We start from the raw sequence: 57,671 nt of genomic DNA, 5'->3' as shown, positions 1-57,671 counted from the left end.
CAGCGCCACCACCGTGACCCCGTCCCCGGCGGGGATCCGGGGCGCTACCGCACCGACCGTCAACACCACCCGCGCGCCGTGGTCGGCCAGCAGCACCCGCATCCGCTCCGCGGGCCACGACACGTCCATCGGCGTGTACGCGGCACCCGCCCGCAGCACGCCCATCGCGGCCACCAGCGACCACAACCCGCGCTCCAGCGCCACGGACACCACGTCACCGGCACGGACACCCACCGACCGCAGGTACGCCGCCAGCAGTCCTGACCGGCGATCCAGTTCCCCGTACGTCAGAACCTCGTCACCCGCGACACCCGCCACCGCCTCCGGCGACCGTTGCGCCCAGCCCAGCACGAGCTCGTGGATCGGCTCACCCGGGATCTCCCGCACCGGGCCGCGTCCCCACGTCAGCAACCGCTCCCGTTCCGCGGCGTCCAGCAACGGCAACCTCGACAGGGCTACCTGCGGCGCCGCCGTCCCGGCGGAGACGAGCACGACGACCTGATCCACGAGTCCCTGTACGAACTGCGCGGAGAATCCCTCCACCGCGTAGTCCACCCGCAGCACGGACCCGTCCGCCGCCACGCGTACCACCATGTCGACGTCCACCGCGGCCGGTCCCGTCTCCGCCACCGGGCCGTCGGCCAACTCCACCGCCACCGGGTCCGGCCGGTCCGGAACCGCCACCGGCGCCGTCCACGCCAGTCCCACCCGCGCCGCCAACTCCCCGAATCCCGGGTCGCCCGAGACGTCCACCCGCGCCACCACCCCGCCGGCCGGGGCCAGCCCGAGCACCACCTCGTCCTGGCCGGTCCAGCGGGCCAGGACCGCCACGAGCCCCGCCACCACGACGTGCCCGGCCGGTGTCACGCGCGACGGCCAGGCGGGCAGTACCCGGTGCACCGAGGCCGCCCGCGCGGGCCACACCGCCGGCCTCCGCAGGTCCCCCACGAGCTCCAGAGCAACCGCGCCGTCCGCGGCCTGGGCGCCATCGAACCCGACAGACAACAGCTCGACCTCCGATCGAAAGGGGACGACCGAAAGGCGCAGGGCCGCGACGATCGGTCAGCCGGGATGCCGCACGCCGGACGGCGGGGTTGGCGCGAGACGCGTTGACGGGCGGCACCGCTCGCGGGCCACCCGATCCGGTGCGCTGAGAGTGGGAACGACGAGCCGATGGGGCCCGACCATACGAAGCGCTGTGGAGTGGCGTACACCCCTAGAGATCGGCACGTCGACCCCTAGCGCATCAGCCGGAGATCTCCTCCCCGGGCAGGCCGGGACGTGTCGGCGGTGCCCGCCGGCCGCGTCGAGGCCGGGCCGGCGATGTGAGCTGGCAGGGGGCGTGGCCGTCCGGATCCGGGCACTCGACAGCGCGGGCTGCGACAGCGCCGTCCGGCGACTCCAGCCCTTCTGAAGAACAGCTTTTCGGTCAGCCCGAGTCGATGGCCCCGCTAGGAGTATCGGCGGCTTCGGCGGCGAAAGAGCCGTTCGCGTTCGCCTGTCTGGCCCATCCCGGGGCAATGCATAGTGACTATGATCTTTCGATCATGACGCCGGTCGGTGGCTGGAAACTCAGCCGCTGACCGGCGGTGTGCACCTCGCCGCCGCAACGCTGGCCATAAGCCAGCCGGCTTCCCGGCCGGTCCAGCTCACGACCGTCCGGTCGGTGCACGCGGCACGCCCGGCTCTCGCGGCCGAGCGGCCGGATCAGGACCGGGAGCCACCCCTTCGGCCACGTTCTCCGCTGTTCGTGGCCGTGGCGCACCGGTTTCACCGCCACCCCGAGGCCCGCACCGGGCCGGCATGTCAGGAGACTAAATGCAGGTGCCCATCCAGGTACAGGTGTTCGCACACGACGGGGTGGTCCTGGCCCGGCCGCCCGACCCGTCGGCCACCGCCGACAGCCCCTATCTCGCCGGCGCGGGCGCCGCTCTCTACAACGGCCTGGACATGATCACGGGTCTGCACCTGACCCTTCCGCACCAGTCGGCGGCGATCTGCAGCACCGGCTCCAGCGCGGACAAGTCGCTGCGTCTGCTCAGCCGGAGTGGTCTGAAGACGCCCAGCGACCTGCGGGCATTCCGTTCCGGCGCGCAGGCGGTGCGGTACGCGCGGGAAGCCGTCGAGCGGGGCGAGATGCTGGAGTTCCAGTTTCCTCCGCATGACCCGCGACTGCGGGCCGCTCGCGCCCGGGTGCCCGCAGATCTGCTCGCCCGCCTCAACAACAAGACCGTGCTGGAGACTCTGGTCGCGCCGGAGTATCTGCCCCGCCGGCAGGTCGCCACCCCCGCCGAAGTGCGCCGTATCGTGGCGCGCGACCGCCGGCCGGCGGTCATCAAACCGGCCGGGGTCGAGGTGTCCAGCGGAATTGCGATCTTCACCCGTCGGTTGCGGGACCGGCGGAACCGTTCCCTGTTCAACCAGTTGGAACAGGTGAGCGAGCAGTGGATCGTCGAAGAGGAGGTGCCCTTCCAGACCATCTGGGGTATCCAGTTCGGCGTGACCGACAGCGGAGCGGTGCACTACTTCGGTTCGTCCGTACACCTGCCGCAGCCCACCTCGACGTGGGTCGGTTGTGTGATGGACGACGATCAGCCCCCGGAGGAGCTGGTCGAAGCGCTGACCGTAGGGGTCCGGAAGGCCAGTGAGCTCGGGTACCGGGGCTACTGCTCCTTCGACGCCGGGATCGGCCGCGACGGCGCCCTGCGGGTCATCGACCCGAACTTCCGGGTCAGCGGGGCCACCACCTCGCTACTGCACCGCAGTTCGCTGCTGGACCAGCATCCATGCGCCATGACCACGTTCTTCTCACTGGCCCCCGGCGTCGACGCCGAACCGATCCTCGCACCGTTCATCGACCGGGGGCAGTTCGTCGTGTTCATGCACCACGACCCGGCGGAGACGGACAACGGCCCGCTGCCGGCGACCATTGTCGGCATGGTCGGGGCCGCGGACCGGTACGCCTGCGGCGTGCTGGTGGCGCAGATCCAGCGGGCCCTGGGTAGCTGACGCGCCGATCCGGGGCTCGGCTCCGGCGGCTCGTCATCCGTTCGCCGGCCCGGCCGCCCCGGGCGCCGGCCGGCGAACGGGCACCGGACGGTGCCGGCCTCACATGCCGGCGAGTGCGGTACGCACAGCGACCTCGGGGACGTCGGTGACCAGTTCGACTCCGCCCGGTCCGTCCAGGACGAAGGACAGGCCCGAGGTGGCCTTCTTGTCCCGGCGCATCAGCGCGATCAGCTCGTCGTGGTCGACGCCGGCGGGCAGCGTGGTGTCGAGCCCGTAGCCCGCCACCACGTCGTGGTGCTCGGCCACCCGCTCGGCCGGTACCCGGCCGAGGACGCCGGCCAGCCGGCCCGCGAAGACCGTGCCGACGCCGACCGCCTCGCCGTGGCGCAGGCCGAAGTCGGTGGCCCGCTCCAACGCGTGCCCGAGCGTGTGGCCGTAGTTGAGGATGTGCCGCAGGCCGGAGTCCCGCTCGTCCGCGGCCACCACCCGGGCCTTCAACGCCACTGACGCGGCGATCTGCTCCGCCACCGGCCGGTCACGCAGATCGCCGGCACCGATGAAGTGCGCCCGGGCGATCTCCCCGTACCCGTTGCGCCACTCCCGCTGCGGCAGCGTCCCCAGGTGCTCGGTGTCGCAGAGCACAGCCCGGGGCTGCCAGTACACGCCCACGAGGTTCTTGCCCTCCGGAAGGTTGACGGCGGTCTTCCCACCGACGCTGGCGTCCACCTGGGCCAGCAGCGAGGTCGGCAAGTGGATCACCGGGACGCCCCGGTGGTACAGACCGGCGGCCAGCCCGACCACGTCCGTGGTGGTGCCGCCGCCGCAGGAGACCACCGCGTCCGTCCGGGTCAGCCCGAACTCGGCGAACGCTCGGCAGAGCTGTTCCACAGTGGTCAGGTTCTTGCCGTGCTCGCCGTCGCGGGCCGGCACCACCCGGTGCGGCACGCCCGGGTCGGGCGTCCACTCCGGTGGCCGGGCCGAGACCACCACGACCCGTCGGGCGCCGGTCCGCGCCACCTCCGCCGGGAGCCGGTGGCGCACGCCGGGACCGATCAGCACCGGGTACGACCGTTCCCCGAGCGCCACCTCGACGTGGGCCGGCTCGCCGGCGGCGGGACGGTCAGGTACCGGCGCGTGCATGTGGTTGCTGCCTCCTCTGCGGAACGCGGACCGGCGCGGTCGCGGCCGGGCGGCCCCGCACCATCGACAGGCGCAGCGCCAGCGCGGCCAGCGAGTCGACCTCCGGCCGGATGCCCCACCGATCGTGGGTGAGCTGCGCGTGGTGCGCCAGCAGGAAACCGGACGGCGCGGTCGGGTGGTCGTGGCCCACCACGTCGGTCACCCGGTCCAGGTAGCGCTGCCACGCCACTGCCACATCCCCGCCCAGCGGTAGGTCACCGGCCGACAGGACGATCTTCTCCGCCCCGTCGTCGGCCTGCGCGGCCAGATCCCGCCGCTGTGCGCCGGTGAGCCGCTGGCTGCGCTCCTGCCAGTGCAGGAAGAGGAACGCCAGGCGGTCGGCCGCCGGCATCAGCCCGGTCAGGTGTCGCAGGTGCGCCACGGCCAGCGGCAGCTCGCCGCCGGCCAGCCAGGGCACGTCCCCGCCGAGCAGGGTGAGGGCCAGTTCGCTGCCCGCGAACGCGAGCGGGCCGCCCCGGGCGGGGTCGCGCACGACGCGCCGGTCGCTGGCGAGGGACGCTCCCGGGTCGTACGCGAGCAGCCCCGCCCGTACCGCGTCGAGCGCGGCGGGGACGGCATGGAAGCCGAGGCTCAGACGCTCGGCGGGGGAGCCCTCCGGGTCGAAGAACCAGTTCATGCCGGGATCGGCTCGGCGGGCGGCGGCGACCAGACCGGTCAGGACGGTGCCGACCAGCTCGGTCAGCCGCGTGCCCGGGCAGCCGTCGGCCGGTACGGCCGAACGGGCGAACAACCAGCAGCGTTCCAACGACGGCACCTCGGCTGACGGGCGGGTGGAGCACGGGACTCGACGGTCTGCGGGGTCGCCCCATCATCGGCCCGCAGGCCCGCTCCACCACCCGATCGGCGCTCCGAACTGGGGACGACTTAGGGGGTGACAGGGGTAGGACGTCGGCAGGGTGCTCGGAAGACTTGGGCCGCTACGGCGAGCGAGGTCTACGCCGCGGATGAGGAGTCTCGCCGACGGATGGATGTGGTGACATGCTTCGGAGCGACCTGATCCAGCCGTTGTCCGATCTGATCGAGGCGCACGCCGCCAGGTTGGGGAACAAGGTCGCATTCCGCGACGACCGCCGGGCGGTCGGATACGCCGACCTGGCGGCGCGGACCCGTCGGCTGGCCGGTCACCTGGCGGCGGCCGGGGTCGCCCGGGGCGACCGGGTGGCCTTCTGCCTCGGCAACCGCGTGGAGACGGTGGAGACCTGGCTGGCCGTCACGCGGGCCGCCGCTGTCGGCGTGCCGGTGAACCCGCACAGCACCGACGCGGAACTGGCCCATCTGCTGGACGACTCCGGTGCGGTGCTGGTGGTCACCGACCCGCGCCACCTCGACCAGATGCTGCGGCTGCGTACCTCCCGGCCGGCCCTGCGGATCGTGGTCACCGGGGACAGCCCGGTTCCGGACGAGGTCGTCGCCTGGCGCGACCTGGTCGATACCGAGCCGGCCGTGGGCGCCCGCGACGACCTGGGCCTCGACGAGGTGGCCTGGATGCTCTACACCTCCGGCACCACCGGCCGGCCCAAGGGTGTGCTCTCCACCCAGCGCACCTGCCTCTGGTCGGTCGCCGCCTGCTACGTGCCGATCCCCGGGCTCACCGCCGCCGACCGGGTGGTCTGGCCACTGCCGCTGTTCCACAGCCTCTCCCACATCGGGTGCGTGCTCAGCGTGACGGCGGTCGGGGCCACGGCCCGGCTCATCGACGGCTTCTCCGCCGACGACGTGCTGCGCGCGGTCGACGAGGACGAGGCCACAGTGCTCGCCGGTGTGCCGGCCATGTACCACCACCTGGTCACCGCCGCCCGGGAGACCGGCTTCCGCGCCCCGGCCCTGCGGGTCTGCCTGGTCGGCGGGGCGATCACCACCGGCGCGCTGCGGCGGGCGTTCGACGAGGTCTTCGACGCGCCGCTGCTCGACGCGTACGGCAGCACGGAGACCTGCGGCTCGATCGCCGTCACCCGGCCGGAGCAGCCCCGGGTCGAGGGCTCCTGTGGACGCGCGGTGCCTGGCGTCGAGGTGCGCCTGGTCAGCCCGCAGACGGGTCTGGACGTGCCGACCGGCGCCGAGGGGGAGGTCTGGGTCAGCGGTCCGAGCGTCATGCTCGGCTACCACAACCTGCCGGCGGTCACCGCCGCCGCCCTGCGCGACGGCTGGTACCGCACCGGCGACCTGGCCCGCCGCGACGCCGACGGCAACATCTTCGTCACCGGCCGCCACCAGGAGCTGATCATCCGGGGCGGGGAGAAGATCCACCCGGCCGAGGTGGAGGAGGTGCTGCGCGCGGTGCCCGGCGTCGCCGACGTGGCGGTGACCGGCCGGCCGCATGAGGTGCTCGGCGAGGTGCCGGTGGCGTTCGTGGTGCCGGGGCCGGAGGGCTTCGACCCCGCCGCGGGGTTCGCAGCCTGCCGGGAGAGGCTCAGCTACCACAAGGTTCCCGAAGCGCTGTACGAGATCGGGCAGGTGCCCCGCACCCCGTCCGGCAAGGTCACCCGCCGGCTCCTGTCCGACGGGCCGGCGCGGCTGCGGGCGGTCAACGGCAGCCACCACGAGGCGCTCAGCCTGCTCGCCTGGCGACCGCTGGACCTGGCCGCCGTACCGCAGGTGGCGGCGCCCGTTCCGGCGGCCGCGCAGGACGCCGCCGGCCCGGCCCGCCGCTGGGCGCTTGTCGGCGCCGGGAGCGAGCCGCTGGTGGAGCCGCTGCGCGCGGCGTCGCCGGGGGAGCGGTTCCGTGCCCACCGGGACCTGGTCACCCTGCGGGCGGCCCCCGACGCCCCCGACGTGACGGTGCTGCTGGCCGGGCCGGCCGACGCCGACGCGGCGGATCTCGCCGGCCGGCTGCGTGGCTGGCTCGACGACGACGGCTTCGCCGGCACCCGGCTGGTGCTGTTGACCGGCCCGGCCAGCGACGGGGCGACCCGGCCCGGCGCGCACGGCCTGTCCGGCGACGCGGCCACCGGGGCAGGCGACGCCGCCGGGTGGGCCGGGCCGGATCCGGCGGCCGGTGCCGTCTGGGCGGTCGGGCGCAGCCTGCAGGCCGCATACCCGGACCGGATCGTGCTGGTCGACCACGACGCTTCGGCCCGCTCGCTCGCCCTGCTGCCCGCCGTCGTGGACGCCGGTGCCGCGCAGGTCGCCCTGCGGGGCGGGGCAGCCCGGCACGCGGCCCTCGTGCCCGCCCCGGCGACCGCGCCGGCACGGCCGGCGACCGTGGCCGACCCGGAGCGCCCGGTGCTGGTCACCGGTGCCGACGGACCGACCGGCGCCGCGCTGGCCCGGCACCTCGTCGCCGCGCACCGCGTCCGCCGGCTGCGGCTGCTGTCCACCGGCGCGACGCCCGCCCCGGCCGTGGCGGACCTGGCCGCCGAACTCACCGCCACCGGTGCGGAAGCCGTCGTGCTGCCCGCCGAGCGGGTGGGCGACGAGGCGTTCGGCGCGGTCTTCCTCGGCCCGTGCGGCGACGACCTGGCCGACGTCGAGGGCGCCGCCCGGCTGCTCCGGCTCGCCGCGAGGCTGGACTCGGCGAGCCGGCACCCGGGGGCGACGTTCACCGTCCTCGTGCCGTCCGCCCTGCTGCTGGGCGCCGCGGGCCGGGAGCGGGCCGCCTCGGCCGTCGGGGCCCTGCACGCCCTGGTCGCCCGCCGTCGGGCCGCCGGTCATCCGGCCCGGCTCGTCGGCACGACCGGGCCCGCCGAGGGCGGGTCGTTGCCCGGCGTCCCGGCGGCGACCGGACCCGGAGCGGGCACCGTGCCGGCGGCCGTGCGCGCCGACCTCGCCGCGTTCGACGTGGCCCACGACGGCAACGACCTGGTCGTGCTCGCCCGCCCGGCGGGCCACGTCGACGCCGCCCACCCGGCCTGGCGTGGGCCCGTCGCGGAGCCCGGCGACGCCACGGACGACCGGGACGCCGCCGAGCTGCGCCGCCGGCTGGCCGGGCTCACCACCGCCGAGGGGGACCGGCTCCTGCTCGACCTGGTCCGCACCGCCACCGCCCAGGTCGCCGGGCTGCCCGGCCCGGCCGCGGTCCGCCCCGGCCGCGCGTTCAAGGAACTCGGCTTCACCTCGGTCGCCGCGGTCGCCCTGCGCGACCGGCTGGCCCGGGCCACCGGGGTACGGCTCTCCGCCACTGTCGCGTTCGACCGGCCCAGCCCGCAGGCCCTCGCCCGGCACCTCGCCGCCCGCCTGCGGGGTGCCGCCGCGCAGGCCGCTCCCACGACGGACCCGGCGGCGGTGCCGTCCACGGGGGACGACCCGGTGGTCGTCGTGGCCATGGCCTGCCGGCTCCCCGGCGGCGTCGCCTCCCCCGAGGAGCTGTGGGATCTGGTCGACCAGGGCCGGGAAGGACTCACGGAGTTCCCCACGGACCGGGGCTGGGACCTGGCGAACCTCTTCTCCGACGACCCCGACCGCCCCGGCACCTCGTACGCCCGGGTCGGTGGCTTCCTCACCGGCGCCGCGGAGTTCGACGCCACCCTGTTCGCGATCAGCCCGCGCGAGGCGCTCGCCATGGACCCGCAGCAGCGGCTGCTGCTGGAGACCGCCTGGGAGCTGTTCGAGCGGGCCGGCATCGACCCCACCTCGCTGCGTGGCAGCGCCACGGGCGTCTTCACCGGCGTCATGCACCACGACTACGCCGCGAACCTGCGCCAGGCGCCGCCCGGCACCGAGGGCTACCTCGGCGTCGGCACCGCCGGCAGCGTCGTCTCCGGCCGGGTCGCCTACGCGCTGGGGCTGGAGGGGCCGGCGGTCACCGTCGACACGGCGTGCTCCTCGTCGCTGGTGGCGCTGCACCTGGCGGCCCAGGCGCTGCGCGCCGGGGACTGCTCCCTCGCCGTGGCCGGCGGCGTGGCGGTGATGGGCACCCCGCAGGCGTTCGTGGAGTTCAGCCGGCAGCGCGGGCTCGCCCCGGACGGCCGGTGCAAGGCGTTCGCCGACGGCGCCGACGGCACCGGCTGGTCCGAGGGCGTCGCGGTGCTGCTGCTGGAACGGCTCTCCGACGCCCGCCGGCACGGGCACCCCGTCCTCGCCGTGCTGCGGGGCTCCGCCGTCAACTCCGACGGCGCGTCCAACGGGCTGACCGCCCCCAACGGGCCCGCCCAGGAGCGGGTCATCCGCCGGGCGCTGGAGGCGGCCGGGCTCTCCGCCGCCGACGTGGACGTGGTCGAGGCCCACGGCACCGGCACGTCGCTCGGCGACCCCATCGAGGCCCAGGCGCTGCTCGCCACGTACGGAGTGGGACGCGGCGACGCGGAACCGCTGCGGCTGGGCTCGCTGAAGTCCAACCTCGGCCACACCCAGGCCGCCGCCGGTGCCGCCGGGGTGATCAAGATGGTGCTCGCCATGCGGCACGGGACGCTGCCGCGCACCCTGCACGTGGACGCCCCGACGTCCGAGGTGGACTGGTCGGCCGGCGCGGTCGAGGTGCTCACCGAGGCCCGCTCGTGGCCCGACGTACGCCGGCCTCGCCGAGCCGGCATCTCGTCGTTCGGCATCAGCGGCACCAACGCGCACGTCATCGTCGAGGCGCCCGCCGACCCGCCGGCCACCGCCGAGGACGCCGCCGGGCCGCCGTCGCCCGGCACCGTCCGGCCGCCCGTGCCGTGGCTGCTCTCGGCGGCCTCCGACGAGGCGCTGCGTGGTCAGGCGGCCCGTTTGCTGGCGTGGTTCGACGGGCCGGGGGCGCACGCCGGCCCGGTCGACGTCGGGCACGCCCTCGCCACCACGCGCGCGGCCCTCGAACACCGGGCCGTGGTGCTGGTCGGCGACGCGGAGTCCGCCCGGACAGGGCTCGGTGCGCTGGCCCGCAGCGGCCCGGACCCGGACCTGCCGAGCGTGTCGACCGGCCGGGTCGTCGACGGCCGACTCGGCCTGCTCTTCGGCGGGCAGGGCGGCCAGCGCGCCGGGATGGGCCGCGAGCTGTGCGCGGCGTACCCCGTCTTCGCCACCGCCTTCGACGCCGCCTGCGCCGAACTCGATCGCTGCCTGGCCGGCCACGCCCCGTACCCCGTCGCGGACGTCGTCCTCGCCGCCGAGGGCACCGAACCGGCCGGCCTGCTCGACGAGACCCTGTACACCCAGCCCGGGCTGTTCGCCTTCGAGGTGGCGCTCTACCGCCTCCTGGAGTCCTGGGGTGTGAGCCCCGATGCGGTGCTCGGCCACTCCGTCGGCGAGCTGGCCGCCGCGCACGTCGCCGGGGTGTTCTCCCTCGCCGACGCGGCGGCGCTGGTCGCCGCCCGTGCCCGGCTGATGCAGCAGCTGCCCGCCGGGGGCGCGATGGTCGCCGTCGAGGCCGACGAGGCCGAGGTCGCCGCGTACCTCACCGACCGGGTGGGCCTGGCCGCCGTCAACGGCCCCACCAGCGTCGTCCTCTCCGGCGACACCGACGCGGTGCTGGCCGTCGCGGACACGCTGCGCGCGGCCGGGCGCCGCACCAGCCGGCTGCGGGTGTCGCACGCGTTCCACTCGCCGCGCATGGACCCGATGCTCGACGAGTTCCGCGCGGTGGCCGCCGGCCTCACGTACCGCACCCCGCACCTGCCGGTGGTGTCCAACCTGACCGGTCACCCCGTCGACCCGGCCCGGCTCTGCTCGCCCGAGCACTGGGTGGCGCACGTGCGGGGCACCGTCCGCTTCCACGACGGGGTACGGGCCCTGCACGGGCAAGGCGTCACCACCTTCCTGGAGATCGGCCCGGCCGGCGTACTCACCGCCATGGCCCAGGACTGCCTCGTCGCCGAGGCCGACGAACTGGCCTTCGTCCCCGCCGTACGGGACACCGCCGGGGAGGCCGAGGCGCTGCTCGCCGCCGTGGCGCGGCTGTACGTGCGGGGCGTCGCCGTGGACCGTGCCGTCCTCGCCGGCCCCGGCCCGCACCGCCGCGTCGACCTGCCCACGTACGCCTTCCAGCGCCGGCACTACTGGCTGCCCGCTCCCACCGGTGTCGGCGGTCCCGGCGGCGCCGGGCTGGCCGACGTCGGGCACCCGCTGCTCGGCGGGCTGCTGGCGGTCGCCGGCACCGCGCAGGTGGTCTGCACCGGGCAGGTGTCAACGGCCACCTCACCGTGGCTGGCCGCACCCGGCGACGGCACGGCCCCGCTGCTGCCCGCCTCCGCCCTGCTGGACATGTTCGCCCACCTCGGCGACCAGCTCGGCGCCCCGAGCGTGCGGCGGCTGCACGTCCCCGAGCCGGTGCCGCTGCCCACCGAGGCGACCCTCGACGTGCAGATCGGTGTCGGCGCGCCGGACGGGCACGGACACCGGGTGGCGCACTGCCACGTCCGGGCCGGCGAGGGGCTGCCCTGGCGTGCGGTCGCCGAGGCCGTGCTCGCGCCCGTCGACCCGGGGAGCGGTCGGGGTGCCTTCGCCCCCGTCTGGCCGCCCACCGGGGCCCGGCCGGTGGATCTGAGCGCACCACAGCACCGCGCGCTGGCCGGGGAGCTGGTCCGGGGCGCCTGGGTCACCGCCGACCGGCTCTTCGTCGACGTACGCCTGCCGGAGGACGCCCGCGACCCGGACGCCGAGCGGTACGGCGTGCACCCGCTGGTGCTGGAGGCGGCGCTGCGCCTGCTCCCGCTCGCCGACTTCGCGCCCGTCGCCGACGCCGGGCCCACCGCTCGGCTGCTGCCCACCGAGTGGGCGGGCGTGCGCCGCCACGCCGTCGGAGCGCACGCGCTGCGTGTCTGCCTGGCCCCCGGCGGGGCGGACGCGGTGACGCTGAGCGCCGTCGACGACGCGGGCAGGCCCGTGCTCGATGCCGACCGGGTGGTGCTGCGGGCGGTGGACCTGCCGCCCGCCGGCCCGCCGACGACGGCGGCCACCCCCGCCGGACTGTATGTCGTCGACTGGCTGCCCGCGGCGTTCCCGGCGACCCCGGCGCCCTCCTGGACGATCGCCGACGACACGCCCCCGGACGGGCCGTTGCCGCCGCTGCTCGTGCTGCGGGTCGGCGACGGCGAGCCGGGCCGGCCGGTGCCCGACCGGGCGCACGCCGTGAGCCTCGCCGTGCTGGGCGTCCTCCAGACCTGGCTGGCCGACCCTCGCGCGGAGACCACCCGCCTGGCCCTCGCCCTGCGCGACGGCGACCCGGTGCACGCCCCGGTGGCCGGGCTGCTCCGCGTCGCCCAGGCCGAGCAACCCGACCGCTTCCTCCTGCTCAGCCTCGACACCACCGACGACGCCGCCATCCGCTCGGCGCTGGCCGCCGCCGAGGACGAACCCGAGGTGGCCGTCCGCGACGGGCGTGCGCTGCTGCCCCGCCTCCGCCCCGTGGCGCAGACCCCGGCCGGTACGCCGCGGGCGGCCCTGGCCGGTGGCACCGTACTCGTCACCGGCGGCACCGGCGGGATCGGCCGGCAGGTCGCCACCCACCTCGCCACTGCGCACGGCGTCACCGAACTGGTGCTCGTCAGCCGCAGCGGCCGGTCCGGCGACTGGACGACAGCGCTGACCGACGCCGGCGTCACAGTCCGGGTGGTCGCGGCCGACGTCGCCGACCGGGCGGCGCTCGCCGAGGTGATCGCCCCACTGGCCGGCCGGCTCGTCGCCGTCGTGCACGCAGCCGGGGCCACCGATGACGCCCTGATCACCGACCTCGACCCCGCCCGCTGGGCACGGGCTCTGCGTTCCAAGGTGCACGGTGCCTGGCACCTGCACGAACTCACCGCCGGCCTCGACCTGGCCGCGTTCGTGCTCTTCTCCTCGGCCGCCGCCACCTTCGGCAGCCCCGGCCAGGGCAACTACGCCGCCGGCAACGCGTTCCTCGACGCGCTCGCCGCGCACCGCCGTGCCCAGGGCCTGCCGGGCAGCGCCCTGGCCTGGGGGCTGTGGGCCGCCCGGGACGGGATGGCGGGCCGGCTCAGCCCGGCCGACCTGGCCCGGCTCGCCCGCGGCGGCACCCGCCCCCTCGACACGGCTGCCGGACTGGCGCTGTTCGACGCCGCCCTGGACGTGGACCGGCCGGCGCTCGTGCCGATCGGGCTCGACCTGGCTGCCGTACGGACCTCCGGCGAGGTGCCCGCCCTGCTGCGGGCACTGCTGCCCCCGCCGCCCCGCCGGGCGGTCAACGCCGCCTCCGCGCCCGCCGCCGCTAAGGGCTTCGCCGACCGGCTGGCCGAACTCGCCGAGCCCGAGCGCGCCGAGCTGCTGCTGGACCTCGTCCGTACCCGGTGCGCCACAGTGGTCGGGCACGCCGGCCCCGAGCAGGTCGAGCCGCGCCGCCCGTTCAAGGACCTCGGCTTCGACTCGCTGATGGCCGTGGAGCTGAGCAACCGGCTCACCGCCGTCACCGGCGTCCGGCTCGCCCCGCACGCAGTGTTCAACCACCCCACTCCCGAGCTGCTCGCCGCGCACCTGCACGCCCGGCTGCTCGGCACCGCGGCCACCGGGGTCACCGACGCGAGCACCGTCGCCCTGGACGAGCCGGTCGCCGTCGTCGCGATGGCCTGCCGTTTCCCTGGCGGTATCGGCTCCCCGGAGGAGCTGTGGCGGCTGCTCGACGCGGGCGCCGACGTCATCGGCGATCTGCCCGACGACCGGGGCTGGCCGCTGGCCGACCTCTACGACCCGGTGCCCGGCACGCCCGGCCGGTCGTACGTGCGTTCCGGCGGGTTCCTCACCGGCATCGCCGACTTCGACGCCGAGTTCTTCGGCATCAGCCCCCGCGAGGCCCTCGCCATGGACCCGCAACACCGGCTGCTGCTGGAGACCTCCTGGGAGGCGCTGGAGCGCGGCGGCATCGACCCGGCCACCCTGCGGGGCAGCCGGACCGGTGTCTTCGCCGGCACCCACGGGCAGGACTACGCCGGCCGGGTCGCCCCCGGCGTCGTCTCCGACGACGGCGAGGTCACCGCCGACGAGGGGCACCTGCTCACCGGCACCGCCGGCAGCGTCCTCTCCGGCCGGGTCGCCTACGCGCTCGGGCTGGAGGGACCAGCCATCACCGTGGACACCGCCTGCTCCGCCTCCCTGGTGGCGCTGCACCTGGCCGTGCAGGCGCTGCGCCAGGGCGACTGCGACCTGGCCCTGGCCGGTGGCGTGTCCGTGATGGCCACCCCGGCCGGGCTGACCGGTTTCAGCCGCCAGCGGGGCCTCGCCGCCGACGGGCGGTGCAAGGCGTTCGCCGAGGACGCCGACGGCTTCGGCATGTCCGAGGGCGTGGGGATGCTGGTGGTCGAGCGGCTCTCCGACGCCCGCCGCCGGGGCCACCCGGTCCTGGCCGTCGTACGCGGCTCGGCGGTCAACTCCGACGGCGCGTCCAACGGGCTGACCGCCCCGAACGGGCCGTCGCAGGAACGGGTCATCAAGGCCGCGCTCGCCGCCGCCGGGCTGACCGCCGCCGAGGTGGACGTGGTGGAGGCCCACGGCACCGGCACGTCGCTCGGCGACCCCATCGAGGCCGAGGCGATCCTCGCCACGTACGGGCAGCGTCCGCCCGGCGCACCGCCGGTGCTGCTCGGCTCGGTCAAGTCCAACCTCGGGCACACCCAGGCCGCGGCCGGCGTCGCCGGCGTGCTCAAGATGGTCATGGCGATGCGTCACGGCGTCCTGCCGCGCACCCTGCACGCCGAGCGCCGCAGCTCGCGGATCGACTGGGACTCGGGAGCGGTGCAGCTGCTCACCGAGGCCCGCCCGTGGCCGGCGGCGGACCGGCCGGTGCGCGCCGGCGTCTCGTCGTTCGGCATCAGCGGCACCAACGCCCACGTGATCGTCGAGTCGGTCGCCGAGGCGCCGCCGGAGGCCGCCGGATCCGAGCCGCCGCAGGAGCGCGCGCTGCCGTGGCTGCTGTCGGCGCGTACCCCGCAGGCGCTCGCCGGCCAGGCGCGGCGGCTGCGGGAGCACCTCGCCGCCCGGCCCGACCAGCGGCCCCTCGACGTGGCGTGGTCGCTGGCCACCAGCCGGGGCACCTTCGACTCCCGAGCGGTGCTGGTGGCCGCGTCCGCGCAGCGGGTCGCCGACGCCCTCGACGCGCTCGTCGAGGGCCGGCCCGACCCGGCGGTCACGCGCGGCGAGGCGCGGCCCGCCGGCCGGTGCGTCTTCGTCTTCCCCGGGCAGGGCTCCCAGTGGCTCGGCATGGGGTTGGACCTGCTCGACCAGGCCCCCGTGTTCGCCGAACGCATGGCGGCCTGCGACGCGGCGCTGCGGCCGTACCTGGACTGGTCGCTGGTGGACGTGCTGCGCCAGGCGCCCGGCGCGCCCGGCCTCGACGAGGTCGACGTGGTGCAGCCCGCCCTGTTCGCGATGATGGTGTCGCTGGCCGAGCTGTGGCGCTCGTACGGTGTGCAGCCGGCCGCCGTGGTCGGCCACTCCCAGGGCGAGATCGCCGCCGCCTGCGTCGCGGGGGTGCTGTCCCTGCCCGACGCGGCCCGGGTGGTGGCGCTGCGCAGCCGCGCGCTGCGGGCTCTGGCCGGGCACGGGGCGATGGCCTCCGTCGCGCTGCCCGCCGACACGGTCCGCGACCGGATCGCCCGTTTCGGCGAGCGGATCTCGGTCGCCGCCGTGAACGGGCCGGCCGCCGTCGTGGTGTCCGGCGAGCCGGAGGCGGTCGAGGAGCTGCTCGCCGAGTTGGCCGGCGAGCAGACCCGGGTGCGTCGGATCGCCGTCGACTACGCCTCCCACTCCGCCCAGGTGGAACGCATCCGCGACGAGCTGGCCGAGGTGCTGGCCGGCATCACCCCCGGTCCGGCCGCCGTGCCGCTGTTCTCCACCACCGACCTGCGCTGGCTCGACGGCGAGGAGATGGGGCCCGACTACTGGTACCGCAACCTGCGCCGGCCCGTCGAGCTGGAACGGGCGATCCGCTCGCTGGCCGCCGAGGGCCACGACGCGTACGTCGAGTGCAGCCCGCACCCGGTGCTCACCGTCGGCGTCGAGGAGACCCTCGCCGACCACGACGGCGATGCCGTGGTGGTCGGCTCGGTGCAACGCGACCAGGGCGGCCTTGAGCGGTTCCTGCTCTCCCTGGCCCAGCTCCACGTGTCCGGGGTCGCGGTGGACTGGCGGCCCGCACTGGCCGGCGGCCGGCGCGTCGACCTGCCCACCTACGCGTTCGCCCACCGCCGCTACTGGCCCCGGCCGATCTCCGGCCCCGGCGACGTCGGCGCCGCCGGTCTGGACACCGCCGGTCATCCGCTGCTCGGCGCGTCGGTCGTGCTGGCCGAGACGAGGGGCCACCTGTTCACCGGGCGGCTGTCGGCCGACGCGCAGCCGTGGCTGGCCGATCACCGGGTCACCGGCAGCGTGCTGGTGCCCGGCACCGGCCTGGTGGAGTTCTGCCTGCGCGCCGGCGACGAGGTCGGCCACCCGTTCCTCGACGAGATGGTCATCGAGGCGCCGCTGACCCTGCCCGCCGGCGGAGCGACGCAGGTGCAGGTGGTGGTCGGCGCGGGCGCCGGCGACGGACGCCGCCCGGTGACCGTGCACTCCCGGCCCGCCGACGCGCCGGCGGGACAGCCGTGGACCCGGCACGCCAGCGCCACCCTCCGCGCCGATCAGCCCGCGGTGTCTCCGCAGCTCACCGTCTGGCCGCCGCCCGACACCCGGCCCGTGGACCTGACCGGCTTCTACGCCGGCCTGGAAGCCGACGGGTACGAGTACGGCCCGGCGTTCCAGGGCCTGCGCGCGGTGTGGACCAGCGGCGATGAGGTCTACGCCGAGGTGGAGCTGCCGGCGGCCCAGCGGGTCGACGCCGACCGGTACGGCCTGCATCCCGCCCTGCTCGACGCCGCCCTGCACGCCGCGCACTTCGGCGGGCTCGCCGGGGCCGGGGCCGGCCAGCTCCTGCTGCCGTTCGCCTGGAGCGGCGTGAGCCTGCACGCCACCGGGGCGACCGCCCTGCGGGTACGGCTGAACCGGGTCGGGCCGCACGCCATCGCGCTGACCGTCGCCGATCCGACCGGCGCCCCGGTGGCCGAGGTGGCCGCCCTGACGATGCGCCCGATCTCCGCCACCGAGCTGGCCGTCGCCGACGACCGCGCCACCCGCGACGCCCTGTTCCGCGTCGACTGGACGCCGCTGCCGCCCGTCGAGTCGGCCACTCCGGTCGACGCCGTGACCGTCGCCCCCGGCCTGGACGGGTTCCCGCTGCACCATGGGTTGGACGGGCTCGCCGACGCCGTGGACGCGGGACTGGCTCTGCCCGCGGCGGTGCTCGTGCCGCTCGACGCGGACCCCGCGCAGCCCGCCGCCCGCGCGGCACGCCATGCCGCCGTACAGGCCCTCGACCTGGTCCGGCGTTGGCTCACCGAGCCCCGCTGGGCGGCGTCGCGGCTGCTGCTGGTGACCCGAGGCGCGGTGGCCGTGCACCACGCCGGCGAGGTGACCGACCCGGCCGCCGCGGCGGCGTGGGGTCTGGTGCGCTCCGCCCAGTCGGAGAACCCGGGCCAGATCGTCGTCGTCGACGTCGACCACGACGGGATCGGCCCCGATGAGGTGGCCGCCCTGCTGGCGGCGGACGAGCCGCAGGCCGCGATCCGGGTCGGCGCGGCGTACGTGCCGCGGTTGGCGCGGGCCGGGTCGGCCGGTGAGCTGCCCGCACCACCCGCCGCCGCGTGGCGGCTGGACGCGCCGGTGCGGGGCAGCCTGGAGAACCTCACTCTGGTCGCCACCGACGCCGCCGACGCCGCGCTCGGCCCCCGCGAGGTCCGGGTACGCGTCCGCGCCGCCGGCCTCAACTTCCGCGACGTGCTCAACGCACTCGGCCTCTACCCTGGCGACGCGGGACCGCTCGGCGGCGAGGGCGCCGGCGAGGTCGTCGAGGTGGGCGCCGAGGTGACCGACCTGCGGCCCGGCGACCACGTGTTCGGGGTCTTCGTGGGCTGCTTCGGGCCCGTCGCGGTCACCGACCGCCGCCTGCTGGCCCCGATGCCGGTCGGCTGGTCGTATGTGGAGGCCGCCTCCGTGCCGGTGGTCTTCCTGACCGCCTACCACGGGCTGGTCAACCTGGCCGGGCTCACCCGCGGCGAGTCGGTGCTGGTGCACGCGGCGGCCGGTGGCGTCGGCATGGCCGCCGTGCAGCTCGCCCGCCACCTCGGGGCCGAGGTGTACGCCACCGCCAGTCCCGCCAAGTGGGGCGCCCTGCGCGCGCTCGGTCTCGACGACGAACACCTGGCCTCGTCCCGGACCCTCGACTTCGAGACCCGCTTCGCCGCCGCCACCGGCGGCCGGGGTGTCGACGTCGTCCTGGACTCGCTGGCCCGCGAGTTCGTCGACGCCTCGCTGCGGCTGCTGCCGCGCGGCGGGCGGTTCGTCGAGATGGGCAAGACCGACATCCGCGACGCCGACCGCGTCGCCGCCGACCACCCGGGGGTGGCCTACACCGCCTTCGACCTGACCTTGGAGGAGCCCGACGAGGTGCAGCGCATGCTCGTCGTGCTGCTGGAGCTCTTCGAACGCGGGGTACTCACCCCGCTGCCCACCCAGGTGTGGGACGTCCGCCAGGCACCGGAGGCGTTCCGGCACGTCAGCCAGGCCCGGCACGTCGGCAAGGTGGTGCTCACCATGCCCCGGGAGTGGGATCCCGCCGGCACGGTGCTGCTGACCGGAGGTACCGGAACCCTGGGCCGGCTGGTCGCCCGGCGGCTGGTCGAGACGCACGGCGTCCGGCGGCTGCTGCTGGTCAGCCGCCGCGGCGAGCGGGCCCCCGGTGCGGCCGAGGCGGTCGACGAGCTGCGGGCCCTGGGTGCCGAGGCCACGGTGGTGGCAGCCGACGTGTCCGACCGGGACGACCTCGCCGGGGTGCTGGCGGCGGTACCGGACCGGCACCCGCTGACCGCCGTCGTGCACCTCGCCGGGGTGCTCGACGACGGGGTGGTCACCGCCCTCACCCCGCAGCGCGTCGACACGGTCTTCGCGCCGAAGCTCGACGCCGCGTGGCACCTCCACGAGCTCACCCGTCACCTCGACCTCGCCGGGTTCGTGCTCTTCTCCTCCGGCGCCGGCGTCTTCGGCGTACCCGGTCAGGCGAACTACGCCGCGGCGAACGCCTTCCTCGACGCGCTCGCCCTGGCCCGCCACGCCGAGGGGCTGCCGGGCCGGTCGTTCGCCTGGGGGCTGTGGGAGCAGGCCAGTGAGATGACCGCCAAGCTGGACCGCACCGATCCCCGGATCACCGCCCGCGACGCGCAGCTCGCCATCCCGTCCGAGCTGGGGATGGCCCTGTTCGACGCGGGCCTGCGGCTGGCCGAGCCGGTGCTGGTGCCGACGAGGATCGACGTCGCCGCGCTCGGCGAGCGGGTCGAGCGGCCACCGGCGCTGCTGCGTGGGCTGCTGCGCCGGGAACGGCCGACCGCGCGGGCGGCCACCCCGACCGGCGGCGGGCGTACGCTCGCCGACCAGCTGGCGGCGCTGGACGGGCCTGAGCGCCACACCCTGGTGGTCGACCTGGTACGCGAGCAGGCGGCGAGCGTGCTCGGGCACGGCAGCCGGGCGGCGGTGGCCCCGGGCCGGGCGTTCAGTCAGATCGGCTTCGACTCGCTGACCGCCGTCGAGCTGCGCAACCGGCTGACCACGGCCACCGGCCTGCGCCTGCCGGCCACGCTGATCTTCGACTACCCGGACCCGAACGAGCTGGCCACGTACCTGGTGTCCGAGCTGGCGCCGGACACCGGACCGGCGGTCCCGCCGGTCCTCGCGGACCTGGAGAACCTGGAGCGCTCGCTGACCGAGGCCACTGTGGAACCGGAGCTGCACGACCAGATCGGGTCCCGCCTGGAGGTGCTGATCGCCAAGTGGCGGACGATGCGCGCCGGCTCGGGCGGCGATCCCGACCTCGACCTCGAACTGGCCAGCGACGACGACCTGTTCGACCTCATCGACTCCGAACTCGGTATCTGATGGCCGTCCGGCCGCCCCGCACGCCACAAGCCGACCCCGTGTCCGACCGACCCCCGAGGAACCGATACCGATGCTGACGACCGACGTCCTGATCGTGGGCTACGGCCCCGTCGGTGAGATGCTCACGATCCTGCTGGCGCAGCGAGGGCTCACCGTCACGGCGGTCGAGCGATGGGCCACCCCGTACAACTTCCCCCGCGCGGTGTCGTACGACGGGGAGGCGAGCCGTGTCCTGGCCGCCGCCGGCGTCGCCGACCGCCTCGGCCCGGTGGTGGAGTCGTCGGGCGAGTACACCTTCAAGAACGGCTTCGGCCGGACCCTGCTGCACGTCAAGGTCACCGGCGACGGGCCGATGGGCTGGCCCGACTCGGTCTCCTTCTACCAGCCGGGACTGGAGGCGCTGCTCGCCGAGCGGGGCGCGGAGTTGCCGGGTGTCACGGTGCTGCGCCCGTACCAGGTGACGGGCCTGGTCGAGCACGACGACGGGGTCGAGGTGACCATCGCCGGCCCGGACGGCGAGGAGGTCCGCGCGGCCCGCTGGGTCATCGGCTGCGACGGGGCCAACAGCTTCGTGCGGGAGCACCTGGGCAGCGGCGTCACCGACCTCGGCTTCACGTACGACTGGCTGGTCTGCGACGTGGTCCCGCACGAGGCCCGCGAGTTCAAGCCGAACAACCTGCAGGTCTGCGACCCGGCGCGGCCCCGCACGGCCGTGTCGGCCGGCCCGGGACACCGGCGGTGGGAGTTCATGCGGGTGCCGGGGGAGAGCCGGGAGGAGTTCGAGAGCGCCGAGAGTGTGTGGCGGCTGCTCGGCCTCTTCGACATCACCCCGGACAACTCCACCCTGGAGCGGTACGGCGTCTACACCACCCAGGCATGCTCGGCCGAGCGCTGGCGTTCCGGGCGGATCCTGCTCGCCGGCGACGCGGCGCACGTGATGCCGCCGTTCATGGGGCAGGGGATGAGTTCGGGCTTCCGCGACGCCCTCAACCTTGCCTGGAAGCTCGACCTGGTGCACCGCGGCCTGGCCGACGAGGCTCTGCTGGACACCTACCAGGAGGAGCGCTGCGCGCACGTGCAGCACGCCATCCGGATGTCCATCGACTCGGGCACTGTGATCTGCGAGACCGACCGCGCCGCCGCGGCCGGCCGCGACGCCGCGATGCTCGCCGAGCTGCGCCGGCGTACCGCCCGCCCGCGCACCCGGTCCCTGCTGGAGCCCCTGTCCGGCGGGGTCCGGCACAGCGGCTGCGAGGCCGCCGGCGCCCCGATGCCGCAGGGTCGCGTCGAGGTCGACGGCCGCGCCGGGCTCTTCGACGAGGTCGTCGGCACCGGCTTCGTCCTGCTCTGCGCCGAGGACCCCGACGACCTGCTCGACGCCGACGCCCGGACCTTCCTGGACGCGCTCGGCGCGCGGGTCGTCCGGATCGTTCCCGCCGGTGCGCCCGCACCCGGATCCGGCGCCGCGCCGACCGCCTTCGACCTCGACGACGTGTACCTGGCCCACCTCAAGCGGTACGACGCGGTGGCGGTCCTCGTCCGGCCCGACTTCTACGTCTTCGGCACCGCCGCCGACCCGGCCGCTGTGCCCGCGCTCGTCGAGGATCTGCGCCGGCAGATCCGGCGCGGCTGATCGGCATCCACCCACCGGAAGGAACCGACATGTTCGAGAACCTGAAGATCGCCGGCCGGGCGATCCGCACGGTCTTCACCGCCGACCCCATCACCCGGGTCCGGCGCTTCTACGAGATCCAGTCACCCGACGTGGAGTTCGCGGCCCGCCGTACCCACTACATGAACGTGGGCTACTGGTCCGACGGGGTCACCGACATCGACACGGCCGCCGACGCGCTGGCCGACAAGCTGGCCGACGCCGCCGGGCTCAAGCCGGACGACACCGTGCTCGACGTCGGCTTCGGCTACGGGGACCAGGACTTCAAGTGGCTGCGCGAGCGCCAGGTCGCCAAGGTGTACGGCCTGAACATCACCCCGCATCACGTCGAGGCGGCGCAGCGCCGGGCGCAGGAGGAGGGGCTCGCCGACCGGACCGACTTCCGGCTCGGCAGCGCCACCGAACTGCCCTTCGAGGACAACACCTTCGACCGGGTCGTCGCCCTGGAGTCCGCCTTCCACTTCTACCCGCGCAGCGCGTTCTTCGCCGAGGCGCTGCGGGTGCTGCGCCCGGGCGGCGTGCTCGCCACTGCCGACATCATCCCGGTCAGCGGCGACGTCGTCCGCGCGGCCATCCAGTCCGGCCCGCTGAGTTTCGTCAAGTTCAGCATTCCCAAGGAGAACTGGCACGACCGGGACACGTACCGGCAGGAGCTGGTCGAGGCCGGCTTCGCCAACCCGGAGGTCCGCTCGATCAAGGACCAGACGTGGGAGGGCTGGCGGGCGTACATGGCCGAGCGGACCAACGACCCCGCGTTCCGGGCCGTCGTCAAGCCGGCCGTCCGCAAGAGCATGGCGGCCCACTGGAAGAACCAGGACCTCATGAAGCGTGAGCTGGCGCAGCTCGACTACGTGATCGCGGTCGGCCACAAGCGGTGACAGCGCGTACCGAGGGGCCCGTCCACCGGTCGTGACGACCGGTGGACGGGCCCCCGTCGGCGTGAGATCAGACCGCCGGTGCCGCGCTCAGGGTTGCCGAGACGGCCCGCAGGATCGCCGGCTGGTGCTCGGCCAGGAAGAAGTGCCCGCCCGGGTAGACCTTCAGGTCGAACGCTCCAGTGGTGTGGTCCGACCACGCCCGAGCCTCGTCGACAGTCGTCTTCGGGTCGTCGTCGCCGGTGAGGACGGTGATCGGGCAGCTCAGCGGCGGCCCCGGCCGGTAGGTGTACCGCTCGGCGGCCCGGTAGTCGTTGCGGATCGCCGGCAACGCGGCGCGCAGCATCTCCGGATCCCCGAGGACGGCGGAGTTGGTGCCGCTCAGCTTCCGGACGTCGGCCAGCAGCCCCTCGTCGTCGAGCAGGTGCACCGTCTCGTGCCGTGACTTCGACGGCGCCCGGCGCCCGGACGCGAACAGATGCGCGACGCTGCCGCCGTCCTGCTCGATGAGCCGGGCGAGTTCGAAGCCGAGGCTGGCCCCCATGCTGTGCCCGAAGATGGCCAGCGGCTCGTCCCGCCAGGGCCGCAGCACGGTGAACACCTCGCGCGCGAGGTCGTGGATGTCGCCGATGCACTTCTCGTGGCGCCGGTCCTGCCGCCCCGGGTACTGGATCGACAGCACCTCCACCGCGGGGGAGAGACCGCGGGACACCGGGAAGTAGAAGCTTGCCGACCCGCCGGCGTGGGGCAGGCACACCAGGCGCCTCGCGCCGCCCGGGGCGGGGTGGAAGCGTCGCACCCACAAGCCGTTGTCGGTTTCTGGCGTGGTCATCCTCTGGTGGTCCTTCCGGCGGCTGCGGTTGCCGACCGGATCGGGCGTGGACCCGGTCGAGGCGACGCTAGTGCGGCGGGTCGGGACCGGACACCCCTAGCTGGTCGGTTGCCTGGTTAGGGGTTGTCCGCGCTCGCGCGTAACCAATAACTTCTCCCGGCAGATGGGGATCTGCGTGGCTCTCGGCCGAGCGAGCCGAACGACAGATACAGGTGTCGCCTGAGAACTCTGCGCATTCGTACCGTCGCTTACGTCGAGTCTCCGCCGTGAATCGCGATGGGCTGGGATGATGGACACCGAAGAGAAGCTCCGGGAGTACCTCAAGAGAGTCACCGCCGACCTGCGGCGGACCCGGCAACGGCTCCGGGACGTCGAGGCCGACGCGCAGCAGCCCATCGCGATCGTCGGTATCGGCTGCCGGTTCCCCGGCGGGGTGCGCACGGCCGAGGAACTGTGGGACCTCGTCTCGTCCGGCGGTGACGCGATCGCCTCCTTCCCCACCGACCGTGGCTGGGACCTCAACGCGCTCTACGACCCGGAGCGGTCCCGGCCGGGCACCTCCTCGGTCCGCGAGGGCGGATTCGTGGCCGACGCCGCCGAGTTCGACTCCCGGCTGTTCGAGGTCTCGCCGCGTGAGGCGCTCGCCATGGACCCGCAGCAGCGGCTGCTGCTGGAGACCTCGTGGGAGGCCGTCGAGTCGGCGGGAATCGACCCCACCAGCCTGAAGAACGCCCGGGCCGGGGTCTTCGCCGGCATGACCCACAGCGGGTACGCGCATCCGCCGCAGACCCCGCCGGCGGGCGTGGAGGACTACCTCGGTCTCGGCAACGCGGGCAGCATCGCCTCGGGCCGGGTGGCGTATTCGTTCGGGTTCGAGGGTCCGGCGGTGACTGTGGACACGGCGTGTTCGTCGTCGCTGGTGGCGTTGCATCTGGCGGTGCAGGCGCTGCGGTCGGGGGAGTGCGATCTCGCGCTGGCCGGCGGCGTCACGGTCATGCCCACCCCTGCGGTGTTCATCGATTTCACCAGGCAGGGAAACCTGTCCCCGGTGGCCCGGTGCCGGGCGTTCGCCGACGCGGCGGACGGCACAGCGCTCGCCGAGGGTGTCGGGATGTTGCTGGTGCAGCGGTTGTCGGACGCGCAACGTGACGGGCGTCGGGTTCTTGCGGTGGTGCGGGGCACGGCGGTGAACCAGGATGGCGCGTCGAATGGTTTGACGGCGCCGAACGGTCCGTCGCAGCAGCGGGTGATCCGGCAGGCGCTCGCCAACGCGGGGTTGGGTGTGGCGGACGTCGACGTGGTGGAGGCGCACGGTACGGGTACGACGTTGGGTGATCCGATCGAGGCGCAGGCGTTGCTGGCGACGTACGGGCAGGGTCGGGATGTGCCGTTGTTGCTGGGATCGGTGAAGTCGAACATCGGTCACACGCAGGCTGCCGCCGGGGTGGCCGGCATCATCAAGATGATTTTGGCGATGCGGCATGGTGTGGTGCCGGCGTCTTTGCACGTGGATGTGCCGTCGTCGCATGTGGACTGGTCGTCGGGTGCGGTGGAGTTGGTGACGGCCTCGCGGCAGTGGCCGGGCGTGGAGCGTCCCCGGCGGGCGGGTGTGTCGTCGTTCGGTATCTCGGGGACGAACGCGCACGTGATCCTGGAGCAGCCGGAGGCTGAAGCCGGGGCCGACCTCGAGGGCGGGGTGGCGCCGGTCGGGTTGCCGGTGCCGTGGGTGGTGTCGGGTCGTTCGGAACGGGGTCTGTCGGGTCAGGCGTCGCGGCTGGCGTCGTTCGCGCGTAAGTCGGATGTGTCGCCGCTGGATGTGTCGTGGTCGTTGGTGACGGCGCGGGCGGCGTTGGAGCATCGTGCGGTGGTGTGGGGTTCGTCGGTGGACGAGCTTGCCGTTGGTCTGTCGGCGGTGGCCGAGGGTCGGTTGTCGGGTGTGGTGTCGGCGGGTCGTCGGGCGGTGTTGTTCACGGGTCAGGGTTCGCAGCGTGTGGGTATGGGCCGGGAGCTGTACGAGACGTTTCCGGTGTTCGCGTCGGCGTTCGACGAGGTGTGCGCCCGTTTCGATGGTGTGTTGCCGCGTGCGTTGCGGGATGTGGTGTTCGCGCAGGCGGGCAGTGCCGAGGCGGGCTTGGTGGATCAGACGGTGTTTGCGCAGGCGGGGTTGTTCGCGGTGGAGGTGGCGTTGTGGGAGTTGCTGTCGTCGTGGGGTGTGCGGGCCGATTTTGTGGCGGGTCATTCGATCGGTGAGGTGACGGCCGCGTATGTGGCGGGGATGCTCTCCCTGGCGGATGCGTGTGTGCTGGTGGCGGCGCGGGGCCGGTTGATGCAGGCCCTGCCCAGCGGCGGTGTGATGGCGGCGGTGGGCGCGTCGGAGGAGTCGGTTGGTGAGCTGATCGGCGTGACCGGTGCGGGCGTGGATATCGCGGCGGTGAACGGTCCGGCGTCGGTGGTGGTGTCGGGTGCCGCCGGCGAGGTCGCTTCGGTGGTGGCGGCCTCGCGTGAGCGGGGTTGGCGGGTCAAGGAGTTGTCGGTCAGTCACGCGTTTCATTCGCGGTTGATGGATCCGATGTCGGATGAGTTCCGGTCGGTGGTTTCCGGGTTGGATTGGCGGGTGCCGCGGGTGCCGGTCGTGTCGAACGTGACGGGCGCGGTGGCGGAGGCGGACGAACTCACCGACCCGGGCTACTGGGTCCGGCACGTACGCCAGCCCGTGCGGTTCGCCGACGCGGTGCGCACGCTCCACCAGCAGGACGTCGTGCAGTTCCTCGAGATCGGCCCCGACGCCGTACTCACCGCCATGGCGCAGGACTGTGTGGAGGCGGCCGGCGACGTGCGGTACGTCGCCACGATGCGTGCCGGCCATTCCGAGGCCGACACGCTGCGCGCCGCCCTCGCCGAGTGGTACGTCACCGGCGGCCGCGTCGACTGGACCGGATACCTCACCGCCCTCGACGGGTCCGGCCCCGAGCGGGCGGCCGGGGCACGTCCCCGCACCATCGCCCTGCCCACGTACGCCTTCGACCATCAGCGCTACTGGCTCAACACCATTACGGGGGCTGAGTCGGCGCCCGGGCTCGGCGTCCGCCCCGTCGACCACACGCTGCTCGACGCCGCCGTACGCGTGGCCGACGACGACGTACGGGTCTTCGGCACCGAACTCTCCGTACTGACACACCCGTGGCTCGCCGAACATGTCGTCTGGGACTCGGTGGTGGTGCCCGGCGCCGCCCTGGTCGAGATGGTCCTGCACGCGGGCGCGCAGGTCGGCTGCGACACCCTCGACGAGCTGACCCTCCAGGCCCCGCTGGCGCTCGCCGAGGACGGCACCCGGGCGGTGCAGGTGAAGCTGGGCGCGGTGGACGAGGACGGTCGCCGGACGGTCACCATCCACTCCCGAGCCGCCACCGACGCGGACGGCGAGTGGGACCGTCACGCGGCGGGCATCCTCGCCCCGGCCGTACCGCAGCCCGACAGGTCCGATCCGGCGCCGTGGCCGCCCAGCGCCGCCACCGCCGTCGCGGTCGACGGCATCTACACCGAACTGTCCCGTCTGGGCGTCGAGTACGGTCCGCTCTTCCGTGGCCTGCGCGCCGTCTGGCGCACCGACGACGAGGTGTGCGCCGAGGTGGCGGTGCCCGACGGCACCGAGGTCGCCGGCTTCGGCCTGCATCCCGCCCTGCTGGACGCGGCGCTGCACATCGTCGGTCTGCTCGACTCCGACGGGGAGGATGCCTCCGGCGTACGCCTGCCCTTCGCCTGGACCGGCGTCACCCTCTCGGCGGTCGGCGCGACCGCGCTGCGGGTACGCGCCCGGCGCACCGGCGGCGGCGTGACCTTGACCCTGACCGACCCGGCCGGCGCACCCGTCGCCCGGATAGACTCCCTGGTCTCTCGCCCCGTCACCGCCGACCAGGTGCGCGCCGGTGACTCCGCCGCCGACTCGCTGTACGCCGTCAGCTGGCAGAGCGTGCGGCCGGGAACCCCGGCGACCGTCCGGGTGGTGCTCCTCGGCGACGCACCGTCCGACCTGTCCGAGATCGCCAGGTACAGGCTCGCCGAGCTGGCGGAGGCGGTCGACTCCGGCCGGATCGACCCGGAACTGGTGCTGCTCGCCGCGTACGCCGACGACGAGCACGCCCCGGTCCCCGCCGCGACGCGCAGCCGGCTCACCGCAGTGCTGACCGCCGTCCAGGGCTGGCTCGCCGACGACCGGCTGGCGGCGCGGCGGCTGGTCGTGCTGACCCGCGGGGCCGTCTCCGCCGGCGACACCTGCCGTGCGGGCGACCTGCCCGGCGCGGCGGTCTGGGGCCTGCTGCGTTCGGCCCAGGCCGAGCACCCCGACCGCTTCGTGCTCGTGGACCTCGACGAGGCGCGGCAGCCGGAGTCCTGCACGGTGGACCTGGTGGCCCGTGCGGTCGCCACCGGCGAACCCCAACTGGCGGTCCGGGACGAGCAGGTCCTGACGCCCCGGCTCGCGCCAGCCGTCCTCGACCCGGCCCCGGCCGCCGGCCTCGACCCCGACGGGACGGTCCTGGTCACCGGAGCCACCGGCGCCCTCGGCGGTCTGCTGGCCCGGCACCTGGTCAGTACGCACAAGGTGCGCCATCTGCTGCTGGTCAGCCGCCGCGGAACCGACGCCCCCGGCGCCGTGGAACTGCTCGCCGAGCTGACCGCGCTGGGTGCGCAGGCCCGCCTGGTCGCCACCGACGTGGCGGACCGGGACCGCCTGGCCGCGGTGCTGGACGACGTTCCCGCCGAGCACCCGCTCACCGGCGTGGTGCACGCCGCCGGCGTCCTCGACGACGCGGTGATCTCGGCGCTGACCCCCGGCCGGCTGTCAGCCGTCCTCTCCGCCAAGGCCGACGCCGCCTGGCACCTGCACGAGCTGACCCGATCGCGGCCGCTGGCGATGTTCGTCCTCTTCTCGTCGGTCGCCGGCGTCCTCGGCGGCCCCGGGCAGGGCAACTACGCCGCCGCGAACGCGTTCCTCGACGGCCTCGCCGGGCACCGGCACGCCTCCGGCCTCGCCGCCACGTCCCTGGCCTGGGGCCTCTGGGCCGCGGACAGCGGGATGACGGGCGCACTCGACGCCGCCCAGCGGCAGCGGATGAGCCGCAACGGCCTCAGCCCACTCGACACCGGCCGGGCGCTGCGCCTCTTCGACGCCGGCCTGCACGGTGGACGCCCCCACCTGGTGCCTGCGCTGCTCGACCTCGCCGCGCTGCGCCGCCAGGCCGACGCAGGCCAGCTCCCGGCGCCGCTGCGCGGCCTGGTCCGGGCCCGGCGGCGCGTTGTCGAGGGCGGCGGCGACGGCGGTCCGTCCTTCGCGCAGCGCCTCGCCGGCACGCCCGAGGCGGAACGCGGCCGGCTGGTGGAGGAACTCGTCAAGGCGCAGGTCATCGAGGTGCTCGGCTACCCGCCGGCCACCGTCGTACCGTCCGGGCAGACGTTCACCGGCCTCGGCTTCGACTCGCTGACGGCCGTGGAGCTGCGCAACCGGCTGACCGCCCTCACCGGCATCCGGCTGCCGGCGAGCCTGATCTTCGACTGCCCCACGCCCGCCGCCCTCGCCGACTTCCTGCTGGTCGACGCCGTCCCGCCGAAGCCCGAACCGGGTCTGCTCGCCGAGCTGGACCGGCTGGAGGCCGCGTTCGCCGCGACCGCGCCGGAAGAGCTGGAGCGGCTGGCCGCCGACGATGAGACGCGTACCGCCGTGGCGGTCCGCCTCCGGACGCTGGTCACCCGGTGGAGCGACGCCACCGCCCGGCCCGACGACGTCAGCCAGGCCCTCGATGACGCCTCGGACGACGAGCTGTTCGACTTCATCGATCAGAAGTTCGGCCGATCCTGAGCCCGAGTCCGCCGCTTGCCCCTTAGCGACAGGTGATCAACCCGATGGCGAACGAAGCCAAGCTCCGCGAGTACCTCAAGCGCGTCACCGCTGACCTGCACGAGACCAGCGAACGCCTGCGGGCCGTCGACGAGCAGAACCACGAGCCGATCGCGATCGTGGGGATGGGCTGCCGCTACCCGGGCGGGGTGCGGACTCCGGAGGCGCTGTGGCGGCTGGTCGAGTCCGGCGTCGACGCCGTCACACCCTTCCCGGCGGACCGGGGCTGGGACGTGGAGAACCTCTACGACCCCGACCCGGACGCGCACGGCAAGTCGTACACCCGCGAGGGCGGCTTCCTGCACGACGCCGGCGAGTTCGACGGCGGGTTCTTCGGCATCTCGCCCCGCGAGGCGCTGGCCATGGACCCGCAGCAGCGCCTCCTGCTGGAGGTCGCCTGGGAGACGGTCGAGCGGGCCGGCCTCGCCGTGGACTCGCTCAAGGGCAGCCGCACCGGCGTCTTCACCGGCGTCATGTACCACGACTACGTCTCCCGGCTCAACGGCGTCCCGCAGGAGGTGGAGGCGTTCGTCGGCACGGGCAACCACGGCAGCGTCGTCTCCGGCCGGATCTCGTACACCTTCGGGTTCGAGGGCCCGGCCGTCACCGTCGACACCGCCTGCTCGTCCTCACTGGTGGCGCTGCACCTCGCCGTGCAGGCGCTGCGCTCCGGCGAGTGCACCCTCGCGTTGGCCGGCGGCGTCACCGTCATGTCCAGCCCCGACACGTTCATCGGCTTCAGCCGGCAGCGCGGCCTGTCCCCGGACGGGCGGTGCAAGTCCTTTGCGGCCACCGCCGACGGCACCGGCTGGAGCGAGGGTGCCGGGCTGCTGCTGCTGGAGCGGCTCTCCGACGCCCAGCGCAACGGCCACCGGGTGCTCGCCGTGGTGCGCGGCAGCGCGGTCAACCAGGACGGCGCGTCCAACGGCCTCACCGCGCCGCACGGCCCGTCGCAGCAACGCGTGATCCGCCAGGCCCTCGCCAACGCCCGGCTCGCCCCGGCTGACGTGGACGCCGTCGAGGCCCACGGTACCGGCACCCGCCTCGGCGACCCCATCGAGGCGCAGGCCCTGCTCGCCACGTACGGCCGGGACCGGGCCGACGACCAGCCCCTGTGGCTCGGATCGATCAAGTCGAACCTCGGGCACACCCAGGCCGCCGCCGGCGTCGCCGGCGTCATCAAGATGGTCATGGCGATGCGTCACGGCGTCCTGCCGCGCACCCTGCACGTCGACGAGCCGTCCCCGCACGTCGACTGGTCGGCCGGCGCGGTGAGCCTGCTCCGCGAGCCGCGCCCGTGGCCGAGCGCGACGAGGCCCATGCGCGCCGGCGTCTCCTCGTTCGGCGTCAGTGGCACCAACGCCCACGTCATCGTCGAGGCCGCCCCGCCCGCGCCGCAGCCGGCCACCGACGCCGTCACCGGCCCCGACCCGCTGCCGTGGGTCGTCTCCGCGCGCAGCGCCGCAGCGCTCGGTGCCCAGGCCGACCGGCTGCGCTCCTGGCTCGCCGAGCACCCCGATGCCACGCCGGCCGCCGTGGGCCGGACCCTGGCCACCGGCCGGTCCGTCCTGGAACACCGGGCCGTGCTGCTCGGTGCCGACCGGGACGAGCTGCTCGCCGGGCTCGGCGCGCTGGCCGACGGGATCCCGGCGGCGTCCGTGCGGCGCGGGGTCGCCGGCCCCACCCGCGTCGCGGTGCTCTGCACCGGCCAGGGCGCCCAGCGCGTCGGCATGGGCCAGCGGTTGTACGCCGCCTTCCCGGCCTTCGCCGAGGCCTTCGACGCCGCCTGCGCAGAGCTGGACAAGCACCTCGACCGGCCGCTGCGCGGCGTGCTCGACGGCCCCGCCGACGTTCTCGACCGCACCGGGTACGCCCAGGCGGCGCTCTTCGCCGTCGAGGTCGCCGCCTACCGGCTCGTCGAGTCCTGGGGTGTCGTGCCGGACTTCGTGGCCGGGCACTCGGTCGGCGAGGTGGCCGCCGCGCACATCGCCGGCGTCCTGTCGCTGCCCGACGCCGCCCGCCTGGTGGCCGCCCGGGGCACCCTGATGCAGGCGCTGCCCACCGGTGGCGCCATGGTGTCGATCCGTGCCACCGAGGCGGAGGTGCGCGCGCACCTGGCCACCGTCGCCGGGACGGCCGGCGCCCGGCTGGCCGCCGTCAACGGCCCGGAGTCCGTCGTCGTCTCCGGCGACGAGGACGCCGTGCTGGCGGTCGCCGCACACTTCGCGGCCCTCGGCCGCAGCACCAGGCGGCTGCGGGTCAGCCACGCGTTCCACTCCGCCCGCATGGACCCGATGCTCGACGCGTTCGGCGACGTGCTCGGGCAACTGGCCTTCGCCGCGCCCCGCATCCCCGTGGTCTCCACAGTGACCGGAGCGGTGCTCGACCCCGAAGAGGTGTGCTCCCCGGCGTACTGGCTGCGCAACGTCCGCGACACGGTCCGCTTCGACGCCGCCGTGACCGCCCTGCGTGAGCTGGGTGTGGGCGCGTACGTCGAGGTGGGACCGGGCGGGGTGCTCTGCGCGCTCACCCAGGAGATCGTCGGCGCGGACCAGGCGGTCTGCGTCCCCGTGCTGCGCGCCGAGCACGACGAGGCGACGAGCGCCCTGGCCGCCGCGGCCACCCTGTGGACCCGGGGCGTGCCGGTGAACTGGGCGGCCCTGTTCGCCGGCCCGCCCGTGCCGGTCGACCTGCCCACGTACGCGTTCCAACGCGAACGCTACTGGCTGCTGCCCCTGCCGCAGCCCGCCGACGTGACCGCCGCCGGGCTGACCCCGACCGGCCACCCGCTGCTCGGCGCGGTGTTCCGCTCGGCCGACGGCGACGAGGTGACGCTCACCGGCAGGTTGTCCGTGGAGACCCAGCCCTGGCTGGCCGACCACGCCCTGCGCGACGTCGTGCTCCTGCCCGGCACCGGGTTCGTGGAGCTGGCGCTGCAGGCCGGCGCGGAGGTCGGCGCCGAACGGCTCGCCGAGCTGACCCTCCAGGCGCCGCTGGTGCTGCCCGAGACTGGCGGCGTCGACGTGCAGGTCGCCGCCGAACGCGCCGGTGGCGGAGCGTGGCAGCTCACCGTCCACGCCCGCCGCGCCGGCACCGACGACATCTGGGTGCGACACGCCACCGGCCTGCTCACCCCGGAGCCGGATGAGGACACCGGCACGCCGGCGCAGTGGCCGCCGAGCGACGCCACCTCCCTGGACGTGTCGGAGCTGACCGGGCGGGCGGCGCGGGCCGGTTTCGCGTACGGCCCGGCCTTCTCCGGGCTGCGCGCCGCCTGGCGCGTCGGCACCGACGTGTATGCCGAGGTGGCGCTGCCCGAGCCGGCGGCCGACGAGGCCGGCGCGTACGGGCTGCACCCGGCGTTGCTCGACGCCGCCGTGCAGGCGGTCGGGTTCGGCATCGTCGACCCCGGCGAGGCCCGGATGCCGTTCGCCTGGTCCGACGTGACCCTGTCCGCCCACGGTGCGGACACGCTGCGGGTACGGCTGACCCCCACCGGTGCGGACACGGTGTCCATGCTGGTCGCCGACGCGACCGGTGCGCCCGTCGCCCGGATCGGCTCCCTGGTGCTGCGGCCCCTGCCGGCGGGGGAGCTCACCGCCGGCGCATCCCCGTGGCGCCGCGCGCTGTTCCGCCTCGACTGGCCCCGGCACGCCGGCGGCGTGGGCGCGCCCGACCGCACGACCTGGGCGGTGCTCGGCGACCGCCCCACGCCGCTGCCGACCGGCGTGACCGCCGACCGGCACGCCGACCTCGCCGCGCTCTGCGACGCGGGGGTGCCCGACGTCGTGCTGTACCAGGCGGCCGGCGCTGCCGCGACCGGCCCCGGCCCGGTCCACGACCTGCTCGCCGAGGTCCTCGCCGTGCTCCAGGGCTGGCTCGCCGCCGAGCGCCACACCGGCGGATCCCGGCTGGTGGTCCTCACCCGCGGCGCCGTCGCCGTGGACGCCGACGCCGACGTGGCCGACCTGGCCGGCGCCGCCGTGTGGGGCCTGCTCCGGTCCGCCCAGGCCGAACACCCCGGCCGGTTCCTCGTCGTCGACCTCGACGACGAGGAGAGCTCCGCCTCCGCCCTCGCCGGCCTGCTGTCGGCCGACGAGCCGCAAGCGGCGGTGCGCGACGGCGTGGTCCGGGTGCCCCGGCTCGTCGCCACCCCGGAACCCGACGCGCCGGCGCCGGCGCTGGACCCGGACGGCACGGTGCTGGTCACCGGCGGCACCGGTGCCCTGGGCGCGCTCGTCGCCCGCCACCTCGTCACCCGGCACGGGGTCCGCCACCTGGTGCTGACCAACAGGCGCGGGCCCGCCGCGGCCGGCGCCGCCGACCTGCTCGCCGACCTCGCCGACCTGGGCGCCACCGCGACGGTCGAGGCGTGCGACGCCGCCGACCCCGACGCCCTCGCCGCGCTGCTGGACCGGATCGACACCGCGCACCCGCTCACCGGCGTGGTGCACACCGCGGGCGTGCTGGCCGACCGCACCCTGACCTCGCTCACCGCCGAGTCCCTCGACGAGGTGCTCCGGCCGAAGGTGGACGCCGCCGCGCACCTGCACGACCTGACCGCCGGCAGCCGCCTCGCGCTCTTCGTCACGTACTCCTCGGCGGCGGGCGTGACCGGCAGCCCCGGCCAGGCCAACTACGCGGCGGCCAACGCCTTCCTGGACGCGCTCGCGCACCGGCGGCGGGCCGCGGGCCTCCCCGCGCACTCGCTGGCCTGGGGACCGTGGGCCGAGTCGGGCGGCGGCATGACAGCCGGCCTCGACCGGGCCGACACCGACCGGCTGGCCCGCGCGGGCGTACGGCCGCTTCCCGAGGCGGACGGCCTGGCGCTCCTCGACGCCGCGCTGCTCACCGGCCTGCCCGCGACGGTGCCGATGGTGCTGGACGGTCCGGCGCTGCGCGCCCAGGCCGAGGCGGGCACCCTGCCGTCGGTCCTGCGCGGCCTGGTCCGGGCGCCCCGGCGTCGCGCCGCGCGCTCCGGCCCGGCGGAGACCGCCGCGCTGACCGAGCGGCTGACCGGGCTCGACCGCGAGGAGCGCGCCGCGGCCCTGCTGCGGCTCGTCCTCGACCAGGTCGCGACGGTCCTGGGGTACGCCGACGCCGCAGCCGTCGAGGCCGGACGCCCGTTCACCGAGCTGGGCTTCGACTCGCTGACCGCCGTCGAACTGCGCAACCGCCTGGGCGCGGTCACCGGCCTGCGCCTGCCGGCGACCCTGGTCTTCGACCACCCGACCCCGCTCGCCCTCGCCGAGCACCTGGACGCCGAGACCGGAACCGGGGCCGACGCCCAGGCGACCCCGGTCGCCGCCGTCGCGGCGCTCGACGAGCCGATCGCGATCGTCGGCATGAGCTGCCGCTACCCCGGCGGCGTGCGCAGCCCCGAGCAGTTGTGGGACCTCCTCGTGGCCGGTGGGGACGGCATCACCGGTTTCCCCGCCGACCGGGGCTGGGACGTCGCCGACCTGTACGACCCGTCCGGCGCGCGCCGGGGCAGCAGCTACGCCCGCGAGGGCGGCTTCCTGGCCGACGCCGGCGACTTCGACGCCAGCCTGTTCAAGATCTCGCCGCACGAGGCGCTCGCCATGGACCCGCAGCAGCGGCTGCTGCTGGAGACCGCGTGGGAGGCCATCGAGGACGCCCGGATCGACCCGCTCGCGCTGTGGGGCCGCCCCGTCGGCGTGTTCGCCGGCATGATGTACCACAACCACGCCGCCGGGCTGGCCGACGTTCCGGAGGCCCTCGACGGCTACCTCGGCGTCGGCACCGCCAGCAGCGTGTTGTCGGGTCGGGTGGCGTATTCGTTCGGGTTCGAGGGTCCGGCGGTGACTGTGGACACGGCGTGTTCGTCGTCGCTGGTGGCGTTGCATCTGGCGGTGCAGGCGCTGCGGTCGGGCGAGTGCGACCTGGCCCTGGCCGGTGGCGTCACCGTGATGGCGACGCCCGAGACGTTCATCGACTTCTCCCGCCAGCGGGGCATGGCCCCCGACGGCCGGTGCAAGTCGTTCTCCGACGCGGCGGACGGCACGGGCTGGTCCGAGGGCGTCGGCGTGCTGCTGGTGCAGCGGCTGTCGGACGCGCGGCGCGACGGGCGCCGGGTCCTCGCGGTCGTGCGGGGCACGGCCGTCAACCAGGACGGTGCGTCGAACGGGTTGACGGCGCCGAACGGCCCCTCGCAGCAGCGGGTGATCCGCCAGGCCCTCGCGAACGCCCGGCTGGGTGTCGCCGACGTCGACGTCGTGGAGGCGCACGGCACGGGCACGACGCTGGGCGACCCCATCGAGGCCCAGGCGCTGCTCGCCACGTACGGGCAGGACCGCGACGACCGGGACGCGCTGCTGCTGGGGTCGGTGAAGTCGAACATCGGTCACACGCAGGCCGCCGCCGGGGTGGCGGGCGTCATCAAGATGGTCTTGGCGATGCGGTACGGGACCGTGCCGGCGACGCTGCACGTGGACGAGCCCTCGTCGCATGTGGACTGGTCGTCGGGTGCGGTGGAGCTGGTGACCCAGGCGCGCGAGTGGCCGGGTGCGGGCCGCGCACGCAGGGCTGCCGTGTCGTCGTTCGGCATCTCCGGCACGAACGCCCACGTGATCATCGAGCAGCCGGAGCCGGAGCCCGCCGCGGCGTCTGCCGCGCCCGTCGGGTTGCCGGTGCCGTGGGTGGTGTCGGGTCGTTCGGAGCGGGGTCTGGTGGGTCAGGCGGCGCGGTTGGCGTCGTTCGTGCGGGAACGGTCCGGCCTTGCGGTGGCGGACGTGTCGTGGTCGTTGGCGACGACCCGGGCTGCGTTGGAGCATCGGGCGGTGGTGTGGGGTTCGTCGGTGGACGAGTTGGTTGCTGGTCTGTCGGCGGTGGCCGAGGGCCGGGTCTCGGGTGTGGTGTCGGCGGGTCGTCGGGCGGTGTTGTTCACGGGTCAGGGTTCGCAGCGTGCGGGCATGGGCCGGGAGCTGTACGACGCGTTTCCGGTGTTCGCGGCGTCGTTCGACGAGGTGTGCGCCCGTTTTGACGGCTTGTTGCCGCGTGCGTTGCGCGAGGTGGTGTTCGCGGAGACGGGCACCGCCGATGGGGCTCTGTTGGATCAGACCGTGTTCGCGCAGGCGGGGTTGTTCGCGGTCGAGGTGGCGTTGTGGGAGTTGTTGTCGTCGTGGGGTGTGCGGGCGGACTACCTGGCGGGTCATTCGATCGGTGAGGTGACGGCGGCGTACGTGTCCGGGATGTTGTCCCTGGCGGATGCGTGCACCCTGGTGGCGGCGCGGGGCCGGTTGATGCAGGCGCTGCCGGCTGGTGGGGTGATGGCGGCGGTCGGCGCGTCGGAGGAGGCTGTCGCCGAGCTGATCGGCGTGACCGGCGCGGCGGTGGACGTGGCGGCGGTGAACGGTCCGGCGTCGGTGGTGGTGTCGGGTGCCGTCGGCGAGGTGACCTCGGTGGTGGCGACCGCTCGTGAGCGGGGTTGGCGGGTCAAGGAACTGGCGGTCAGTCACGCGTTCCACTCGCGGTTGATGGATCCGATGCTGGAGGAGTTCGCGTCGGTGGTGGCAGGGCTCGACTGGCGGTCGCCGAGGATCCCGATCGTGTCGAACGTGACCGGCGCGGTCGCGGACGCCGCAGAGATCACCGAGCCCGGCTACTGGGTGCGGCACGTGCGGCAGCCGGTGCGCTTCGCCGACGGTGTGGCGGCGTTGCGGGCACAGGGGGTGGACACCTTCCTGGAGGTCGGCCCGGACGCGGTCCTCACCGCCATGGCCGCCGAGGCGGACACGGCCGACGACGTGCGGTACGTCGCCACGCTGCGCCGCAGCCAGCCCGACGTCACCACCCTCACCAGTGCCGCGGGGCAGCTCTGGGCCGCCGGCGTGGCCGTCGACTGGGCGGCGTACCTCGGCCAGACCGGCACCCGGCCGCGCGCGGTGGAACTGCCCACCTACGCCTTCGACCGGCAGCGCTACTGGCTGGAGGACCCCCAGCCCGGCTCGGCTCCGGAGCGGGCCGACGCCCCGTCCGACGAGCAGTTCTGGGCGGCGGTCGAGTCCGGGGACCTCGGCGTGCTGGGCGAGGATCTCGCCGTGGGCGCGGACGAGCCGTCCACGGCGCTGCTGCCCAAACTCGCCCGGTGGCGGCGGGCGACGCAGCAGCGGGCGATCGTCGACTCCTGGCGGTACCGGGCGACGTGGCGTACGGCCGCCGTGCCGGACTCCGCGACGTTGGCGGGAACCTGGCTGCTGCTGATGGCGCCCGGGCAGGAGGACCACCCGGTGGCCGCGGCGCTGGCTGCCCGGGCCGACCGGGCGGTCCCGGTGCTGGTCCCGGCCGGCGCCGACCGCGACCGGGTGGCGCGGCTGCTGCTGGAGGCGATGAGCTCCGACGCCCGGGACGCCCACGTGGTGTCCCTGCTGTCGCTGGCCGAGCCGCGGGAGGCGTCCCCGGTTCCGGCCGCCGCCGAGGTGTCGACGGCGCTGGCCGTGGTGCAGGCGCTGACCGACGTCGGTGGGTCGGGCCGGTTGTGGTGGCTGACGCGCGGGGCGGTGTCGGTCGGCGGCTCGGACGAGCTGGCGGATGTCGCGGGTTCTGCGGTGTGGGGTTTGGGTCGGGTGGTGGGTTTGGAGGTGCCGTTGCGGTGGGGTGGTTTGGTGGATTTGCCGGGTGTGTTGGGTGGGGGTGTGTGGGGTCGGTTGTGTGGGGTGTTGTCGTCGGGGGTTGAGGATCAGGTGGCGTTGCGGTCGTCGGGTGTGTTTGTGCGGCGGTTGGTGCGTGCGGGTTCTGGTGCGGGTGCGGGTGGTGGTGGTTTTCGGTTGTCGGGGACGGTGTTGGTGACGGGTGGTACGGGGGCGTTGGGTGCGCGGGTGGCGTTGTGGGCGGTGGGTGTGGGTGCGGAGCATGTGGTGTTGGTGAGTCGGCGTGGTGGTGGTGCGCCGGGTGTGGGTGAGTTGGTGGGGCGGTTGGAGGGTTTGGGTGTGCGGGTGTCGGTGGTGGGTTGTGATGTGGCGGATCGTGGTGCGGTGGCGGGGTTGTTGGGGGATTTGGCGGGTCGGGGTGAGCGGTTGCGGGCGGTGGTGCATGCGGCTGGTGTGGCGCAGTTGACGCCGTTGGGTGAGGTGGGTGTGGGTGAGGTGGAGGAGGTGTTGCGGGCGAAGGTTGGTGGTGCGGTGGTGTTGGATGAGTTGACTGCTGGTTTGGATTTGGATGCGTTTGTGGTGTTTTCGTCGATTGCGGGGGTGTGGGGTTCTGCGGGTCAGGTGGGGTATGCGGCGGCGAATGCGTTTGTGGATGGGTTGGTGGTGTCGCGGCGTGGGCGTGGGTTGGTGGGGACGTCGGTGGCGTGGGGGCCGTGGGCTGAGGCGGGTATGGCGGTGGGGGTGGCGGGGGAGCAGTTGAGTCGGCGTGGGTTGCCGGGGATGGCTCCGGAGTTGGCGGTGGTGGCGTTGCAGCGGGCGTTGGATGGTGGTGAGGGGCAGGTGGTGGTGGCGGATGTGCGGTGGGATCGGTTTGTGCCGTCGTTCACGGCGTTGCGTCCGTCGCGTCTGTTCACCGACATCCCCGAAGCACAGCCCGCACAGGCCGAGGAGGCGCCGAAGGGCGAGGACCGCGGCGCGGCGTCGGCGCTGCGCGAGCGGCTCGCCGCCGCCTCCGGGTCGGAGCGCGACCGCATCCTGCTCGACCTGGTCCGCGGCACCGCCGCGGCGGTGCTGGGACACGCCACGCCGAGCGGGATCAGGCCCGCCCGCGGCTTCCTCGAACTGGGCTTCGACTCGCTCACCGCAGTCGAGCTGCGCAACCGGCTGACCGCCGCAACGGGCATCGGACTGCCCGCCACCCTCGTCTTCGACCATCCCACCCCGAACGCGCTCGCCGGTCACCTGCGGGCCGAGTTGGCGCCCGAGCAGCCGGCGTTGCCGATCGTGGCCGAGATCGAACGCCTCGACAAGCTCCTCGGCGGGCTGCCGGGCGACCAGGTCGACGACGCGGTCGTCGGTCGGCTGGAGGACCTGCTGACCCGGTGGCGGGGCCGACCCGCCGCCACCGCACCGGCGCCGGCCGCCGCAGAGGAGTTGGAGTCGGCCAGCCGGGACGAGCTCTTCGACATCATCCAGCGGGAGTTCGGCAAGTCCTGAGCGGACACTGCCCGACCCCGGGCGGGACGGGCCGGGGAAAGGGACACCCGACGGCGCCGGACGCCTGACCGGCGCCGTCGGGCAGGCGCGGCTGCCTAGGGGTCCACGTATCCCGTCTAGGGGTGTGCCGGTGCGGGCCCGGCTCCGTAGGGTCGGAGCACGCCAGGCCGCCTCGCCCTGCCCACCGGCAGCCGAGCGGTACGGATGTGGGTGCGTGCGGTGCCCCGGATGGACGGGAGGTCCGCATGGCCGGATCCGGCTTGCCTCAACTGCTCGCCATCAGCGACCTGCACGTGGTTCACGCGGAGAACAAGGCCATCGTCGAGCGGCTGCGGCCGGAGCGCGACGGCGACTGGCTCGTCGTCGCCGGCGACGTCGGGGAGTTCGTCGGCGACATCGAGTGGGCGCTGGGACTCCTCAGCCGCCGCTTCGCCAAGGTCATCTGGGCCCCCGGCAACCACGAGCTGTGGACTCCCCGCGAGGACCCGATCCAGCTGCGGGGGGACGCGCGCTACCAGCACCTGGTGCAACTGTGCCGGGGGCTCGGGGTCATCACCCCGGAGGACCCGTACCCCGTCTGGGACCCGCAGGGCGACGACCCGGTCCTGATCGCGCCGCTGTTCCTGCTCTACGACTACACCTTCCGGCCCCCGGGGACGTACACGAAGGAGCAGGCCCTGGCACGGGCCCACGAGGTCGGCGTGGTCTGCACCGACGAGATCCTGCTGCATCCGGACCCGTACCCGACGCGGGACGCCTGGTGCCGGGCGCGGCTGGCCCTGACGGAGCGGCGGCTGACCGCCGAGCGCGGCGGGCTGCCCACCGTCCTGGTCAACCACTTCCCGCTCGTGCGCGAGCCCACCCGGATCCTGCGGTACCCCGAGTTCGCCCAGTGGTGCGGCACCGAGGCCACGGCCGACTGGCACGTCCGCTTCGACGCCCGCGTCGCCGTCTACGGCCACCTGCACATCCCGCGCACCACCTGGTACGACGGGGTCCGGTTCGAAGAGGTCTCGGTCGGCTACCCACGGGAGTGGCGCCGCCGCTCGACGCCTCCCGGCCGGCTGCGCCGCATCCTGCCGTCGGCCGCCGGACAGCCCGCCTGAGCGGCCCTCGCGGCGCTGGTCACCGCCGCTCGCCGGGCCTGCCGCGACGCCGCTCGCGGGCCGGTCGATCAGGGGTTCTCTAGGGGTTGGGCGGGCGTTTGGCGCTCAGTACCGTCCAGTCACGGTGGCGGGCATGTGTCGGCGGACCTGTCCGGCGTGGCGGGCGCCTGAGCAGGCACGACAACCGGAATCAGGAACAGGTGTGGGGTCCGTGAGCCGAACGGCCGCGTCTCCGCCCACCTGTGCACGAAGCCGGCCGTCGGCGGTGGTGTGGTCAACGAATCGGCAGATTCCGATCGATAGCAAGCTCTGGGCGGGTGGGTCATGGCGGACGAAGACAAGCTCCTCGAACACCTGAAGTGGGTGACCTCCGAGCTCCGCCTGGCGCGTCGGCGCCTGACCGAGCTGGAGGACGAGGACGCCGAGCCGATCGCGATCGTCGGCATGGCTTGCCGTTTCCCCGGCGGCGTCGCCTCACCGGAGGACCTCTGGGACCTCGTCGCCGGCGGGGTGGACGCCACCGGCACGTTCCCCGACGACCGGGGCTGGGACCTCGACGGGCTCTACGACCCCGACCCCGACCACCCCGGCACCACGTACAGCAACCGGGGCGGCTTCCTGCGCGACGCCGGCCTGTTCGACCCGACCCTGTTCGGGATCTCGCCGCGCGAGGCGCTGGCCATGGACCCGCAGCAGCGACTCCTGCTCGAGGTGACCTGGGAGGTCTTCGAGCGGGCCGGCATCGACGCCGCGTCGGTGCGGGGCAGCCGTACGGGGGTGTTCGTCGGCACCGCGGGGCAGGACTACACGTCCGTGCTGCGGCAACTGCCCGAGGGCACGGAGGGCTACGTCCTCACCGGCACCGCCGCGAGCGTCATGTCCGGCCGGCTGGCGTACTCCTTCGGGCTGGAGGGGCCGGCCGTCACCATCGACACCGCCTGCTCCTCGTCGCTGGTCGCCCTGCACCTCGCCGGTCAGGCCCTGCGCGACGGCGAGTGCTCCCTCGCCGTGGCCGGCGGCGTCACAGTGCTGGCCACGCCGGGTGCCTTCGTCGAGTTCTCCCGCCAGCGGGGGCTCGCCTCCGACGGGCGGTGCAAGGCGTTCTCCGCCGACGCCGACGGGACCGGCTGGTCCGAGGGCGTCGCCATGCTGCTCGTCGAGAAGCTCTCCGACGCCCGGCGCAACGGGCACCCCGTCCTGGCGGTGATCCGGGGCAGCGCCGTCAACCAGGACGGCGCCAGCAGCGGGCTGACCGCCCCCAACGGCCCCTCGCAGCAGCGGGTCATCCGGCAGGCGCTGGAGAACGCCCGGCTCAGCCCGTCCGACGTGGACGCCGTCGAGGCGCACGGCACGGGCACCCGGCTCGGCGACCCGATCGAGGCACAGGCGCTGCTGGCCACGTACGGGCAGAGCCGCACCGCCGACCGCCCGCTGTGGCTGGGCTCGCTGAAGTCGAACATCGGCCACCCCCAGGCCGCGGCCGGCGCCGGCGGCGTCATCAAGATGGTGATGGCGATGCGGCACGGCGTGCTGCCGCCCACCCTGCACGTGGACCGGCCCTCACCGCACATCGACTGGTCGACCGGCGCGGTGGCCCTGCTCGACGAGGCGCGCCCGTGGGCCGGCGGCGAGCACGTCCGCAGGGCCGGCGTGTCGTCCTTCGGCATGAGCGGCACGAACGCCCACCTGATTCTGGAGCAGGCGCCGGCCCCCGACCCGGCCGGCGACGACGCCACCTGGTCCCGTCGTCCCACCGTCGTGCCCGTGCTGCTCTCCGCCGCGCAGCCGGCCGCGCTCGCCGCCCAGGCCGACCGGTGGGTCCGCCGGCTGACCGGCGACGAGCGACAGCGCCCGCTCGACGTGGCCTTCTCCTCGGCGGTGGCCCGCACGACGCTCGACCGGCGCGCAGTGCTGCTCGCCGAAGACCGCACGGGTCTGCTGGCGGGCCTGCGGTCCCTGGCGGCCGGCGAGCCGTCGGGCATCGTGGTCGCCGGCCTGGCCGGGGACCGGGGTCCGCTGGCGGTGCTCTTCTCCGGCCAGGGCGCGCAGCGCGCCGGCATGGGCCGTGAGCTGTACGCCGAGTTCCCCGTCTTCGCCGCCGCCCTCGACGAGGCGTGCGGGCACCTCGACCGGGTTCTGCCGCGCCCGCTCAAGGAGGTGCTGTTCGCACCGGAGGGCTCCGCCGAGGCGGAGCTGCTGGACCAGACCGCGTTCACCCAGGCCGGACTCTTCGCCGTCGAGGTGGCGCTGTTCCGGCTGGTCGAGTCGATGGGCGTCGCGCCGGACTACGTGGGCGGGCACTCGATCGGGGAGATCGCCGCCGCGCACGTGGCCGGGGTGCTGTCGCTCCAGGACGCCTGCCTGCTGGTGGCGGCGCGGGGCCGGCTGATGCAGGCGCTGCCGTCCGGCGGGGGCATGCTCGCTGTGGCCGCCGACGAGGCGGCCGTGGCGGAGTCGATCGCCGGGCTGACCGACCGGGTCGGCATCGCCGCCGTCAACGGCCCGGCCTCCGTCGTGGTCTCCGGCGCCGTCGACGCCCTCGACGAGGTCGAGCGCGTCTGGCAGGACCGGGGCGCGCGTACCCGCCGGCTGACCGTCAGCCACGCGTTCCACAGCCCGCTGATGGAGCCGGTGCTGGAGCGCTTCCGCGGCATCGTCGAGCGGCTGACCTTCGCCGCGCCCACGCTGCCGATGGTGTCGAACGTGACAGGTGCGCTCGCCGACGCCGACGAGATCCGCACCCCGGACTACTGGGTTCGCCACGTCCGCGAGGCGGTCCGCTACGCCGACGGGCTCGCCGCGCTGCGCGACGCCGGGGTCGACACGTTCCTGGAGGTCGGGCCGCGGAGCGTACTGACCGCGATGACGGCCGACGCGCTGCCCGGCGACGACGTGCTCGCCGTCGCCGCCCAGCGCCCGGACCGGCCCGAGACGCAGGCGCTGCTGCACGCCCTCGCCGAACTGCACGTGCACGGGGTGCCGGTGTCCTGGCGGGAGTGGTTCGCCGACACCGGCGCCGCCCGGGTCGACCTGCCCACGTACGCCTTCCAGCGGGAGCGGTTCTGGCCCGAGGTGCTGCCGTGGCGGGTCGGCGACGTGTCGGGCGCCGGCCTCGGCGTCGCGGGGCACCCGCTGCTCGGCGCGGCGGTGCGGCTCGCCGGCGACGACGAGGTGGTGCTGACCGGCCGGCTGTCGACGTCGACGCACCAGTGGCTGGCCGACCACGTGATCGCCGGCGCCGTGGTGGTGCCGGGCACCGCCCTGGTGGAGCTGGCGGTCCGCGCCGGCGACGAGGTCGGCGCGTCGCGGGTACGGGAGCTGACCGTGGCGGCGCCGCTGGTGCTGCCCGCGTCCGGCGCGGTACGCGTCCAGGTGCGCGTCGGCGCGGCCGACGAAGCCGCCGTGCGGACGGTGTCCGTGTACTCCCAGCCCGAGGACGACGAGACCGAGTGGGTGCGGCACGCCGACGGCCTGCTCGAACCGGTGTCGACCGACGAGCCGGGCCTCGGCGAGTGGCCGCCGGCGGGCGCGACCGAGGTGGACCTGACCGGCTGGTATCCGGCACTGGCGGAGCACGGCCTGTCGTACGGGCCGGTGTTCCAGGGCGTACGGCGGGCCTGGACGGCCGACGGCGAGGCGTACGCCGAGGTGGCGCTGCCGGACGGGACGGCCGGCGAGGCGGGCGCGTTCGGGGTGCACCCGGCGCTGCTGGACGCCGCGCTGCACCCGGTGGCGCTGCTGCTCGCGGCCGAGGCCACGGGCGGCCCCCGCGTGCCGTTCGCGTTCGAGGGCGTGCAGGTGCACGCCTCGGGCGCCCGGACGCTGCGGGTGCGGCTGACCCGGGACGGCTCCGGGGTGCGGCTGGTCGCCTGCGACGGCTCGAACGCGCCGGTGGTGTCGGTGGACTCGCTGGTGCTGCGCGAGATGACCGCGACGGCGACCCGGGGCGCCGCCGCCCGCTCGCTGTACGAGGTGACCTGGCAGGCGGAGCAGATCGACGGCGTGGACGACCTCGCGGGCTGGGCGGCGCTGGGCGGTGCCGTCCCGGCCGCGCTGGCGGAGCTGCCGGTCTTCGCGGACGTGGCGACCCTGGCGGCGGCCGGCACCACGGCCCGGCAGGTGCTGCTGCCGGTGCCGACCGGCGACCCCGGCGTCGCCGTGCCGGAGGCCGTACGGACGCTCACCGGCTCCGTCCTGGACGTGCTGCGCGCCTGGCTCGCCGCCGACGCGCTGGCGGAGTCGAAGCTCGTGGTGGTGACCCGCGGCGCGGTGGCCGCCGCGGACGACGACCGGGTCGGCGACCTGGCCGCCGCCGCCGTCTGGGGCCTGCTGCGCTCGGCGCAGTCCGAGCACCCGGGGCGGATCGTCCTCGCCGACGTCGACGGCGAGCTGACCGCCGCGACCCTCGCCGTGCTGGCCGGGGCGGCGGTCGACCCGTCGGTCTCCGGCGGCCAGCTCGCGGTGCGTGGCGAGCGGACCCTCGTGCCGAGGCTGGCGCGACCCGCGGGCGACGAGCTGACGCCGCCGCCCGGCCCGTGGCACCTCGCCCCCGTCACCGGCGGCACCCTGGACGGGATCGCGCCGGTGCCGGCCACGCCCGCCGAGCTGGGCGAGGACCAGGTGCGCATCGCGGTGCGCGCGGCCGGCGTGAACTTCCGTGACGTGCTGATCGGGCTGGGCATGTACCCGGATCCGGCGGCCGTGCTGGGCAGCGAGGGCGCGGGCGTCGTGATCGAGGTCGGCCCGGGCGTGACCGACCTGGCTCCCGGCGACCGCGTGCTCGGCATGTTCGAACTCGGCTTCAGCCCGCAGGCGGTGGCACATCGGCAGCGGATCGCCAGGATGCCCGCCGACTGGTCCTTCACCCAGGCCGCGTCGGTTCCGCTGGTGTTCCTGACCGCGTACTACGCGCTGCGGGACCTGGCCGGGCTGCGGGCCGGTGAGTCGGTGCTGATCCACAACGGCGCGGGCGGCGTCGGCATGGCCGCGATCCAGCTCGCCCACCACCTCGGCGCCACCGTCCACGCGACGGCGAGCCCCGGCAAGTGGGGCATGCTGCGGGAACTCGGGGTGGCCGAGGAGCGGATCGCGTCGTCGCGGACCACCGAGTTCGAGCAGACCTTCGGCGCGGCCACCGGCGGTGCCGGCGTCGACGTGGTGCTCGACGCGTTGGCCGGTGAGTTCGTGGACGCGTCGCTGCGGCTGCTGCCGCGCGGCGGCCGGTTCGTGGAGATGGGCAAGGCCGACGTACGCGACCCGGAGGCGGTCGCCGCCGGGCACCCGGGCGTGGTCTACCGCGCATTCGACCTCAACGAGGCGGGCAGCACCCGTATCGGGGAGATGCTCACCGAGCTGCTCGACCTGTTCGCGCGGGGCGCGCTGCGCCCGCTGCCCGTACGGCCGTGGGACGTGCGTCAGGCCCGGCAAGCACTGCGGCACGTCAGCCAGGCCCGCCATGTCGGCAAGGTGGTGCTGCGCATCCCCGCGCCCGTGGACCCCGAGGGCACCGTGCTGGTCACCGGCGCGGCCGGAACCCTGGCCGGCGTGCTCGCGCGGCACCTGGTCGCCACCGGCCAGGCCCGGCACCTGCTGCTGGCCTCCCGCCGCGCACCCGGCCGGGACGACGCGTACGCCACCCTGCTCCGGGAACTGACCGACGCGGGCGCCGACGTCACCGCCGTGGCCGTCGACGTCAGCGACCCCGCCCAGGTCACCGAGCTGGTCGCCGGGATCGACCCGGCGCACCCGTTGACGGCTGTGGTGCACACCGCCGGGGTGATCGCGGACGCGACCATCGGTTCGCTGGACGAGTCCGCTCTGCGTACGGTGCTGGCGCCGAAGGTGGACGCGGGTTGGGTGTTGCACGAGGCTACCGCGCATCTGGACCTGTCGGCATTCGTGCTGTTCTCGTCGGTGGCGGCCACCCTCGGCTCGCCGGGGCAGGGCAACTACGCGGCGGCGAACGCGTTCCTCGACGCCCTCGCCGAGCACCGGCGCGAGCAGGGGCTGCCCGCCACCAGCATCGCCTGGGGCATGTGGGCCACCGACAGCACGATGACCGCCCACCTCGACGGCGACGACCAGCAGCGGCTGCGGCGCGTCGGGATGAGCCGGCTCTCCCCGGCCGAGGGCGCCGAACTCTTCGACGCCGCCCTGCCGGCCGTCCGACCGGTCGTCGTCGCGGCCCGACTCCACGTCACCGGCGAGGCCAGCGGTGTGCCGCCGCTGATGCGGCACCTGCTGCGCGGCGGCGGCCGACGCCGTACGGCCGGCGACCGGCCGACCGCCGGCGCGTCGTGGCGCGACCGTCTCGCCGGCCTCTCCGAGGCCGATGCCCGCCAGGCGCTCGTCGACCTGGTCTGCGGCCAGGCCGCCACGGTGCTGGGGCACGCCTCGGCGCAGTCGGTTCCCGCCGCCCGGGCCTTCAAGGACCTGGGCTTCGACTCGCTGACCTCGGTGGAACTACGCAACCGCCTCGGTGCGGCCACCGGGCTGCGGCTGACCGCCACGCTGGCCTTCGACCACCCCACCCCGGCCCGGCTGGCCGAGCACCTGTTCGCGCAGCTCGGCCCGGCCACGGGCACCGGCGCCACCGTCCGTACGGTCGTCACCGCCGACGCCGACGAGCCGATCGCCATCATCGGCATGGCCTGCCGCTACCCCGGCGGCGTCGCCACCCCCGAGCAGCTGTGGCAGCTCGTCACCTCCGGGGCCGACGCCGTCGGCGACTTCCCGGCCGACCGCGGCTGGGACCTCGACCGGCTGTACGGCACGGACGGCGACCAGGCCGGCGGCACCGTCACCCACCAGGGCGGCTTCCTCTACGACGCGGCCGACTTCGACGCCGGATTCTTCAACATCAGCCCCCGCGAGGCCCTCGCCATGGACCCGCAGCAGCGGCTGCTGCTGGAGACCGCCTGGGAGAGCTTCGAGTACGCCCGCATCGACCCCGCCGCCCTCAGCGGCACCGCCACCGGTGTCTTCGTCGGCGCCGCCTCCTCCGGCTACGCCACCAGCGGACGTGACGACCTGGACGGCCTCGAGGGGCACCTGCTGACCGGCACGGCGGGCAGCGTCGCCTCCGGACGGGTCGCCTACATGTTCGGCCTCGAAGGCCCGGCGGTCACCGTCGACACCGCCTGCTCCTCGTCCCTGGTGGCGCTGCACCTCGCCGCCCAGGCGCTGCGCGGCGGCGAGTGCGACATGGCCCTGGCCGGCGGGGTGGCACTCATGGCGCAGCCCGGCATGTTCTCCGAATTCTCCCGGCAGGGCGGGCTGGCCCCCGACGGGCGGTGCAAGGCGTTCGCCGCCGGCGCGGACGGCACCGGCTGGGCCGAGGGCGTCGGCATGCTGCTCGTGGAGCGCCTCTCCGACGCCCGGCGCAACGGCCACCGGGTGCTCGCGGTGCTGCGCGGCTCCGCGGTCAACTCCGACGGCGCGTCGAACGGGCTGACCGCCCCGAACGGCCCGTCCCAGCAGCGGGTCATCCGCCAGGCCCTGGAGAACGCGCGGCTCGACCCGGCCGACGTGGACGCCGTCGAGGCGCACGGCACCGGCACCGTCCTCGGCGACCCGATCGAGGCGCAGGCGGTGCTGGCCACCTACGGGCAGGACCGCGCCGACGGCGAGCCGCTCTGGCTCGGCTCGATCAAGTCGAACATCGGCCACTCCCAGGCGGCGGCCGGGGTGGCCGGCGTGATCAAGATGGTGCTGGCGATTCGGCACGGCGTGCTGCCGCCGACCCTGCACGTGGACCAGCCCTCGCCCCACGTCGACTGGAGCGCCGGGGCCGTCGCCCTGCTCACCGAGGCCCGGCCGTGGCCCGCCGTCGACCGGCCGCGCCGGGCCGCCGTGTCGTCGTTCGGCATCAGCGGCACCAACGCGCACACCATCATCGAGCAGGCGCCCGACGAGCCGGCCCCGGCGACGCCCGCGCCGGCGGGGCACGTTCCCGGCCTGGTCGGGCCCGCCGCCGTACCCCTGCCGGTCTCCGGCAGAAGCCCCCGCGCGCTCCGGGCGCAGGCCGCCCGCCTCGGCGAACGGCTCGCCGGCGACGCCGGCCTCGACCCGCGCGACCTCGGCTTCTCCCTGGCCACCCAGCGGGCGCACCACCCGTACCGGGCGGTCGTCGTGGCCGCCGACCGGGACGACGCGCTCGCCCGCCTGGCCGCCCTCGCCGACGGCGACAGCTCCCCGGCGGGCGCGGACGCCGCGTCGAAGGTCGTCTTCGTCTTCCCCGGCCAGGGCTCCCAGTGGACGTCGATGGCGCTGGACCTCATGGAGACCTCGCCGGTCTTCCGGCAGCGGATGGGCGAGTGCGCCGAGGAACTGTCCCGGCTGGTCGACTGGTCCCTGGAGGACGTGCTGCGGCAGGCGCCCGGCGCGCCACCCCTGGACCGGGTGGACGTGGTCCAGCCCGCGCTCTTCTCCGTCATGGTGTCCCTCGCGCAGCTCTGGCGCTCGTGCGGCGTGGAACCGGCCGCCGTCGTCGGGCACTCGCAGGGGGAACTCGCCGCGGCCTGCGTCGCCGGCGCGTTGACCCTCGCCGAAGCCGCGCGGCTCGTCGTGGCGCGCAGCCGCGGCCTGCTGGCGATCGCGGGTCGCGGCGGCATGGTCTCCGTTCCGCTCCCGGCCGCCGACACCGAGCGGCTCATCGCGCCGTGGCGGGGCAGCCTCTCCGTCGCCGCCCTCAACGGCGTCGCCGTGACCGTGGTCGCGGGCGACTCGGCGTCGGTCGCCGAGCTGCTCGCGCACTGCGCCGAGCGCGACGTCCGCGCCCGTCAGGTCGCCGTCGACTTCGCGGCGCACAGCGGCCACGTCGACCCGATCCGCGACGAGGTGACCGCCGGGTTCGGCACTGTGGACCCCCGCACCAGCACCGTGGCCTTCCACTCCACCGTCACGGGCGAGCCGATCGACACCGCCGGGCTCGACGCCGACTACTGGTACCGCAACCTGCGGGAAACAGTCCGGCTGGCGCCGGTCGTGGAGCAGCTGATCGAGCAGGGCTTCCGGACCTTCGTCGAGGTCAGCCCGCACCCCGTACTCAAGATCGCGGTGCAGGACGCGCTCGACCGGGCGGCCGGCGGCGGCGTGGTGGTGGGCTCGCTGCGCCGCGACGAGCACGGACCGCGGCAGCTGCTGGCCAACCTCGGCGAGCTGCACGTCGCCGGTGTGCCCGTCGACTGGTCGCGCGTCTTCGCCGGCTCCGGCGCCACCCCTGTCGACCTGCCCACGTACGCCTTCCAGCGGGACCGGTTCTGGCCGGCGCTGGACCGCTCCGCCACCGGCGACGTGTCGGGCGCGGGGCTGGGCGCGGCCGGGCACGGGCTGCTCGGCGCGGCGGTGCGCCTCGCCGGCGACGACGAGGTCGTGCTGACCGGCCGGCTGTCGGCGTCCACGCACCCGTGGCTGGCCGACCACGTGGTCGGCGGCGCCGTGGTGCTGCCGGGCACGGCCCTGGTCGAGCTCGCGGTGCGCGCCGGCGACGAGGTCGGCACCTCCCGGGTGCGGGAGCTGACCGTCGCCGCGCCGCTGGTGCTGCCGAACCCGGGCGCGGTCCGCGTGCAGGTGCGCGTCGGCGCGGCCGACGGCTCCGGAACCCGGAGCGTGGCGGTGCACTCGCAGCCCGACGGCGACCCCGGGGACTCCTGGACGCGGCACGCCGACGGTCTGCTGGAGCAGGCCACCGACGAGCCGACGCTGGGCTCCTGGCCGCCGGCCGGGGGCACCGAGGTGGACCTCGCCGGCTGGTATCCGGCGCTCGCGGAGCGCGGCCTGGCCTACGGGCCGGCGTTCCGGGGCCTGCGGCGGCTGTGGACCGCCGGCGACGAGGCGTACGCCGAGGTCGCCCTGCCGGACGAGGCGGCCGACGACGCCGCCGGCTTCGCCGTGCACCCGGCGCTGCTGGACGCCGCCCTGCACCCCGTCGGGCTGCTGACGGCCGAGCGCTCCGGCGGACCGCGCGTGCCGTTCGCGTTCGAGGGCGTGCAGGTGCACGCCTCCGGCGCCAGGACGCTGCGGGTACGGCTGACCCGGGTGGGCTCGCGCGTGCGGCTGGTGGCCGGCGACGAGTCCGGCGCGCCCGTGGTGTCAGTCGAGTCGCTCGCCATGCGGGAGATGACCGACGCCACCGGCGCGGAGGCCGCGCAGCGGTCGCTGTTCGAGGTGACGTGGCCGGTCGAGGCGGTCACCCCGGCGCGGGACGTCTCCGGCTGGGCGCTGCTCGGCGACGGACCCGCCCCGGCGGGCCTCGCCACGCCGGTGTTCCCGACCGTCGACGAGCTGACCGCGGCGGTCGCGGCCGGCACGGTCGAGGCGCCCCGCGCGCTCGTGGTCCCCGTGCCCGCCGGCACCCCGGAGGGCGACCTGCCCGACGAAGTCCGTACGGCCACCGCCCGTGTCCTGGCCGTGCTGCACCGCTGGCTGGACAGCGAGGCGCTGGCCGACACCACGCTCGTGGTGCTGACCCGCGCGGCGGTGGCCGCCACCCCGGCGGACGCGGTGCGGGACCTGCCCGGCGCGGCGGTCTGGGGTCTGCTGCGCTCGGCGCAGTCCGAGCACCCGGGGCGGATCGTCCTCGCCGACGTCGACGGGGACCTCACCCCGGCCACCCTCGCCGTGCTCGCCGCCGTCGCCGAGAACCCCTCGCCGACCGGCGGCCAGGTGGCCGTACGCGGCGACGAGGTGCGCACGCCCCGCCTGGGCCGGCCCGCCGGCCAGGCCGCCGACGAACTCGTCCCGCCGGACGGACTGTGGCGGGTCGGGGCGGTCAGCCCCGGAACCCTCGACGGTGTCGGCATGGTGCCCGCCACCTCCGTCGCCCTGGACGCGGGTCAGGTGCGCATCGCGGTGCGCGCGGCCGGCGTGAACTTCCGTGACGTGCTGATCGGGCTGGGCATGTACCCGGATCCGGCGGCCGTGCTGGGCAGCGAGGGCGCGGGCGTCGTGATCGAGGTCGGCCCGGGCGTGACCGACCTGGTCCCCGGCGACCGCGTGCTCGGCATGTTCGAGCCGGCCTTCGCCCCCGAGGTGATCGCCACCCGCGACCTCGTGGCGAGGATCCCCGCCGGTTGGTCCTTCGCGCAGGCCGCCTCCGTGCCGGTGGTGTTCCTGACCGCGTACTACGCGCTGCGGGACCTGGCCGACCTGCGGGCCGGTGAGTCGGTGCTGATCCACAACGGCGCGGGCGGCGTCGGCATGGCCGCGATCCAGCTCGCCCGGCACTGGGGCGCGACGGTGTACGCCACCGCCAGCCCCGGCAAGTGGGGCGTGCTGCGGGAACTCGGGGTGGCCGAGGAGCGGATCGCGTCGTCGCGGACCACCGAGTTCGAGCAGACCTTCGGCGCGGCCACCGGCGGCGCCGGGATGGACGTGGTGCTCGACGCCCTCGCCGGTGGCTTCGTGGACGCGTCGCTGCGGCTGCTGCCGCGCGGCGGCCGGTTCGTGGAGATGGGCAAGGCCGACGTACGCGACCCGGAGGCGGTCGCCGCCGGGCACCCGGGCGTCACCTACCGCGCGTTCGACCTCAACGAGGCCGGGCACCGGCGCATCGGGGAGATGCTCGCCGAGCTGCTCGACCTGTTCGCGCGGGGCGCGCTGCGCCCGCTGCCCCTGCGGGCGTGGGACGTACGCCAGGCCCGGCAGGCACTGCGCCACATGAGTCAGGCCCGCCACATCGGCAAGGTCGTCCTGCGGGTGCCCGCCCCCGCCGACCCGGACGGCACCGTGCTCGTCACCGGCGCCGGTGGCGCCCTCGCCGGCGTGTTCGCCCGGCACCTCGTCGCCACCGGCCAGGCTCGGCACCTGCTGCTGGCCTCCCGCCGTGGCCCCGAGCACTACCGGGAGCTGGTCGACGAGCTGACCCGCGCGGGCGCCCGGGTCACCGCCGGCACCGCCGACGTGACCGACCCCGCGCAGGTGACCCGGCTGCTGGAACTGGTGGACCCGGCGCACCCGCTGACGGCTGTGGTGCACACCGCCGGGGTGATCGCGGACGCGACCATCGGTTCGCTGGACGAGTCCGCTCTGCGTACGGTGCTGGCGCCGAAGGTGGACGCGGGTTGGGTGTTGCACGAGGCCACCGCGCATCTGGACCTGTCGGCGTTCGTGCTGTTCTCGTCGGTGGCGGCCACCCTCGGCTCGCCGGGGCAGGGCAACTACGCGGCGGCGAACGCGTTCCTCGACGCCCTTGCCGAGCACCGGCGCGAGCAGGGGCTGCCCGCCACCAGCATCGCCTGGGGGCTGTGGGCCACCAGCAGCGCCATGACCGCCCACCTGGGCGGCAGCGAGCACCGCAAGGCGATCCGCGCCACCAGCGCCCCGCTGACCGACCGGCAGGGCGTGGCGCTGTACGAGCTGGCGCGACAGCGCGACGCGGCGCACCTCGTCCTCATGAACCTGCCGCCGGCGTCGCGGCCGACCGGCCAGAACGTGCCCAGCCTGCTGCGGGACCTCGTCCGCGCGGGCGGACCGGCCCGGCGCGCGGTGGGGCGCGGCCTCGCGGACACCGCCTCGGTACGGGACCGGCTGGCGACGCTCGGCCCGGCGGAGCGGCGCTCCCACCTGCTCGACCTGGTGGCCACCAGCGTGGCTGCAGTGCTCGGGCACCGCTCGGCCGAGACCGTCGACGCCCAGCGCGCCTTCAAGGAACTGGGCTTCGACTCCCTCACCTCGGTGGAACTGCGCAACCGGCTCTCCGCCGCCACCGGCCTGCGGCTGCCCGCGACCGTGGCGTTCGACTACCCGACCCCCGTGGTGCTCGCCGAGTTCCTGGACCGGGAGCTCGGCGGCGCGGCGACCGTGGACCGGCCCGTGGCGGTCGGCACCGCCGCCGCCCTCGACGAACCGATCGCCATCATCGGCATGGCCTGCCGGTTCCCCGGCGACGTGCAGACCCCCGAGCAGCTGTGGGACGTGGTCACCGCCGGCACCGACGTCATCTCGCCCTTCCCCACCGACCGGGGCTGGAACCTCGACGACCTGCGCGCCGGCGACCAGGACCCGGACGCCGTACCGCGGCAGGGCGGCTTCCTCCACGACGCCGCCCAGTTCGACGCCGCCTTCTTCGGGATCTCCCCCCGCGAGGCCCTGGCGATGGACCCGCAGCAGCGGCTGCTGCTGGAGACCTCCTGGGAGGCATTCGAGCGGGCCGGGATCGACCCCCACTCGGCGCGGGGCAGCAGCACCGGCGTCTACGTCGGGCTCATCTACCACGACTACGCCTCCCAGGCCGCCGGCGGCACCGACGACCTGGACGGCCACGTCGGCAACGGCAGCGCGGGCAGCGTCGCCTCCGGCCGCATCTCGTACCTGTTCGGCCTGGAGGGCCCCGCCGTCACCGTCGACACAGCCTGCTCGTCGTCGCTGGTGGCGCTGCACCTGGCCACCCAGGCGCTGCGGCAGGACGAGTGCCGCCTCGCCCTCGCCGGCGGGGTGAGCGTCATGTCCACCCCCGGCATGCTCACCGAGTTCTCCCGGCAGCGCGGCCTGTCGCCCGACGGGCGGTGCAAGGCGTTCGGCGCAGGCGCCGACGGCACCGGCTTCGCCGAGGGCGTCGGCATGCTCCTGCTGGAGCGCCTCTCCGACGCGCAGCGCAACGGCCATCGGGTGCTCGCCGTCGTCCGGGGCAGCGCCGTCAACCAGGACGGCGCCAGCAGCGGCCTGACCGCGCCGAACGGCCCCGCCCAGCAGCGGGTGATCCGGCAGGCGCTCGCCAACGCCCGGCTCGCCACCACCGACGTCGACGCCGTCGAGGCGCACGGCACCGGCACCGCCCTCGGAGACCCGATCGAGGCGCAGGCGCTGCTGGCCACGTACGGGCAGGGCCGACCGCAGGACCATCCACTGTGGCTGGGGTCGGTCAAGTCGAACATCGGCCACGCCCAGGCGGCGGCCGGTGTCGCCGGTGTGATCAAGATGGTGCTGGCCATGCGGCACGGCATCCTGCCGCCGACCCTGCACGCCGAGAAGCCGTCCCCGCACATCGACTGGACGGCCGGGTCGGTCGCCCTTCTCACCGAGGCGCGGCCGTGGCCGGCCGTCGACCGGCCCCGCCGCGCGGCGGTGTCGTCGTTCGGCATCAGCGGCACCAACGCCCACACCATCGTCGAGCAGGCCCCCGAGCCCGCCCCGGCGCAGGCCGCACCCGCCACGGGCGTCCCGGGCGACCTCGTCGCCTGCGTCCTGTCGGCCCGCGACGCCGCCGCCCTGCACGAGCAGGCGCGCAGGCTGCGGACCCTCGTCGACGGCGAGCCGGACCTGACCGTCGCCGACGTCGGCCGGGCGCTCGCCACCGCCCGCAGCGCCTTCGAGCACCGCGCCGTGCTGCTGCCCGGCGACCGCGCCGGACTGCTCGCCGCCCTCGGCGCGCTGGCCGACGACGAGCCCTCGGCCGCCGTCGTGCGGGGAATCGCCCGCAGCGGCCGCACCGCCGTCCTCTTCTCCGGTCAGGGCGCGCAGCGCGCCGGTATGGGTCGTGAGCTGTACGCGGCCTTCCCGGTCTTCGCCGCGGCCCTGGACGAGGTGTGTGCTCACCTGGATCCGCTGTTGCCGCGTGCGCTGCGGGAGGTGTTGTTCGCCGGGGTGGGTACGCCTGAGGCGGGGCTGCTGGACCAGACGGTGTTCACCCAGGCGGGGCTGTTCGCCGTCGAGGTGGCCCTGTTCCGCCTGGTCGAGTCGTTGGGTGTCGTGCCGGACCTGGTGGCCGGGCACTCCATCGGTGAGATCGCGGCGGCGCACGTGGCGGGTGTGTTCTCCCTGGCCGACGCGTGCGCGCTGGTCGCGGCGCGGGGTCGGCTGATGCAGGCTTTGCCGGCCGGTGGTGGCATGCTCGCCGTCGCCGCCGACGAGGCGGCGGTGGCCGAGTCGATCGTCCCGTTCGCCGACCGGGTCGGCGTCGCCGCCGTCAACGGCCCCACCGCCGTGGTGGTCTCCGGCGCCGCCGAGGCCCTCGACGAGGTGCAGCGGGCCTGGACGGACCGGGGTGTGCGTACGCGCCGGCTGACCGTCAGCCACGCGTTCCACAGCCCGCTCATGGAGCCGATGCTGGCCGAGTTCCGGCAGGTGCTCGACGGGCTGACGTTCCACTGGCCCGTCCTGCCGATCGTGTCGAACCTGACCGGCCGGATCGCGGACCCCGACGAGATCGGCACCCCCGACTACTGGGTCCGCCACCTACGGCAGACCGTCCGGTTCACCGACGGGGTCGCGAGCCTGCGTGAGCGCAACGTCCGTACGTTCCTCGAACTGGGCCCCGACGCGGTGCTCGCCGGCATGGTGGGCGCCTGCCTGCCGGACGACGACGCGGCGACGGTCGTGGCGACCCTGCGCCCCGGCCGACCCGAGCCGGCGTCGCTGGTCCATGCGCTTGCGGAGCTGTACGCGCACGGCACGCCGGTCACCTGGACCGCGCTCCTGCCGGCCGGAACCCGCCCCGTCGACCTGCCGACGTACCCGTTCCAGCGGCAGCGCTTCTGGCCAGCCGTGGGCCGGCTGCGATCCGGCGACGTCAGCGGCGCCGGCCTCGGCGTGGCCGAGCACGGGCTGCTCGGCGCTGCCGTGGACCTGGCCGGCGACGACGAGATCGTGCTGACCGGCCGGATCTCCCCGACCACCCACCCCTGGCTGGCCGACCACGTCGTCTCCGGCGTGACGCTCGTTCCGGGCACGGCCCTCGTGGAGCTGGCCGTCCGCGCCGGCGACGAGGCGGACCTGCCGCGGCTGCGGGACCTGACGGTGCTCGTGCCGCTGGTGCTCCCCGAGTCCGGCGCCGTACGGATCCAGGTGCGGGTGTCCACGTCGGAGTCCCCGCAGCGTCCCGTCGCCGTCTACTCCCGCCCCGACGACGATCCCGAGGCGGGCTGGACCCGGCACGCGGAGGGCGTGCTGGAACCGGCCACGGCCGACGAACCGCAGCCGGCCGCCTGGCCGCCCGCCGGCGCCACCGAGGTGGACCTGACCGGCTGGTACCCGGCGCTGCTCGAACACGGCCTGTCGTACGGGCCGGCGTTCCAGGGGCTGCGCCGGGTGTGGACCGGCGAGGACGACGTCTTCGCCGAGGTGGTCCTGCCGGACGACGCGGCGACCGAGGCGGCGCGCTTCGGCGTGCACCCGGCGCTGCTGGACGCCGCCCTGCACCCGATCGGGCTGCTGCCCGGCACCGAGGAGTCGGGCGGGCCGCGCGTACCGTTCGCCTTCGAGGGCGTGCAGGTGCACGCCTCCGGCGCGAGGCTGCTGCGGGTGCGGTTGACCCGCAACGGCTCCGCGGTGCGGCTGACCGCCCGCGACGAGGCGGGCGCGCCGGTGGTGTCGGTGGACTCCCTCGTCCTGCGGGAGCTGACCGGCGTGGCCGCCCCGAGCGCGGCGTCGCGTTCCCTGTTCGAGGTGGCCTGGCAGGCCGAGGAGGCCGACCCGGTCGACGACGCGTCGGGCTGGGCGGTGCTGGGCGGGCCGGCCCTGCCGGGCGTCCCCGGCGGCCCCTCCGCCGAGACGATCCGGCAGCTGCGCGCCGCCATCGACGCCGGCATCGCCCCGCCGCGCCTGCTGCTCTTCACGCCGGCCGCGTCGCCCGCCGACGACGGCGACCCGGCGCGGACCGTCCGCACGGTCACCGCCGACGTGCTGGGCCTGGTGCAGGCGTGGCTGGCCGTCGACGCGCTGGCCGACTCGAAGCTCGCGGTGGTGACCCGGGGCGCGCTGGCCGTCCGCGACGGGGACCGGGTGACCGACCTGGCCGCGGCGGCGGTGTGGGGCCTGCTGCGCTCCGCGCAGTCCGAGCACCCGGGCCGCATCGTCCTGGCCGACGTCGACGACGCGATCGACCCCGGCACGCTGGGCGTCCTGGCCCGCTTCGCCGCGGACCCGGCCGGCGGCCAGTTGGCCGTCCGCTCGGGCGAGGTGTTCGTGCCGCGTCTGGTGCGTGCGGTCGCTGCGGCGTCGGTGGAGACGCCGGTCGTGGGTGACGGTGCGGTGGTGGTGACCGGTGGTACGGGTGCGCTCGGTGCGTTGGTCGCGGAGCATCTGGTGTCGGTGCATGGTGTGCGGTCGCTGGTGCTGGTGTCGCGGCGCGGCCTGGAGGCCGCTGGTGCGGGTGAGTTGTCGGAGCGGTTGTCGGCGTTGGGTGCGTCGGTGCGGGTGGTCGCGTGTGATGTGACGGACCG

Annotated in this window: 11 protein-coding genes and 1 pseudogene (2 of these 12 only partly in view); 8 read left to right on the top strand and 4 right to left on the bottom strand. The window is 75.2% G+C overall.

Annotation, left to right across the window (positions count from 1 at the left end):
• Positions 1-924: the 5' end (the start) of an amino acid adenylation domain-containing protein gene (locus ML5_RS29380; protein WP_236619322.1), read on the bottom strand. Its footprint begins 2,679 nt before the window's first position; only the first 924 of its 3,603 coding nucleotides appear in the window; it begins with the start codon at positions 922-924; the stop codon falls past the left edge of the window.
• A gap of 894 nt (positions 925-1,818) precedes the next feature.
• On the opposite strand from ML5_RS29380, the gene ML5_RS29375 reads away from it, so the two are divergent.
• The gene (locus ML5_RS29375) at positions 1,819-3,009 is read left to right on the top strand and encodes a hypothetical protein (protein ID WP_013477288.1); all 1,191 of its coding nucleotides are present in this window, start codon (positions 1,819-1,821) and stop codon (positions 3,007-3,009) included.
• A 99-nt stretch (positions 3,010-3,108) separates the two neighbouring features.
• Here ML5_RS29375 and ML5_RS29370 read toward each other — a convergent pair whose 3' ends face one another.
• Together ML5_RS29370 and ML5_RS29365 are read right to left on the bottom strand one after the other, a co-directional pair.
• Positions 3,109-4,149, bottom strand: a complete 1,041-nt coding sequence (locus ML5_RS29370) for a 3-dehydroquinate synthase (RefSeq protein WP_013477287.1) — start codon at positions 4,147-4,149, stop codon at positions 3,109-3,111.
• A complete protein-coding gene (locus ML5_RS29365; protein WP_232236800.1) occupies positions 4,130-4,963 on the bottom strand; it encodes a hypothetical protein in 834 nt (277 codons plus the stop codon). Before ML5_RS29365 ends, ML5_RS29370 begins: the two co-directional genes overlap by 20 nt.
• Before the next feature lie 224 nt (positions 4,964-5,187).
• On the opposite strand from ML5_RS29365, the gene ML5_RS29360 reads away from it, so the two are divergent.
• The 3 genes from ML5_RS29360 (at position 5,188) to ML5_RS29350 (ending at position 22,578) form a co-directional block, all read left to right on the top strand.
• Positions 5,188-20,028 carry a type I polyketide synthase gene (locus tag ML5_RS29360; RefSeq protein ID WP_013477285.1) on the top strand — a complete coding sequence of 4,947 codons (14,841 nt, stop codon included), beginning with the start codon at positions 5,188-5,190 and terminating at the stop codon, positions 20,026-20,028.
• 70 nt (positions 20,029-20,098) lie between these two features.
• Entirely contained in the window at positions 20,099-21,661 is a 1,563-nt protein-coding gene (locus ML5_RS29355; protein WP_013477284.1) for a bifunctional 3-(3-hydroxy-phenyl)propionate/3-hydroxycinnamic acid hydroxylase, read from the top strand.
• 29 nt (positions 21,662-21,690) lie between these two features.
• Positions 21,691-22,578 carry a class I SAM-dependent methyltransferase gene (locus tag ML5_RS29350; protein ID WP_013477283.1) on the top strand — a complete coding sequence of 296 codons (888 nt, stop codon included), beginning with the start codon at positions 21,691-21,693 and terminating at the stop codon, positions 22,576-22,578.
• A gap of 67 nt (positions 22,579-22,645) precedes the next feature.
• Here the strand turns inward: ML5_RS29350 and ML5_RS29345 are convergent, their stop codons facing one another.
• Positions 22,646-23,407 (bottom strand): thioesterase II family protein, encoded by a 762-nt coding sequence (locus ML5_RS29345; RefSeq protein WP_013477282.1) that lies wholly within the window; start codon positions 23,405-23,407, stop codon positions 22,646-22,648.
• Between the two features lie 289 nt (positions 23,408-23,696).
• Here ML5_RS29345 and ML5_RS29340 point away from each other — a divergent pair.
• The 4 genes and pseudogenes from ML5_RS29340 to ML5_RS29325 form a co-directional block, all read left to right on the top strand.
• A pseudogene (locus tag ML5_RS29340) lies at positions 23,697-29,261 on the top strand (type I polyketide synthase); the annotation flags it as partial.
• A 32-nt stretch (positions 29,262-29,293) separates the two neighbouring features.
• On the top strand, positions 29,294-39,406 hold the full coding sequence (locus tag ML5_RS29335) for a type I polyketide synthase (RefSeq protein WP_369752012.1): 10,113 nt from the start codon (positions 29,294-29,296) through the stop codon (positions 39,404-39,406).
• Between the two features lie 245 nt (positions 39,407-39,651).
• Entirely contained in the window at positions 39,652-40,512 is an 861-nt protein-coding gene (locus tag ML5_RS29330; protein ID WP_013477279.1) for a metallophosphoesterase, read from the top strand.
• Between the two features lie 324 nt (positions 40,513-40,836).
• Positions 40,837-57,671 carry the 5' portion of a type I polyketide synthase gene (locus ML5_RS29325; protein ID WP_013477278.1) on the top strand. It continues 5,728 nt past the right edge of the window, so 16,835 of the gene's 22,563 nt are visible here — the first part of the coding sequence; the start codon lies at positions 40,837-40,839; its stop codon lies beyond the right edge, outside the window.

It is taken from the genome of Micromonospora sp. L5, from assembly GCF_000177655.2.
GTDB lineage: Bacteria > Actinomycetota > Actinomycetes > Mycobacteriales > Micromonosporaceae > Micromonospora > Micromonospora aurantiaca.
The sequence above is the reverse complement of the archived record's forward strand: the minus strand, read 5'-3'. Positions and strand labels throughout refer to the sequence as shown.

Coding starts and splice junctions, on each gene's coding strand:
- ML5_RS29375 (WP_013477288.1), top strand. CDS start 1,819: ATGCAGGTGCCCATCCAGGTACAGGTGTTCGCACACGACGGGGTGGTC.
- ML5_RS29370 (WP_013477287.1), bottom strand. CDS start 4,149: ATGCACGCGCCGGTACCTGACCGTCCCGCCGCCGGCGAGCCGGCCCAC.
- ML5_RS29360 (WP_013477285.1), top strand. CDS start 5,188: ATGCTTCGGAGCGACCTGATCCAGCCGTTGTCCGATCTGATCGAGGCG.
- ML5_RS29355 (WP_013477284.1), top strand. CDS start 20,099: ATGCTGACGACCGACGTCCTGATCGTGGGCTACGGCCCCGTCGGTGAG.
- ML5_RS29350 (WP_013477283.1), top strand. CDS start 21,691: ATGTTCGAGAACCTGAAGATCGCCGGCCGGGCGATCCGCACGGTCTTC.
- ML5_RS29345 (WP_013477282.1), bottom strand. CDS start 23,407: ATGACCACGCCAGAAACCGACAACGGCTTGTGGGTGCGACGCTTCCAC.
- ML5_RS29330 (WP_013477279.1), top strand. CDS start 39,652: ATGGCCGGATCCGGCTTGCCTCAACTGCTCGCCATCAGCGACCTGCAC.